Below are 55,889 nucleotides of genomic sequence, written 5' to 3'. Positions count from 1 at the left end.
CCCAAAGCCGTCCGCACGCCCACCGCGCGGCCGCCCTCCACCACGATCTCGTCCACGGCCAGGTTCTCGAAGATCCGCGCGCCGCGCATCCGGGCGCCCTTTGCAAGGGCCTGCGTGGTGTCGATCGGGTTCGTCTGCCCGTCCCGCGGCAGGTGGACGGCGCCGACGAGGTCGTCGGCCGCCATGAGCGGCCAGAGCGCCCGCGCCTCGTCGGAAGTGAGCACGTTGACCTCCAGCCCGAAGCAGCGGGCCATGGCGGCGCCGCGCCGGAGCTCCTCCATGCGCTCGGCGTTCGTGGCGAGGCCGAGCGAGCCGATCTGGAGAAAGCCGGTGGCCTGTCCGGTCTGGGCTTCGAGCGTGGCGTAGAGTTCGGTCGTGTACTGCGCCAGCCGGGTGAGGTTGTGGGTGGCCCGAAGCTGTCCGACGAGGCCGGCCGCGTGCCACGTGGTGCCGGAGGTGAGCTGCTTGCGTTCGAGCAGCACGACGTCGGTGCAGCCCCGCAGGGTCAGATGGTAGGCGACGCTGCATCCGACGATGCCGCCGCCGACGATCACCACCTGCGCGCGTTCGGGAAGAGAAGCCACTCGCTTGCCTTTCGTCAGTCTGCGCAGGGCCGGCCTCGCTTCGGCGGCCGGCTCGTCGTGTTCGAGGTCGATCGCACGGCCGACGCGGCCTGCCGCGCAACCGGTTGGAACGACGGCCGTGGAACGCGAATCCGCCATCCGTGAAAAAATGAACATACTTTTTTTCATATGTGAAGCGGATTTCATGAGGCACGCGGTCTCCGCCTGAAGCAGAATGAGCCGCCGGCCCCTGCATGCGGCTCGGGCGACCGGCGGACCGCGTTGGTCCGCCCCCGAACTTCGCTTAGAAGCCCCGAGAGGTTCGAACGACCGTCCCCATGCCTTCAGCCCGTTCCTCCCGCCCGAGACCCGAGCCGGCCGACATGCCGCGCGACGAGGTGGACGCCGCCTCTCCCGCGGCTGCCGGCAACGAGCAGGAGCTCCTGCTCGGCGAGCAGATCCGCGCCCTGCGGAAGATCAAGGGCCTGACCCTGCAGCAGATCGCCGGCGAGATCGGTGTGTCGATCGGGTATCTCAGCCAGATCGAGCGCAACCGCTCGAAACTGCCGATCGGCGTCCTCAAGCGCATTGCGACGATCCTGGGGGTCCAGCTGAGCTGGTTCTTTCAGCCGCAGACCCTCGGCCCGCCCGAGGAGCAGGATTTCATCGTGCGGGCCGGCCGCCGCCGCAGGATGTCGTTCACGGGCACGGGCATCGCGGAGGAACTGCTCTCGCCGAACCTGAACGGTCCGCTGGAAGTGCTGCTCAGCACGATCGCTCCCGGCTCCGACAGCGATTTCTACAGCCACGACGGCATGGAGGCCGGGCTGGTGCTCGCCGGCACGCTCGACCTGTGGATCGGGGACAGGACGTTCCGCCTCGAGGTCGGCGACAGCTTCTCCTTCAGCAGTAGGGAGCGGCATCGCTGCGCCAACCCCGGCGAGATCGAGACCAAGGTGGTCTGGATCATCACGCCACCGCACTATTGATCCGTGCGGCCGAGCGCGGCCCGCTGGGCAAGCGCCCGGCGCGGCCGCGTGGGGTCTCAGGCCGCGCGCCCGAGCGCGTCCGCCAGCATCGACACCATGTCATCGACGTGCCGGCGCTCGGCGATGAGCGGCGGCGAGAGGGCAATGATGTCCCCGGTGACCCGGATCAGCAGGCCCTTCTCGAAACAGTCGACGAAGGCGTCGTAGGCGCGGGCTCCGGGCGCGCCCGCCCGGGGCGCGAGTTCGATGCCGGCGATCAGCCCGATCGTGCGGACGTCGATGACGTTGCGCGCGGCACGCAGGCCGTGCATGGCCTCGTGCCAGAATTCCTGCAGTTCCGCCACCCGGGTCAGCAGGCCCTCCTCCTCGTAGACGTCGAGGGTGGCCAGGCCCGCCGCGCAGCCGGCCGGGTGGCCCGAATAGGTGTAGCCGTGAAACAGCTCGATCGCGTCCTGGGGGCCGCGCATCAGGGCATCGTGCACGGCCCGGCTGGCGAAGACCGCGCCCATCGGGACCGTGCCGTTGGTCAGGCCCTTGGCGGCGGTCACGAGGTCGGGGGTGACGCCGAAGAAGTCCGTCGCGAAGGGGGCGCCGAGCCGCCCGAAGCCCGTGATCACCTCGTCGAAGATCAGCAGGACGCCGTGGCGGGTCGCGATGTCGCGCAGGCGCTCGAGGTAGCCCTTCGGAGGCACCAGGACGCCGGTGGAGCCTGCCACCGGCTCGACGATCACGGCCGCGATCGTCTCGGCCCCGTGCAGCGCCACCATGCGCTCGAGGTCGTCGGCGAGTTCGGCGCCGTGCTCGGGCTGGCCCTTGACGAAGGCGTTGCGGGCGAGGTCGTGCGTGTGGCGCAGATGGTCGGCGCCCGGCAGGAGCGGGAACATCCGGCGGTTGTTGACGAGCCCCCCGACCGAGATGCCGCCGAAGCCAACGCCGTGATAGCCGCGCTCGCGTCCGATCAGCCGCGTGCGCGTGCCCTGGCCGACGGCACGCTGGTAGGCCAGCGCGATCTTCAGCGCCGTGTCGACGGATTCGGAGCCGGAGCCGGTGAAGAAGACCCGATCCAGGCGGCTCCCGTCCGGCCCGGGAGCGATCGCGGCCAAGCGCTCGGCGAAGTCGAAGGCGATCGGATGGCCCATCTGGAACGAGGGCGCGTAGTCGAGGGTGGAGAGCTGATGCGCCACCGCCTCGACGATGCGCCGTCGGCCGTGGCCGGCATTGACGCACCACAGGCCGGCGGTGCCGTCGAGGACCGTTCGGCCGTCGTCGGCGGTGTAGTGCATGCCCTCGGCCGCGACGAGCAGCCGGGGCGCCGCCTTGAATTGGCGGTTGGCCGTGAAGGGCATCCAGTAGGCGTCGAGGCGCGGGCGGTTGGCCCGCAGCGGGGTGGTCATGGCACGCTCTCCACAATGGGACAGGGGCAGACACACCGTTCTGGCGAGGCCAACAAGTCCTTTTCTGCCCGCGTTTAACCCTTTGACAGAGCACATGCGGCGCATCAATGTTGGGGGATAGGCAACAACCCGAACAGGGGCCCTGGTGACGAACGACGAGGTGGGGGCGCGGCTGCGCTACGTGCGAACCCTGCATGGCCTGTCGCAGCGGGCGCTCGCCCGGAAGGCGGGCATCGTGAACTCGACGATCTCGCTGATCGAGTCGGGGCAGACGAACCCCTCGGTGGGGGCGCTCAAGCGCATCCTCGACGCCGTGCCAATCGGCCTCGCGGAGTTCTTCTCGCTCGAGCCCGCGCGCACCGAGAAGGCGTTCTACGCCGCCGAGGACTTGGTCGAGATCGGGAAGGGGCGGATCTCCTACCGGCAGGTCGGCGAGACCCTGATCGGGCGCGCGCTCCAGATCCTGAAAGAACGCTACGAGCCGGGGTCGGACACGGGGCGGGTGCCGCTCGTCCACGACGGCGAGGAGGGTGGGCTCGTCCTGTCGGGCCGGCTGGAGGTCACGGTGGACGATGAGCGCAAGGTGCTGGGGCCGGGCGACGCCTACTACTTCGCGAGTCGTCGCCCGCACCGATTCCGCTGTGTGGGCCCTCTGCCGTGCGAGGTCGTCAGCGCCTGCACCCCACCGACGTTCTGACCCTTGGTTGAGCCGCCCTGATTTGCTTGAAGCCATTTGGCTCGTCCCGGCAGATGAGGATACCATGGCGGAAGGCCGAGTGTCCGGACAGGGCTCAGGACCGGCCATTCCCGACGTGCGCCGCCAGAGACCGCTTTGGGTTCAGGCTGTGTGAAAACTCAGGCGCATTCCGGAATTGTAGAACAATCTTCTAAGCGGCAGACATGCGCGTCCACCGGATGGCCATTCCGATGTCGTCAGAATGCCCGTTTCGATGCTGCCAGGGTGCTCACGAGAAGATCCTTCTAACCCCGCTGTGTTTTCACACACCCTAGGTCACGAGCTTCCGTTGATTAGACACCAGGCAAGTTGGCAGCAGCCAGCATGCGGCCAGTGAACGGCTAGGTTCAATGGCAGGGGCCCGCTCCGTGCCGCGTGAAGAAGGCACACTCAAGCGAATCAGCATCAGTTCGGATATCCACCAGCAGGGGCGAGATCCTCGCCCCACTCAGTACCGTCTCCCGCTGTCTGCGCTTCGCGATGAGCCCGCTCCTTCTTCCCGAGCTTCGCGGGCTTCGGCTCGGCTGCGAGACGTTTCTCCGCTTCGATGGCAGTCATGCGCGCCAGCAGCCACTGGATGGCCTGCCAGTTGCCCGCTCGCGCCTTCGCCCACACCAATCCGATCAGCTCGGCGCGTAGCCGCGCGGAGCCGCGCAGCAGTTGGTCACGGTATTCCCGCTGCAGTTGGGTATACGTGATGCTGAGCGCTCGCGCGATGACCTTGGGAGCCTCGCCGAGCGCCGCCATTTCCTCAACCATGTCGTCCGGTGCGGCACAGGACACTGGCAGTGGGCCCGGCTTGCGCCCCGCACCTGGCCTTGCACCACCGCGGCCGATTCCCAATGACTTCGTCATGTTGCGTCCCTTTGATTTAATTCACATGCTGGAAAAAAGATCTGCGAATGAGACCCGATGCGGTTTAGCCCCCAAGCTCCTATAGACTTTCGATACCCCCTCCCGTGTTGGATCGAGCCACATCCACACTCCAGGATGCCGATTCAGAGTAGCCTCCCGGGCGGGGCAGGGCAGTGCACCTCACCAGCACCCGCTGAACCGCGGAGTCGATGATGTCCGAGCAGAGACCTGGGCTCTCGCACCACATCCTGCCTGCAGCGGGCTCGATGGTGGGCGTCTGTGCCACCGTGATCGGCTTGGTGAAGATCGTCGAGGAGCGGATCGGTCCTAGCCACGTCGACGAGTACGCGGGCGTGACGGCGATGCTGTTCCTGGCCAGTGCGCTCGCCTCGTACCTGTCGATGCGTAGAACCACGAGCGCGGTGTTGAGCGCACGTCTCGAGCGGATCGCCGACCTTTGCTTCGTTCTCGGGTTGGCCTGCCTTTCGCTAATTGCGGTCCTGTTCGCGTACGAGACCATTTGACCAGACGTCGTGGCCGATTTGGTTAGAGCTCGCATGATTGGTCTTGTTTCATGGTGGGTCTATGAGGAGCTTCGGAAAGCGCCGTCACGAAAGCGGCTCCTGTTAGGCGTTTTCCTGCTGCCGCCTGCGCTGCTCCGCCCACTCGCGGTCCTTGATCGCTTGCTCTGCCTTCATGCGGGCGGCCCATTCCTCCATGTCGCGCTCGTGGGCGAGCCGTGCAGCTTTGGCCTGTCTTCTCCGCTCGCGAGCTTCCTCCTTCAGCCGCTGCTCTCGTAGAGCCATCTGCCGGGAGATCTCCTCGTCGACCTTCTTCCGGATCATCTCGGCCATCTCACGGACGATCATGTCGTCCCAGAACGAGGTGGTAGTCGCGGACGACGAAGACGCTGTGGGACCCGCTTCGGTGACCAGGCGCTCAGCCTCCTCGATCGTGAGGCCCGCTGCCGCTGCCACGCGGGTGGCGGCCGCAAGGCCTGCCTCTCTCTCGCCTTCAGTTCCACCGGCCTTCGCCAGGGCCCAGCACTTCGCGAAGCGCTCAACGTTCAGATTTTCGACCTTTGACTTCATCGGGTATCACTCCTCGAGGCAGGCGTCGGGCGGCAAACAGCGGCGTAGGTCGCCAGCACGCGGCGGCGGTCGAGCGGCTCGAGGCGTGCGAGCTCGTTCACGCTGGCCACGAGGGCAGCACCGCGAGGCCCGCACAGGGCATGCGTCAGGGCTTGCAGGCAGCGGAGGCGGGCGCGGCGCTCGGCGTCGCCGCCCCACGGCCCGAACTTGGTCAACACGCGGCAGAGTGACTAAGTGACCGAAAATGACGGTCATTTCCGGATCGCCGCTCACATGCGCACGCGTATAGGGCTCAATAGGGGAATGACCGTCATTCTCAGTCATTGGTCATTCTCTCGGTAGCTCTCTGCCTGACGGAGCCGGACGCCCATCAGGCCCTTGGCGTGCGCCGTGCGCTTGTCCTGGAATCCCCTCCGACGCATCGCGGGCCCGAAGGCCTTCACGGTCCCTGGCTCGTCACCGGCTGCCCGCGCGTAGTTGCTCCAGGACGCGTACAGGTCGGCGATTCGATCCCAACAGTGGGGATCGCCTGGACGCACGATACACTGCTCGGCGAGCCATTGGCCCAGAAGATCCTGCTCAATGAAGTAAGCTTCGGTGGCTGCCGCAACGCTCACAGGCCGCACGAGGCCGTTATGCTGCCAGTCGAGGCAGCCTTTGACCATCCATCGCAGGATCGCGGGCCATTCGGCCTTCAGCTTCTCCTCGAGCTGCGGGTCGGGCCGCTCGGGTTTACGGGTGAAGGGGACGATGTTGAACCGGCGCCGGGCCGCATCATCAACATTGCGCAGCATCGGCTGGTGATTTCCCACGATCGTTAACTTGAAGGCCGGTTGAAAGGTGAAGAAATCCTGGCGCATGAACCGCGCTGTCACGGGATCGCCACCGGTGAGCTGCTTGATCTTCGCTTCGGCCCAGGCCTTGTCTTCCTCTGTCTCCGAGGCGGTGACGAGCCGCGCCCCGCGCAGCATCGCCATGTCGGTCGGATGCTTGTCGCCCTTGGACGCCGTGAACGTGTCGATCGCCGCCGTCTTGGCGTACTCCGCCAGGATGCCGGTCAGGACGTTCAGGAACACGCTCTTGCCGTTCCCGCCCGGGCCGTAGACGAAAACCAGCGCGTGCTCGCGGGTGAGACCGGTCAGGCAGTAGCCGGCCCATTGACGAAGGAACCGGATCAGCCCGACGTCACCGCCAGTGGCCTGGTTGAGGAAGGCCAGCCACATCGGGCAGTCCGGTGTGGCAGCTGGGGCCACCGCGGTCAGTTTGGTGATCCGCTCACGGGAATCGGCAACGCGCAGCCGACCCGTGCGCAGATCCACCGTGCCGCCGGGCGTGCCCAGCAGCCATGGATCAGGGTCCCATCCCTCAGCGGTGACGGCGAAGACCGGGTCCGAACGGCAGAATCGCTCGACGCCGGCAGCGAAGGTCGTCCTGCTGGCGATGAACCGGGTCTTCTCGTTCTTCTTGGCGATGAGACGGCGTGCAGTCTCGCGCGCCCAATGGAATGCCACACCGACGCGATTGGGGCGCCAAGCCGCTCCGGTCCATGCGTACCAGGAGCCCGTGTCGTGGCAGAACCGCAGACGGTCGCCGTACAGCGCCGCGAACTCGCACGCGGCGCTGTCCTCCGTGACGATGTCGGTGCGGGGTGGGATGTAGGCTGGCTTGGAAGCGGGCCCTTTCTGAGTGTCGGTGGCGGCCTCGGGCCAGTCAGGCACGGGCCCGAGTTCATCAAGAGCCTGGGCGAGTGAGGAACGCTCTGTCATGCGGCGCCCTCGCGTGATCGCTCGGAGGCTCGCCGCTCGTTGAGCATCTTGAGGATGCCCAACGCCTGCTCGTAGGCGGCTGCGCCCTGCCGGGCGTGGTAGTTCAGGCCGGCGCGGTCGTTCGCGTCGGCACACCTGATCGCGAGGTCGGCCTTGAGCGCTGCGAGGTTGAGGCACTCAGCCACGCACTCCATCAGCATATCGGCCGAGCCGTGGCCGATGTGGTCGGTGTGGCGCACGGGAGTGTTCATGCCGTGCCTCCCGTGTCCGAGCTGGACAGACTAATTTCCCGTATGCAACCCCAGTACGCCTGGACAACGGTATCTGTTATCACCTCCTCCAATTCATTCGAGTGAATGCCGATGATGTGCATGATTCTTATTGAGCTATTTATCACTTCTTTGAGAATTGCATGATGGTTCTCATTGGTGTGGCCCTTATATTCGGCGTGGTCACAGTAATATGTCAGGTAGTATTCCGCAAAGAAAGTTCCGGCTTCTTCAAAATAATAAATAGGCGAGTCGATGATGCCGTATTTGCTTATTTGTTGTTCTGGATTTCCGATCCGAGCAGCATAACGATTCCAGATCTCGTCGAGACAGCGCTGTCCAATGTTGTCAGGTGGGTTGATGCTCATGCCCGGCCTCCGATCAGGAGCGCGCGGGCCTCACTCTGCCGGCTGAGCACGCTGTCGAGCATGCCGCAGCGATCTACGATCACGACGAGGGCGGTTGCCACGGCTCCCGTGCTGTGCGTATCGTCTGACCTGCTTCTGTTGAGGGAAGCACCATTCTTCGCGCCGTTCCGGGCCTGCACTCCCGGGGCGGCGTCCTCTTTTTCGAGCGAGGGCAGGGGGCTTTGACCCCCGTTAGCCAGGGACGAAATTTCCCCTTGTTCTTCAACGAGGGTCGTTTCGTGTGTTAGCCAGGCTAACTTGTTGGAGTGATTTGTACGGGGCACTCCCACCCCTTCCGCCAGACCCCTGTCCGCAGCTGTCCGCCAGCGGCCTCCAAGTCTCTCTCACAACACGCCAATCTCCAACCAGCTGTGCGCAGCCGGCCGCTGGCGTTTGCCCCAGTTCGCGATTACTATGTGGGTAATCACGTGAGTAGCGCGCATGGCAGGAAAGCTCACCGCCATCAGCGTCGCCAAGCTGAAGACCCCTGGCATGTACGGGGACGGCGGCGGCCTCTGGCTCCAAGTCACCGGCAAGGGAGCCAAAAGTTGGCTCTTCAGGTTCACGCTCCGGGGTAGAGCGCGGGCGATGGGGTTGGGCTCGGCCTCGACCTTCTCGCTTGCCGAGGCGCGCGAGAAGGCGCTTGCCTGCCGCAAGCTTTGCGCCGAGGGCCTCGATCCGATCGAGGTTCGCAAAGTTCAGCGGCAGGATGCCGCAGTCGCGTCGGCTCGGACGATGACCTTCTGCCAGTGCGCCGAGGCATACATCGCGGCTCACAAGGTAGGGTGGCGGAACGCCAAGCACGCTGCCCAGTGGGCGGCTACTTTGGAGACCTACGCATATCCTGTGTTCGGTGAACTGCCCGTGGCAGCAGTCGATACCGGCCTCGTGATGAGGGCGGTCGAACCGATCTGGGCCAAGAAGCCTGAGACGGCGAACCGCGTACGCGGTCGGATTGAGGCCATTCTCGACTGGGCTACGACCAGAGGCTTCCGGCGCGGCGAGAACCCGGCGAGATGGAAGGGACACCTCGCCAATCTGCTGCCGAAGAGGTCCCGTGTGCGAAAAGTGGAGCACCACGCCGCGCTACCCTTCGCTGAAGTTCCGGCCTTTCTGGAGTCATTGAAGGAGCAGTCCGGTGCCGCGGCAAACGCTCTGGCCTTCACCATTCTCACGGCTGCCAGGACCGGAGAGACACTCGGGGCCACGTGGTCGGAGTTCGACCTGGAGGCCGGCATCTGGACCGTGCCGGCCGCTCGCATGAAGGCAGGGACAGAGCACCGCGTCCCACTCTCGGAACCTGCGCTGGCGATCCTATGGCGCATGGCGGGTATCCACTTGGGAGACTTCGTGTTCCCCGGCGGGAAGCGGGGGCGGCCGCTCTCCAACATGTCGATGCTGATGATGCTTCGCCGAATGGGCCGAGGCGAGTTGACCGTGCACGGCTTTCGCAGTTCATTCCGCGATTGGAGCGCGGAGGTCACGCACTACCCGTCAGAAGTAGTGGAGGCCGCACTCGCTCATACAGTCGAGTCAAAGGTGGAGCGGGCTTACCGCCGTGGCGACCTGTTTCAAAAGCGGCGAGAGCTGATGCAAGCATGGGCCTGCCATTGTGTTTCGGGTAGCGCAGGAGGCTTGCCTTGAAAGACTCCGACTTATACGCGCATCGTACAGATCTTAACGATGCTGCGATGGTTAAGGCTGAGAAGCAAATTCAGGATCGCATCAACACTTTGATTTTGAAAATTGAGCGCGATACCGGAATGGATCATATGGATCCTAATGACAGCAAGTATCTTAGATACGCCGTGCAGCAAATCAAAGAAGGAAATAGATCTCTTTCAGCAGTTGTCGAAACGCTAAAGCTAGAAGAGCATAGATGCTATAGGATACTAATGCGCGGCATCGCAGATCTGACACAAGGGTTGGTCATTGGCGCCGCTAGGATTTCTGCCACAAAGAGCAGTGAGAATTTTTTCGGAAAATTACAAAGAAGGAAATTAACTGAGTCGGGACGCAAAGCCCGGGATAGTAAACGCTCCAAGCGAGATCAAATAGTAGATGAAAATTTACCTACATTGCTTGCCAGGGGGTATGGCGGCGGCAGAGTGAAGGCAAGCTTGGAAAAATTATTCAGTAAAGGTGGCATCGATCCTGGCTTGGCTACACCTAGCATTTCGCTGGTTCAGAGCTGGATTAAAAACCAACGTGAGTACGGCGATTGGCGGCCTAAGTCCGGGCGTCGGCTTAAGCGTTAAGCCCTATTTCGTCTCCAACTCTGACAGTGCTGGATGTAGCGCTGGGTAGCTGACCGCTCCACTATACGCAGGTGTTCGCCCGAGTAAGGGCGGTCAGAAACCCGGTGCCACTATGAATTCTCAACCAGTTCAGGTGCCGCAGGGAGACCTGCGAGCGTCAACACCTAAGCTCGCTTTCACAGTAGACCAAGCATGTTACGCCCTCGGTCTCGGCCGGACGACCGTCTATGAATTGCTAGCTACGGGCAGAATCAAGGGAATCAAGATCGGAAACCGGCGACTGATCTTGGCAGACGGCCTGCGCACCTTCCTCGCAAACATCGAGGAAGATCCCTGAGCCATGCTGAACATGAATTGGGCCCGATCTGGTAGTTCCGATCGCGATAAGGTCCTGGGAAATGCTTTCGTCAACCCGACCAGCACTCCAGAAGTAGCAACAGAAGCTGGAGCTGCGCAGATGATCAATCTCTACTCCCTCGCGCGCGCTCTCGGCGGCGAGGTGCGCAACGGTCAGGTGCTGGCACCCGGCCCGGGCCACTCCGCTGCCGACCGCTCCTTGTCGGTGCGCATTAGTGAGGACGGCCAGGATATCGTCGTCCACTCGTTCGCGGGCGACGACTGGATATCCTGCAGAGACTACGTGAGCGAGCGCGCCGGACTGCCCCGCTGGAAGCCGTCGTCGCGCGGCAGCACCGCACTGAACACGCGCCGGGCCAGCCGTGTTCGCCGCCGTTCTCCCCGCCCCGATCCGTCCCCGAAGGAGGCGACCGAAATGGAGCGCGCTGCCCGCATCGACTCCGCTATCTTACCACATGCTCTCGACCTGGATACCAACACCACCACCGGTGATCCCGTCTCCGAAATCGTCATGCCGGTGCCGGACGGGGCGCCGGTGCCCAATTTTCTGCACCCGTCCTATGGTCCGTCCTCGGGGAACTGGGCCTACCGCGACGCAGAAGGCCGGCTTCTCGGCTACGTGCTGCGCTTTGATCCGCCGGGCCAGCGCAAGCAGTTCTTTCCCCTCACCCTCTGGCGCGAGAACACCGCGCTCCGCTGGCGCTGGAAGTCCTGGCCCAAGCCCCGGCCGCTCTACGGCTTGGATCTGCTAGCGGCCAAGCCGAACTCCAGCGTGGTCGCGGTCGAGGGCGAGAAAGCCGCCGACGCCGCCCGCATGGTATTCGAGCACTCGGTCGTGATCACCTCCAGCGGCGGCGCCATGGGCGCGCGCGCAGCCGACTGGCGCCCGCTGGCGGGCCGGTCGGTGCTGATCTGGCCGGACTGCGACGAGCCGGGCGACCGCTACGCCAGCGAGGTCATGGCGGAGCTGGACGCGATTGGCGCCGGCACCATTACGCTGGTGGGTGCTCGAGCGCTTGCCACTCGTGATCCTGCCGGTGGCACGCGCGAAATCCCCGAAGGCTGGGATGCGGCAGATGGCCTGGATGAGGGCTGGGAGCCGCAACGCTTGCGAGAGGCGGTCCTCTCCTACGTCGGGCAGGTCGAACCGCCTCCGGCCTACATCTCGTTCGACAACTTCCACATGAACTCGGACGGGCTGACGGTCGAGATCCCGAAAGGCCGGGGTGAGAATCGTACCACCGAGGAGATCTGGTGCTCAGGGCCCTTTGAGGTGATCGGGCGTGCCCGGGACCCACAGGGACACGGCTGGGCGCGCTGGTTGCGCTGGCGGGATCCGGACGGGCGCTGCCACGAGTACGCCGTCTCCGACGCGGCGCTCCACGCCGAGCCGGGTGCGCTCGCAGCCGAGCTCGCCATCCGCGGTCTGACCGTGGCCCGCAACGGGCGACAGCATCTCGCCGACTATCTCAACCGCGTCACGGTCGACGCCCGCGTAACGACGGTGTCGTGTACGGGCTGGCACACGGTTGCAGATCAGAACGTGTTCGTGTTGCCCGAACAGGTCATTGGGCAGCCGGCGCGCGAGACAGTGGTGCTGGTCGGCGGCGCCGCCGCGCCGTACTCCTCGCGGGGCACGCTCGACGACTGGCGCCAAGGCGTCGGTCGGCTCTCGGCCGGGCACGTCCGCCTCGTCCTCGCCATCTCGACGGCGCTTGCGGGACCTCTCGTACACCTCGTCGGCAGCGAGGGCGGTGGCGTCAATCTCTACGGCCAGTCCAGCAAGGGCAAGACCACGGCGCTTCGGGCGGCCGCGAGCGTGTGGGGCCGTGGCTCCGCCGACCCCGGTTTCATTCGCTCGTGGCGCGCCACTGCCAACGCCCAGGAGTCGACCGCCGCGATCGTGACCGACACCTGCCTGTGCCTCGACGAGATCGGGGTTGCCGAGGGCAGGGATGCAGCCGCGGCGGTATACCAGCTGGCGTCGGGTGTCGGAAAGGGCCGCTCGGCGCGGGATGGCTCGATCCGCAGCCCGATGACGTGGCGGGTGCTGACGCTCTCGACGGGCGAGATTCCGATGGCCGCCAAGATCAGCGAGGACCGCCAGCGCCGGGCCTATGCAGGTCAGGCGGTGCGTCTCCTCGATATCCCGGCCGATGCCGGGCAGGGCTTCGGGGTCTTCGACCACGCGGGTGAGGAAGGAGATCCGGCCCGCCTCGCTGACACGATCAAAGAGGCCGCATTGAGAGCCTACGGCACCGCAGGTCCCGCCTTCGTGCGGGCACTCTTTGGGGAAGGCCACGAGAAGATCGCGCGCGCCGTCAGGGGCGTCGTCGACCAATTCGTGGCTGACCAGTTGCCGCCCGACGCGGACGGTCAGGTTAGACGCGGCGCGTCGCGCCTCGGCCTCATCGCCGCAGCCGGCGAGTTGGCGTCCATGTTCGGCATCGTGCCTTGGGAGAAGGGCGAGGCCGCCGCTGCTGCCGCGAAGGCTCTCGCCGATTGGATCGCCACTCGTGGCGGGTCCGAGCCCGCGGAAGTGCGTGAGGCGATCGCGCAGGTGCGGCGCTTCTTCGAGGCGCACGGCGAGAGCCGGTTCGAGCCGATGGACGACAAGGAGGCCAAGCCCGTGCCGAATCGCGCCGGCTGGCGCCGTGAGACTAGCGACGGCAAGCGGGTGTGGCTCGTGCTACCAGAGGCGTGGAAGGCGGACGTGTGTGCCGGTCTTGACCCCGTCGCCACCGCGAGGCTCTTAGCTGATCGCGGCATGCTCAAACGCGATCCGCAGGGAAAGCTGCAGCGCTCCGAACGCACGCCTTACAAGGCGAGCCAGCGGGTCTACGTCATCACCGCCGATATGTTTGAGGGAGGCGACGATGGGCGCTGACCTCCTCGATATGCTCAGCGAGATCCGAGCTTCCCTCTCAAGCGCAAAAACACGTGTGGCAAGTGTGGCAGGCGCCGCCACCCTGGCCAGCAACACCGCGCCACACCTTCCACCACACGGCCGGTTAGAGCGAAAAATCCTTATATATCAACACGCCACACCAGCCACTCCTCGCCACACTCGAACTGCTGAAGGTGGAGAGAGATGCCACACCTCGCCGAGTGTGGCGAAGCGAGTGGCGGGGGTGTTGCGAGGCGAAGGGACCCCTCCTGCAACCGACGGAATGGAACTCTGGAGGGCGGGTTTTGGCCTTCTCAGCCGTGAAGAGGCGCCTTGTCCCGGCTACAAGCGCGGCGATGGTCAGGCAGGAGCGGCGATCCTGCCATCAGATCATAGCTACGACCCGGGTGATTGGCCGCGAGCCTATGACCGAGCGGCCGACTTCCTGGAGCGGTTCGGCGAGGAGGCTGAAGCTCTGGGCTGGACCGCATCCCTTCTGTTTGGCGTTCACCCGACGCGTGGGGTCATTCGCGTCGACTATTGTGGTGCGCTCGTGCTGACGGTTGGGGGGCCTGCCGTCTCGCTCACGGGGACTGAAATCCGCTTCGGGCATCTGGCCTATCGAAAGAAGCCGGGGCAGCCGACCGGCATTCCCGTCTGGGAATTCTGTCGCGATCCGCGTTCGGGGTACAACAGCGGTTATAGCGATCAAGTTCGGCCTATATTAGAAGCGGGGCCGCTAAGAGCATAGGAGCGCATCTCGCCCAGCAGGATGCAGCTAATCGGTACGCAATTGGCTTGACTGCTGACCCTCGTTACCTCTGTTGACGACACATGAAGGACCGCAGTGCGCCACTTCCAGACCTTCAACCTGTGCCGCCGGAATGGCTGCTCGACACCTGACAGCCGCCATTCGAAGTTGGCGGTTGACCGTCTGGCACTCCCGCCGATTCGCATAAAGCGGGCGTACGGAACCAGGGACATGGGAGGTCTCTGCCCTTTTGGTGACGGTGCTGCGCACGTCCAGGGCTTCGAATCTCCAGAATTCCTTCGGTGACGCAATAGTATAGTTATACCGTCGCGCTTATGAACTGATCTGTTCGAGGTAGGAGTAGGCGCAGAAGGTCTTGATGCGGCCGGTCTCTGCCGCGAGAGCGTTCCAGGCCCGGCAGCACGCCTCGACGACGGCCTCATAGTCGGCCAGGAGCGGATGAGAGAGGTAGCACTCGCGCAGGTACAGCCAGACGCGCTCGACCGGGTTCAGCTCCGGGCTGTAGGGCGGCAGGGGCACCAGGGTGAGGTTGGGCGGGACCGTCACCGAGCGGAGATCGTGCCAGCCCGTGCCGTCCAGCACCAGGACAGCGTGGGTGTCGGGCAGAATGGTGGCGGCGAAGTCAGCCAGGAAGCGGTTCGTGGCTTGCGTGCAGACGCGCGGCAGCACGAGGGCGAAGTCCTCGCCTGTGGCGGGCCGCACGGCCGCGAGGATGTAGGCCGAGGCGAAGCGCTTGTCGCACAGCCCGGGCGGGCGCTGGCCGCGCAGCCACCAGCGATGACCGGTCGGCACTGTCAGAATATTCGTGTATGGGCGAGCGGTTGAACATCCTTCAGGCCATGGCCCGTGTGAAGCGCTCGCCGAAGAGGATGGCGAACTGCGCCTTGGCCATCGCCCACTCCCGCGGCGCCATCCTCCACTCCTTGGCGGAGCGGTTCAAGACCAGGAACAGCAGCTTCAGCGCGGCCTCGTCGGAGGGAAAATGGCCTCGGGCCCGCACCGCCCGGCGTAGCTTGGCATTCAGGGCCTCAATGGCATTCGTCGTGTAGACGATCCGGCGCCCCTCGGCCGGGAAGGCATAGAACGGGATGACCTCGCTCCACGCCCGGCGCCAGCTCTGGCCGATGGCGCCGTACTTGCGGCCCCACGCGCCCTCTTCGAACGCCGTCAGCGCCTTCTCCGCCGCGGTGGCGTCGGTGGCCTGGTAGATCGCCTTCAGCGCCGCGGCAATGAACTTGCGGTCCTTGTAAGAGGTGAAGTCCAGGCTGTGGCGCAAGAGGTGAACGATGCAGGTCTGAACCGTCGCCTGCGCAAACACCGAGGTAATCGCCTCGGGAAATCCCTTCAGACCATCGACGACCGCCAGCAGAATGTCCTCCACTCCGCGGTTGCGCAGCTCGGTCATCACGCGAAGCCAGAACTTGGCGCCCTCGTTGGTCTCGATCCACAGACCGAGGATCTCTTTGGTCCCGTCAGCCCGCACCCCCAGCGCGATGTGGACCGCCTTGTTGCGCACGAAGCCCTCGTCCCGGATCTTCACCCGCAGGGCGTCGAAGAACACGACCGGGTAGACCGGCTCGAGCGGCCGGGCCTGCCAGGCGGCGACCTCCTCCAGGACGGCGTCGGTCACGGCGCTGATCAAGTCGGGCGAGACCTCGATGCCATAGAGGTCGCGCACGTGCCCGACGATCTCACGGGTGCTCATGCCGCGGGCGTACAGCGAGATCACCTTCTCGTCGAAGCCGGGAAAGCGGCGCTGATACTTGGCGATGAGCTGGGGATCGAAGGTCGCGTGGCGGTCGCGCGGGACCGCCAGCTCGAAGCGGCCCGTGTCGGTGGTGACGGTCTTGCTACCGTAGCCGTTGCGGCTGTTGCCGGTCCCGTCCTGGCCCGCCAGATGGTGATTCATCTCGGCATTCAGGGCGCGTTCCGCCAAGGCCTTCTTCAGACCGTCGAGCAACCCGCCGGGGTCGAAGGCGGTCTTCGGATCAGCGCCCGCGAGCAGCTGATCGAGCACGGCATCGGGGATGCTGGGGTCTTTGCGGCGGGCCATCGCGGATCTCCTGCGGTCCCATCATGCCTGCCCGAACACGGAAATCCTGACAGTCCCTGACCGGTCCGGCCTCATCTCACCGACACGGGCCTCGTCCATGAACCAGAGCGCGATCGCCTTGTCCGGATGGGCCTCGCCCGCTGCCGCTACGGCGGTGCGAAGCCCCCTTTGGCGAACGCTCGAGCGGCCCGGGCGTCCCGCTTCGGGTGAACGGGCCTGGGCTTTCTGCTTCGACAGGCCGAGCCGGCGCACGACGCGTGGCATGGATTGCGGGCCCATGGTCTTGCCGAACCGCTCCTCGATGAAGCGGCACAGGTCCGGCAGCGTCCAGCTCGACGGCTCTCCTCGCTCCGGGTCCGGCCCGACCAGGATCCGGTGCATCAGCACCGCCTGCTCACCCTCGCTGAGGATCTCCCGCCTGTGGCCGTGCGGACGATCCACTAGCCCGGCAAGCCCCTCGGCATTGAACCGGATCACCGCGTCGCGCAGGGCTTGGCGCTCCATCCCGGCCGCCCGGGCCGCCTCGGCGCGGCTCATGCCCTCCAGCGCGTTGGCCATGGCCAAGAGGCGGTGCTTCGTGCGTCGGCGTGGCTCGCGCCGGGCCAAGCGACGCAACTCGGCGGCGCTGGCGAGGTCGGCGCGGATCGTCAGGCCCGGTCGTGCCATCGCAGCCTCCAGATGCACAGGCAGCAGGCCAGCACAGACGTGCCTCACGACCAACTCACGTTCGAGTCAACGCCAAAGCGCGGCGGTATGACGGTTTGGGGGGCGCGGCGCGGAGGGCTGGTAGCTTGTCGGGATCGACCCGGAGGGACACGGAGCGTGCGACCCCCGGCTGGCGCGTGATGAAGCCCTGACGCTCCAAGGTGAGGATCATCTGGTGGACGGAGGGCGGTGTCACGCGGAAGTGGCGCTGCAGATCGCTCTCGGCCGGTGGTCGTCCCATCACGACCGTATAGGCATGGATGAAGGCGAGGTACTGCCCCTGCTTGTCCGAGAACCCGGGGTGGGCGGATGCGGTCGTCTGATTCATCCCTGCTGCCGTCCAGGATCGGGGGCAGGGATGAATGTAAAGTACCGGGTCGACCTCAGCCAGGAGGAGCGCCAGCACTTGACGGCGCTGACGCGCGCCGGCCGCCTCGCGGCGCGACGGCTCAAGCGCGCGCAGATCCTGCTGGGCGCCGAGGCCGGGATCGGCGACGAGACCTTGGCTGCCAGCCTCGGCGTCAGCGGGTCGACGATCTTCCGCACCAAGCGCCGCTTCGTTGAGGAGGGGGTCGAGGCGGCCCTGGCCGAGCAGCCCCGCGCGGGCGCGGCGCGCAAGCTCTCGGGCCAGGAGGAAGCGTTGCTGGTGGCGACCGCCTGCTCCACACCGCCCGAGGGCCGCGCCCGCTGGACGCTGAGCCTGCTGGCCGACGCGGTGGTGGCGGCCACCGAGCACGCGGCGGTGTCGCGCGAGACCGTGCGCCGCCGCCTGGCCGAGAACGCCCTCAAGCCGTGGCGGCGCGAGATGTGGTGCATCCCGCAGGTCGACGGGACCTTCGTGGCGCGCATGGAGGACGTGCTGGATCTCTACGCCGAGGCACCCAACCCGCGCCGTCCGGTGGTCTGCTTCGACGAGAGCCCAATCCAGTTGATCGGCGAGGCGCGCCAGCCCGTTCCTGCCGCCCCGGGCCGGCCGGAGCGCTACGATTACGAGTACCGGCGCAACGGCACCGCCAACCTGTTCGTCTTCGTTGATGCTCACCGGGGATGCTCACCGGGCGTGGCGCAAGGTGAAGGTCACGGATCGGTGCACGGCCGTCGATTTTGCCCACTGCATGCGGGACCTCGTCGACACCCACTATCCGAACGCCGAGCGGATCAGGGTCGTGCTGGACAACCTGTCCAGCCATCCCCCGGGAGCCCTCTACGACAGCTTCCCGGCCGAGGAGGCCCACCGGATCCTGAGCCGCATCGAACTCCATCACACGCCCAAGCACGCGAGTTGGCTCAACATGGTGGAGATCGAAATCGGGGTGCTGCGCGGCCAATGCCTCGACCGCCGCATCCCCGATCAGGAGACCCTCGCAAGGCTGGTCGCGGCCTGGGAGCAACGCCGCAACGCCGAGGCCGCCCGCATCACATGGATGTTCACCACTCAGCGCGCCAGAGCCAAGCTCGCCACTGCCTAACCCTAACCCGGCCAAAGAGTCATAATCCCTATGCAGTGCCACTAGGACAACCCGCGACCCGCGAGCGCGTTGCAACCATGCAACACCATCGAGGCACTCTCGGGCAGTGATCCGCTTGATCCTCGCCGACCACCAGATCCCAATCTGCAGGAAGCGCGGGAAGGCAGTAGGAAAGAAAGGACTGAGCGCCGTGTATGGACCCGGCCGGCGACTACCTCGCTGATCTCTGCACAGTCGTCAGGAACACTACACCCGGTCTTGTCGCGCTCAACCAGGGCGAGGTGCCCCCGAGCCGCGACACGTTCGTGGGCTGCCACTGCGACCTGACGCGCTTAGCACGTCTGCGAGCGCTGCTTGATCACCTCATTGACCAGCTCGCAGGCTAACGACCCACACGACCAGACATCAGCTGTTCGCTTTCGGGTCCAGAATGTTTAGCGCCGCATCTGGATCTTCGCGGTTTGGCGACCGAAGTGCGTATTCCGACGAAGCCGGCCGGGGGTTCCAAGTTGAAGCCGGCCGTCATTCCGAGGCGAAGCCGGCCACCGTTCCGATCTGAAGCCGACCGGCGACGGGGCGCTCCCGCGGGTCTGGGGTGAAGATCACGAGGTCGGATCGGCGGGTCAAGCGGCGGGCTCGGTCGCCTTGCGTTTGCGCAGGCTCTCGCCGGCGAGTTCGATGCGGTGGGCATTGTGCAGCAGCCGGTCGAGGACGGCATCGGCGAGCGTGGGGATGCCGATGATCTCGTACCAGCGATCCACCGGCACCTGGCTGGTGATCAGGGTCGAGCCGGCATCGTAGCGGTCCTCGACGATCTCGAGGAGGTCGCGAGCCTGTTCGGGCAGGAGCGGCTCGGGCCCCAATCGTCGAGGATCAGCAGGTTCACCTTGGCGATCTGGCGCAGCAACCGGCCGTAGCGGCCATCGCCGCGGGCGAGGGCCAGCGCGGTGAACAGGCGCGGGACCCGGTAGTACACGACCGAGAGGTCGTCCCGGCAGGCCTTGTGCCCCAGCGCGCAGGCCAGCCAGCTCTTGCCCACGCCACATGGGCCGGTGATCACGAGGTTGCGCCGGGTCCGGATCCAGTCGCTGGTGGCGAGCTTGAGGAACAGCGCCCGGTCCAGGCCGCGATGGCTGCGGTAGTCGACGTCCTCGATGCTGGCGGGATGGCGCAGCCGCGCGGCGCGAGCGCGGGTCTCGAAGCGCTTCTGTCGCCGAGCCGTGGCCTCGTGGTCGAGGAGCAGTCCGAGCCACTCGGCATGGCCGAGGGCGCGGGCTTCCGGGTTAGCGTCGAGCGCCTTGAAGCCCGAGGCCATGCCTCTCAGGCCGAGCTCGTGCAGGAGATCGAGGGTGGGATGGCTAAGCATCGTCGTCTCCGTCAGTGGAAGTAGCGCGGGCCGCGCAGGTTGGGGTGGAGCATCACCGGGACGGCCTCGGCAGGCGGGGCTGCGCGATCGAGGCCCTTGGCCAGGATTGCGGCGATGCTGGTGTAGGTGAGCGCCCCGACGGCCACGGCCCGGGCCGAGGCGGCCTCCGCCCGGCTCGGATCGAGCCCGCGATAGAGGCGCAGGAGACCCAAGCAGGTACGGAAGCCCTGCTCGGGATGAGGCCGGTCGTGGAGGATGGCGATCACCAGCCCCTCCGTCTCCGGCCCAATGCTCCGCGCCCAGCGCCGGAAGCGCTCGGGACTCCACTCGGCGTAGCGGCGATGGGCGCTGGGCATGTGGTCGGGATTGGTGCCGTGCCGCCGGCCGGTGTAGCGGCGTTCGTGGGCGGCGACGCGCTGACCGCGATGGAACACCTCGACGGTGCGCGCCGTAAGGCGCACGTCGACCTGCTCGCGGATCAGGGCGTGGGGCACCGAGTACAGGAAGCCGCCCGCCTCGACGTGGTAGTCGAGGTTGACCCGGGCCAGCCGCCATTCGGCGAAGCTGTAGTCCTCCGCCGGCAGGGGCCGGAGCGCCGCGCGCTCGATCGCCTCGAACAGGGCGCGGCGCGTGGTGCCGAGCCGGCGCATCAGGTGGGCGTTGATGCGCTCCACCATCGCGGCGATGGCGGCATTGCCACTCGGCCAGCGAGAAGAACGTCTGCTGGCGCAGCCGTCCCAGGATGTAGCTCTGGGCGAAGCGAACCCCGGCCTCGACCTTGGCCTTGTCGCGCGCGGCTTACGAGGCCGCGCCGGCAGGACGCCGACGCCGTAATGCTCGGCCATCATCCCGTAGGAGCGGTTGAGTTCGGGATCGTAGAACGAGGCCTTGTGCACCCCGCTCTTGAGGTTGTCGGGCACGACGAGGCGGGGGGCACCGCCGAGGAAGCGGAACAGGCGGACATGCGCGCGCCGATCCAGTCGGGCAGCGTCTGGGTCCAGGTCGCCTCGGCGTAGGTCAGGCTCGACGCGCCGAGCACCGCCACGAAGATCTCGGCCTCGCGTACGATGCCGGTGGTGGAGTCGACGATCCCGACCTTCTTGCCGGAGTAGTCGACGAAGACCTTGTCACCGGCGGCATGATGCTGGCGCATCACCGGGGGGAGCCGGCGCTCGAACTCGCGATAGAGATCGCAGAACCGGGAGTAGCCGTAGCCCTCCGGATGGGCCTCCCGGTACTCTTCCCAGAGCACCGTGAGGTTGACCCCGGGCGGCGCATCTCCCTGACCAGCGAGGGCCAGTTCGGCTCGGGCAGTCGCCGCATGCCCTGCTTCACCCCAGCCCCGGGCGAACAGGCGCTGTTCCAGCACCGCGTCGCTGACCCCGGGGCCAAGGCGGCCAGGTTAGGCCGGCGGCGGTTGCCCGGGCGAGGTTGTCCTGCACGGTCGAGCGGGCCACGCCCAGCGTTCGTCCGATCTCGCGCGAACTCACCCCATCGTGGGCGAGCCGCAGCATCTGTTTGATTTGTCGCATGGTCAGCTGTCTCCTGGCCGGCATCCCGCTCTCCTCGTGCTCGAGGACTGGGATGCCGCGGTTGCTGACCCGCGGGGATGCGCCGTGGCCGATGCCGGCTACCGAGTGGCCGGCTTCATCTCGGAACGCTGGCCGACATCAAATCGGAACGCTGGCCGGCTTCGCCTCGGAACCGGTGGCCGACTTCAATCGGAATCCGCAACCGAAGTTCTGCTCTCGGGAAAAGAGCGCGTCAAGATGCAGCCGGCACCATGCCGGCGACAAGCCTGGCGCAGCCGGGATGTCTCAGGCAGAGGGAAACCAGTTCCCGTGAAAGCCTGGCGGGATCCGGTGCCCAAGCCGAACTTTAGCTACGGGCGGTCCCTCGAACGAACGTGCGTCGAGGATGGCAAAGTCCGTCGTGCACTTCTCCGTGTCGATCACCAGCCCCATCAGCCACCCTTCGTCCTCGCCGGCATCAGCATGTGCAGGCACGAACACGAATTCCCCCGGGACATGATGATCGCCAAACTCGTGAATACGACGCATGCCCGTCTCAAGGTCGTGCTTGTAGAGCGTCGTCGCACCAGCGAGTTGCGGGTTGCCGTCGGACGGGACCGAGACCGTGTAGGCATACCGATGGCGCTGCCCGAAGCGGCGCTCGTCGATGCGGGGAAACTCCTGCGGTGCGTCGTCCACCACGCGCCGCTCGACCCGCTTCGTCGTGGGATTCACCGTCCAGCGCTCAAGCCGACCGAGCCTGTCGAGCTCACCGCCAGCCGAGGCGAACATCGTCGGGTAGGCGATCACGTCGAGGACCACTCGGCCATCCTCGTCATCGAACGCATTGGCAACGTGGAAGACGAAGCACGGCTCGACGGAGCACCACGTGATGTTCGTGGCACCTCGATCCCGCGAGAGTAGGCCCACGCGAGCGCGGTGAGCGGGGTTCCAGCGAAACGGAAAGCGATGTCCGGCGAGCACGTCCCGCATCGAGAAGGTGACGGGCAGGTCAAGTACGATCACGAAACGTGCCGTCAGCGCGCAGTCGTGGATGCACGGACCATGTTCGACCGCGATCGGTACGTCGCGGATCACGCTGCCAGTCGCCGAGACGACAACGTGACGGATGGTGTCCCAGACATGCCCATCATAGGCGATCGCGTGGATCTCGCCGGTGATGGGATCGCGGTGCGGGTGCCCGGTGAAGGAGCCCGCAAGCGTGCCGTCGAACGGGTTGTAGCGTTGCTCTTCCAGGGTTTCGGAGAGTTCGACGGGGAAGCTGCCGGCCTCCACCACGGCAAAGGCGCGGCCGCCGATCTCGACGATGTTGGTGTTGACGGTGTCGTTGCGGCCCCGTCGTGGTCCAGGGGCAGCGGACCGTCCGAGTGCCGCAGCTGCCGTGCGCGAACCGATCCAGCGGTTGCGGTACCACAGGGCTCTACCATCCTTCATGGCGAGACCATGCACCATGCCGTCGCCGAGGAACCAGTTGTGGCCAGGCGAGATGGGGTGGACTGGATTAGCACCCATCTTGAGGTATCGACCGTTGAGCTGTGCTGGGATCTGCCCGGTCACCGTGAGATCGTGCAGCGTCAGCTCCTCGCGCATCGGTTCGTGGATGCCGACCACGAAGGAGTTCTGGTTCTTCGGCAGGCGCCTCCGGTTGTAGGCCGCGACCAGATCGACACCGCTCTCGATGGCGGTGCGCACGGCCGTCTTGACGGGGTTCGGCATAGGTCGCAGTCCATGATGCGTGTGGCGCGCGAGGCTGCCATCAGCTGAGGGCGCCCCCTTTCCGACTATGCAGAGCTGGTACGCGAGAGCGTCCTCCGGCTAGCTGACAAGGACGACGGCTTAACGCACGCGGAACGGATGGTCGATCTGGCCGACGATGTAGTGTGCAACGTCGGCTCGTGAGATCAGCCCGTTTCGCCACTCCGATGGCTCGATGAGGACCTGATAGCGACCCGTCGCGGCGCCGCTCGTCAGCACGCCCGGCCTCACCAGCGTCCAAGTGAGACTGCTCCTGCGGATGCGCATCTCCTGCGCATCCTTGTCCTGGGTTCGAATCCCAGCACGCTCGCCAACACTTAGCTCAATCCACCGTTCCCGCGGGAACGGTTTTGGGACGGTGGGTGCGCGCGAACTCCTGGGAGACTGCGGTAGCTTGCCGCCTCATCAACTCGCCATGAGAGGAAGCTTGCCACTTGGCGGTCTCTTTGCGCCCGCCGATACGGGCGCCATGACGGGCGAAACGGACGAAGCCTACGGCTGTGAGATGGATCGGTAAGCTGCGTCAGCTAAGCTCTTGTGTGCGCGCGTCGTGGGGTGAACATCGTCCCAGAACAGGTACCCGTCGCATGCGGCCCGCCGCTCACAAGGGGTCGCAATATCAATGAACCCGAACGAGCGCGGATCTGTCCGAACCTGTTCCGCCATTCCCCTCACGTCTAACCGGTGCACCCTGAGCCCTACCGGCCGCGCGAGCATCTGTTCCAGCAGATGGTTGAACCGCTCCGTGAGCTCGGCCCCGCCCTGAGCCGCTGAGCTGCTGCGGGCTCGAACAGCCGGAGTCATGCTCACGTCGGGAAGGTTGGGGATCAGGACGTCGGTGGCTCCGCTCTCAGCCAGAGCTTCCAAGATGTCCCGCATCGCCGACAGGGCTACCTCGACCGCCTCATTCGCTTCCGGGCTGCCGATTGCGGCCAGCACGTCGTTGGCACCTCCGTAGACGATGAAAAGGGTGGCCGGCTGGGCACCGCCATTGCGAAGGTAAGCCTCGACCTGCGCCCGCAGGTTACTCGCGCCTGAGCGCGGATCCAGGCGAGCCCCCCCTATGGCAAAGTTCAGTCCGGACATCTTGCTTGGACGAAGGGGAACTCCGAGCCGCTCCGCGAGATACTCGACCCACACTGGCCCGTCCGAGAAACGTCCGGCGTTGCCTCCATCCGACAAGCTGTCTCCAAACACGACCAATCGTTCATAGGCGGGTGATGCCATCGATATCGAGCCGATAAACAAGTAGAGCGGCAGCACAACTGCCCGGCGGAATGCGATTACAAGTCGGAACATATTAGCATCTCACGCCTAGCATGCTCCATCCGCCAAGACATGAATGAGCCCCCGCGGCCCTGTGCTCAGCTGACGCAGCCGAAGCCGGCGACGAAGCGCTGCAAGCGAGCAGGCTGCGACTCACAGTCTGGCTCGTATTCTGCGGCTGGCGATCCCCCATCGCATCGGAACTCCGTTCGGCGAAACGCAGCGGCACGCGTCCAGGCTGAAGTTCCGGATCAACGCTCAGCGACGCCGCGGGTTCTGACTGCGCGAAGCCCAGACTTCAGGCTGATCGGCCCTGCCGAACGGTATGGTTGAGCAAACAAAACACCGGAGCAGTCCAGCTGATGCAGGTGAATCGCCAGGATACATCGCCTTCGGGCCGTCGCCCTGAGCCGGCGGTGTGGGCGCTCTCGCGCAACGCTGCACAGCGGCCACGAGTCAACCGCTTTCAAGCGGAGTACCGCGCGTCGCGGGTGACGGCCGAGACTGGCCTCGCGACCGGTCCGTCCCCGTCGACAGGGCGCCCTTGGTCTGAGCGAACATCCAGCAGGCCGGAGGGTTGAACCTGGCACCGCGGAAATGAACTCCGCCCGGGGAGGCACTCGCGTGGAGATCTTCGAGACCTTGCTGGGCCTGCTCGCGGCCTGTGTCGCGCTCGCCCTGGTCGCCCGTCGCTTGCAAGTTCCTCTCGCGGTCGCCCTCGTCATCGGCGGCATGGCGCTGGCCCTTATCCCAGGACTTCCCACCGTCACCCTCGATCCCCAACTCGCACTCGTCCTCTTCCTGCCCCCGCTGCTTCAGGCGAGCGCTTACCGGACCGACTGGCCGGCCTTTCGCTTCAACCTTCGCCCCATCCTGTTCCTCGCGCTCGGCGCCGTCCTGTTCACCGCCGCAGCCGTCGCTGTCACCGCGAAGTTCCTGGTGCCGGATCTGCCCTGGGCGGCAGCCGTCGCGCTGGGGGCCATCGTGGCCCCGCCGGATGCGGTCGCGGCCGCCTCGGTGCTGAAGGACTTTCGTATTCCGAAGCGGCTCGTAGTGATCTTGGAAGGCGAGAGCTTGCTCAACGACGCCTCGTCCCTCGTGCTCTACCGCTTCGCGGTTGCCGCGACGCTGGCCGGTGAGGTGTCGCTCGGCCAAGCTTCCCTTTCGTTCCTGTTCTCGGCCGCGGGCGGCACGCTGATCGGCTACGTCCTTGGCCGCGTCGCCATGTGGGTCTTCACCCATCTCGAAGATACCCTGCTCGACATCCTCGTCTCGTTCCTGGCGAGCTTTGCGGCCTACCTCGCGGCGGAACAGGTCCATGCCTCGGGCGTGCTCGCGGCGGTGACCTGCGGCCTCGTACTCGGGCAACAACAGCATGCGGCGTTCACTGCCCGCACCCGGTTGGACATGGGTGCGGTATGGGGCTTCGTTGAATTCGTTCTGACCGCCCTGATCTTCGTCCTCATCGGCCTTCAGCTGCGTGGCATCCTGGAGCGTCTTGAGCAGTACGATCCCTGGCGCTTGGCGGGCTTGGGCCTGGCGGTCTCGGCTGCCCTCATTGTCAGTCGGTTCGTCTGGGTGTTCCCAGCACTGTGGTTGCCCCGCGCGGTATCCCGCAGCCTCCGCGAGCGCGATCCGATGCCCCCCTGGAGCCACGCGACGGTGCTCTCCTGGGCCGGCATGCGCGGTGTCGTGAGCCTCGCCGCAGCTTTGGCGCTCCCGGCCAGTTTTCCGGGGCGCGACATCATCCTGTTCCTCGCCTTCTGCGCCATCCTTGCCACCCTGGTCATCCAGGGCACGACGCTCGGCCCTCTCATCCGCCGCTTAGGCCTGAGCGAGGCCGATGATGAGGCGGCCAACCCAGCGGTGACGCCACAGGCCATTGATGCGCGCAGCCAAGCCACAGTCGCGGCGATGACGGCTGTCAGCGAGAAGCTGGACGACTTAAATCCGGAACAAGCTGCGGCTGCGGAGGAACTGCTTCGCGAACTGCGTCAGCGTGCCAAGCGCGTTTCTGCGGCGAGTCAGGCAGCGGAGACGGGAGCGGAGCGCCTCTCCGCGCAGCTCGGCCTCCGGCTGACCGCGATTGAGGCGGCTCGGACGAAGCTCCTGGCCGATCACAGGGAAGACCTTGAGCACGAGGAGATGGCAGCGCTCATGGCCGAGCTCGACCTGGAGGAGCAGCAGATCAGGGTTGCGATGGGAGAGCGGTAGCGGCTGCTCATCTCGGGGAAGCTTGAGCGCTGCGGAAGTGAATTGGCGACACCGCGTCTTGTTACGCGCCAACCGCATGAGCAGAACATCGAGCGGCATCGGCACGGTGGGACATATCCCAATGCTGTTCATTTAGACGCACGATGCGCGGCTACCCGTTACGGTCCCACGCCTCAGTCCCTACCCGCATTGACATGGCCGCCGCCATTCGGATCTCAAAGTGAACAGCATTGTGGTATACCCTAACGGGCGTTCGGGCCCCGCACGGAGGTGATGCCTTCGCCCGCATTCAGCGTAAGCTTTCGGCACGGCTGCAACCCCTTGGGGGCGGTGCATGGATATTGACGACTGGCTGCACCGATCGGGGCTCGGACGCTACGCTGGCGCCTTTCGCGCCAACGACATCGGTTTGGACGTCCTCCCCGACCTGACCGACGCCGACCTCAAGGAGCTCGGCGTTTCGCTCGGGGACCGGCGTCGCTTCCTCAAAGCAGCGTCACTCCTCCGCGAAGAGACTCGAAAGCCACACCGTCGGATGGGCCCTGATGAACCCGGCAAGGGCGCCTCACGACCTCCTCCCGGTGCGGAGCGCCGTCAGCTCACGGTAATGTTCGTTGACCTCGTCGGATCGACAGCCCTCTCCACCCGCCTTGATCCGGAAGACACGCGCGAGCTGATCGGCGCCTATCACGCGTGCGTCACGGCCGTTCTCGAACGCCTGGGCGGCTTCGTGGCCAAGTACCTCGGTGACGGCGTGCTCGCGTATTTCGGGTACCCACAGGCCTCCGAGAGCGACGCGGAACAAGCGGTCCGGGCCGCGCTGGAGATCGTCGAGGCCGTGCGCGCTCTCGACACGCTGGGCGGCATTGCTCTCCAGGTGCGGATCGGGATCGCCACCGGCTTGGTCGTGGTCGGCGACTTGATCGGCCGCGGAGCAGCGGAGGAGCGGGCGGTCGTCGGCGAAGCCCCCAACCTCGCCGCTCGCTTGCAAGCACTCGCTGAGCCCGACACGATCGTGGTTGCCGAGACGACCCACAGGCTCATCGGCAACTTGTTCGAGTGCCTCGACCTCGGAACGGTCGAGGCGAAGGGCTTCTCTGTCCCGGTACAGGCCTACCGGGTGCTCGGGCCAGGAGCGGTCGAGAGCCGCTTCGAGGCGCTTCGCACCGGTCCAGTCCCCCTGGTCGGCCGCGACCGCGAGTTGCATCATCTCCTCGAGACCTGGGCACAGGTCCAGTCCGGGGCGGGACGGGTCGCCCTGATCTCGGGGGACGCGGGGGTCGGCAAGTCTCGCCTCCTGGCCGCCGTCCAGGAGGAGGTGAGACCAGAGCCCCACCACTGTTTGCGCTTCTTCTGTGCGCCGCACCTGCGTGACAGCCCGTTGCTGCCGATAGTTGCCCATCTGGAGCGCGCGGCGGGCTTCGCGCGAGGTGATGCGCCGGAGGTCAGACGCGACAAGCTGGCGAGGCTGCTGGCACCTTTTTCGCTCCCGCCCGCCGACACCGCTCTGCTGGCGGAACTACTCTCATTATCAGTCCGCACGGGCCTCATCCCGGAACTCACCTCCAACCGCAAGCGGGAACGGACTTTCGCGGCGTTGCTGCGGTGGTTGGAGGGCCTTGCAGAGCAGCAGCCGGTGCTGATGATCTTCGAGGACGTGCACTGGATCGACCCGAGCTCTCGTGAGTTCCTGGACCTTGCGGTCACACGCACGGCGCGGCTGCGCCTGCTGCTGCTGGTCACCAGCCGTCCCGATTTTGCATCGCCCTGGTCCGGTCAGCCTGACGTCATGAGCCTGGGCCTCGCGCGGATCAGCGGACCAGACGCAGCGGACCTGGTGCGCGAGATCTCCGGCAGTGCGCTACCGCACGCCACAGTAGCCGAGATCGTCGAACGCACCGACGGCGTGCCGCTCTTCATCGAGGAACTCACGAAGGCGGTGCTCGAGGCGGGCACGAGCAACGTTCTCGCGGCCGCCTCTCCGGCAACGCCAGCGGTCCCGGCGACCTTGCACGCCTCGCTCCTGGCGCGGCTCGACCGACTCGATCCGGCCACCCGAGCAGCGGCCCAGGCCGGGGCCGTGATTGGACGTGAGTTCACTCGGGAGCTCATCGCCGCCTCGGCAGACCTCACCGAGGCGGAGCTCGAAGCCGCGATGGACCGACTCGCGCGAGCCGAACTGGTGTTCTGCCGCAGCGATGGGCAGGAGATCATCTACCTGTTCAAGCATGCCCTCGTGCGCGACGTCGCCTATGGAACGCTGTTGCGGGACCGGCGAAGGCAGCTCCACGCCGCCGTTGCTCGGGCCCTTCGGCAACGCTTCCCCGAGCTGGTCGAGAAGACGCCCGAGGTGCTGGCCCGCCATCTCACTGAGGCAGGGGAGGGGACCCAGGCGGTGCAATACTGGTTGGAGGCAGGCCGCCGCGCAGCCTCGCGCTCGGCTGATCGTGAGGCGGTCAGTCATCTCCGCCACGGCCTCGACGTCGTTGCTGGCCTGCTTGCGTCGCCTGAAAGGGACCGCATCGAACTTGACTTTCAGCTGGGGATCGGCACGCCGCTCATCGCCCTCACCGGCTGGAGCGGACCCGAAGTCTCGGTCGCGTATGAGCGCGCGAGTGCGCTTTGCGAGAGCCTGGGCGAGACGCAGCGCCTCGTCCCGGCCCTGTTCGGCTTGGCGAGCAACCGCGTCGTGCGAGGCGAGACGCACACGGCCCTCTGCGTGGCCGAGCGCTGCGCCGTGATCGCTAAGCGCCAGGGTAGCCCGGCCGACCAGCTCCTCGCGCACCGAGCCAGGGGGGCGGCGTTGATGCAGCCGGTGAACTGCAAGAGGCCCGCGAGCACTTCGAGGCCATCGCGAGGCTCTACGACCCGATCCGCGATCGAAATCTCGCCGCGCAGTGCGTTACGGACCCACGGGCCTCCGGGCTCTCGTTCCTGGCGCTGGTTCTCTGGAGACTCGGCTATCCCGACCAGGCCCGGCGGGCTGCTGAGCTGGGCTCCCGGCACGCGGAAGACCTGAAGCACGCGAACACCACGGGCCACCTGCTCTGCCACGCCGGCGGCGAACTCGCCCAGTTCCTGCGAGAGCCTCCGGCTGCGCGGCAGTACGGGGAGGCAGCACGGGCTTTGGCAGCCAAGCACGACATGCCGATGTGGCGGGGCTACGGCCTGATCTCCTGCGGGTGGGCGGCGGCCCAGGAGGGACAACCGGACGAGGGACTGGAGCTGGTCCGCCAGGGCTGCGCAGAGCTGGACGCGCTCGGGGCCGTCTTTCACCGGACCCGTCATCTGGCGGTGTTGGCCGAGATTCAGGGTTCCCTGGGCGATCCGGTCGGAGGATTGCAGGTCCTGAAAGCAGCCTACGACGAGGTGCAACGCACCGAGGTGCGCCTGTTCGAGGCGGACCTTCACCATGTCGAGGGAGAACTACGGTTTCGGGCCGGAGAGCCGAATGCCGAGGTGGAAAGGTGCTTTGCCCGTGGCCTCGAGATCGCTCGCCGGCAGGGGGCAAAGTCTGCAGAGCTGCGCCTCGCGATGGGTCTTCTTCGCGTTCAGCAGCGGGAAGGGTGCCAAGACGAGAGCCACGAACTTCTCGCCGAGCTGGTGAGCTGGTTCCGCGAGGGCCTGGACACGGTGGATCTGGGCGATGCCCGAATGCTGCTGGAGCGGCAAGGGCCGAGCCGCTAGGGGGACGGCACGGCCCCGAGAGCAGCACGTCCTCGCCGATTGAGCGGAAAGCGGTGTGCAACACTGCCGAACGCCGCTGTTCTGTCTATTTCCTTACCGTCGGTGCTGCCAGCAGGAACGAGCAATAGCGGTCGGAGTTTGGTTGCTGTTCACCCTCCCTGCACCCGAAACCGGGCGCTGGAGATCTCAGTATCCGGGAAAGAGCAATCTCGATGCCCAATTCGGCCCGCACTACCCCCGACAACCCGAACCTCCACGATCTCAGGACGGCCGTCGAAACCGTCGGCTACGACATCCGCTGCCTGCTCGACCGCGGCGATTTTCGCATGCCAGTCAACGAGGTCGAGAGCTTCATCAAGCGATGCTTCGAAGTGACTGCCCGCAAGCACGGGATCTCCGAGGAGACCCTGCGCACCGCCTACGCGGCGTTCAGACACTAGGTCCCGCGCACGAGGAATTCGCCATGCCACAGATGTTCGATTGAATATTTTACGCTATTATGATCCCCGTTCCGGCTCTCCTGTACTGGGATATGCGCAGAAATCGCTTGCTACTGTAGGGTAATTCATTGGCAACGCCGCCTCCTGGTCCGGTCAGGCCCGCTTTGTATCCCTGGCTCCAGACCGGACCAGCGCCAACGCTTCGGTAGCTCCGCTCCGTCCGGTTGGGCAGAACGCCTTTCCGGTCAGCCGATTGTATTGCTCGAAGAAGGCCTCGATCTCCTCAATCATTTTAGGTCGTAGATCCGACAGCGCTTCCACGTGTCCGTGCGTGTGAGCGTGACTAGCCACCCCAATCAAGCGGTCGTTGCGCTCTCGGCGCCCGTCCCGCTCGGTCTGCTCGGCCGTGATTGCCCCAATCACCCGTGCGGTGATGACACAGCCCGGGAAGGCAGGGGCATCCATGAGCACGAGCATGTCCAGCGGATCGCCATCACCTCCAATCGTCGATGGTATGTACCCATAGTCATACGGGAATGACATGCCTTCCGGCATCACTCCTTTCAGCAGAAAAACTTGGTGTTCTTCGTCGTAGGCGTACTTGTTCCGGCTGCCCTTAGGCGTCTCGATGATGACATACACCTCACCCGTGTCAGTAAAGGCTGGTAGCTGACCGAGGGCGCCTAGTGTGTTCATCGCATCCACCCCACGTGACAGGATCGTCCGTCATAGAGCCCTGAGCTACAGGTCGGACCGAGGGCAAGCTGGGATTAACTGACCTCGTCAACGCAGCACGCCGACTCCCGGGTCCTTGTTCCGGCGGGAGATTGTGCATCGCTTCCGCGAGCCCCTTCCGGACACGCTCGGGTGTCGGCTTCGAACTAACGGCCGCGAGTGCGATGGGTGATCCGGATGCTGGTCACGATGACTTACTCGCCCGCGCCGATCGAGAGCGCATCCTCTACCGTGTGATACCTATACCCCGCGCCTGCACCTTGAGGACGCAGAAGCCAGCCTCAAGCGAATTGAGGGCGACGCGCTCCACCTTACCCGCGAGGGCCTCGACGGGGTTGCTCCTGTCGACCTGCTTGGGCCGGACCATCTGGTTCATGCGTCTCCATGGCACCCATGACCGGCTTCCAATGCACAGCTAAGCGGGGCAAGTGCCGCAGATCCAGGGCAGTGCCGGTTTTTGTGCCGTGGACGCGAGTGTAGTTCCTTTGAGTTCGTCAGGTAGTTTACCGACCAGGTTTGCTCCGATCACAAGCCGAGCCTTCCGACGCAGCTATGCGGGCATATCGGGAAAGTTCTATAGGTGCTTTGGGTAGAGCTCGATCGATTTCTCGCATGATCAAGCGCTTGAGCCGAAGCTTTTGAGACCGCGTCATCTTCGCCTCCCAGCAGGCATCTCATGATCGGACCTGATAGTTAACAACTAATTAACTCGGGGAGATTCGTTAAAGATATCACTGGATGAGTTTTGCCTATTGCTAAGCTTTTGGCTCCGACGAGCATAGTGCCCGTAGTGGTGCGATCAGAGGCCCGGGTAAGGAACGACCGGATTGGCCCTTCGTGCTCCAGGACCGCCCAGCTCCAGTAGGCCGTGAAGATTAGGAGACTGGCGACCCAAACCAGCAACGTGGTGCGCAGGAGGGCCTCGGAAGGGAACGAGATCACCCTGATCCCTATCTCACAGCAGCCGGAACAGCAGAACTCGCTGCCTGTCTGCGTAGCTTCAGTCCACGCACTGCCCTCAGCGACACCAGGGTGAGCCGGAACGCGGCGCTGACGATCAGAACGGTGAGGACCACTAGGATCGTGGCGGTGATGCTGAGTACGCGCATCCTGTTTCCCTCCTTGGGCCTGAGTGACAGGCGTTGCGCAGCAACACGCAATGGCAAACGTGGCGAGAGTAAGGGTGCCCTCTTTGCCGCTGCGGCTGCTTCTGCTCAGCGGGGAGATGATGGCGAGAGCTTAAGCTCTCCGCGGTAGCAGGATCGAGGCGTGCGGCACACCCATGAGGTATATAAAGTGCAGGCCCGGGTGACGACGGAAGGGATCTTCGACGACTCGAAGGTCACCCGCCGGGGCGGAGGGGTGCAGGCGTGAGGTGGGTCTCATGGGTCAGACGAAACCGTTTGCGTGTAGCCGAAGTTGGTATCCCAGTCCGCTTCAGGGCGGAATCGGCTCCCACGGCGGAGATGAAATCCCCTTCATCGCCCGCCGCTGGCCGACTTCTTCAACAGCCTGTTAATGGGATGACCGGCGAGAGCGGCGCGCGTCTCACCGGTCCAGTAGCTCCACCCGCGGCGGCGGCGGCTCCGGGTCGAGACGTGCCCGCCGGACGACATCGATAACCGCGGCGGGGTCCTGGTCGGGTCGCGCCAGGGCGCGTCGGGATGCAGGGGCAGGATGAGCGTCGCGAGAATGCGGGCGCGCAGGTCGAGCGCCGACCTGCTCACCCTCGCGACCGAGAATACCGAGATGAGGCTTCAGCTCGCCGAAGCGCGAGAGCCATGCATCGAACTGGCGGTCGATGCCGGCGAGCTACATGCCAAAGTTCAGACCCTGGGAGCCAAGCTCGCCCAGGTCGAGGCAGATCGGGATGTGGGGCGCAGCGGAGCGGAGAGGCACGGCACAATCGCGGCGAAGAGCAGTACGGAGCACCGGGCCACTATCTCACGCCGTTTAACGTCTATCTGAGTCCATAGCTTGAACCCGCTATGCGGACCCTGGTTGGTTGGGCAGTGGTGAGATGGATTAGGTCGGGAAAGAGAACGCCCGGTGGGACGGCGATCCCCACCGGGCGTTCTGCTGTCGGTAGGATTTCGTTAACCATCCCAGACCACGCTCTCACCTGCCGCGCTGAACACCCAGCCGGCACGGCGACGGCCCGGTGTCTCCGGGATGAGACCTCCGGGCCGTTGCCCCTTATTCCGAGACCGCCCGCTCTCGTCGTCGCGGATCCGAGCGGGTGAAGGCAGCGCCGGTTGACCGCCCAAGACCTTGAGCGGGTCGGTTGCTGTAGCTGGCGGTCGGGCTCGCTCTGAGGCGGCGCACTGTTCACTCAGCGGGGTTCTTCGGCTGATCGGGCGGGGCTCTCCGCGTACGTCCGTCGAAGCCTTCCAGCCACTCCTCGCGCTCCTCAGAGCCGAGCGGGTAGGGGCACGCATCCCGCGGCTTGCCATGCTGGCGGGCCCGGACACCTTCTGGGGTGCGATCAGGCAGCAGGCCCGACGGCTCGTGATCGCTGGTCGGCATGCATGCGCTCCACACCTGGAGGCTACCTGGGCTTCATCGACCCTCGGCCTAAGCTGCTGCCCCATCCCGCCTCCGCCGCAAGAACGTGCGGGTAGCGCGCGGTCAGAGCGCAAGCTTCGGCCGACATCTGCAGCGCATTGATCCGCATCCCGCGGCCCACGCCTCGCATTGTCTCGGCTCTCAAGGTATCGCCGCAGCTCTCCAACTGCTGGGCAACGTCGGCGCATTCGGCAGCAACGGCGTCATGAACTGCCGCGGCCTCGACCAAGGCAGCGTGCAATTCGCGTACTTCCTCGTACATGTTCGCCCCCCAAGGCCGGGACCGAGCTTGGATGGCTAACGCTTGAACTCCCACACCGGGATCCCACGATGCCGCCCCAGCTTGCGCTTCGACAACTGCCAAGGCGCGGACCATCGGCTCCAGAGCGCCTTTGTCATGCGCTCAGGAGGCAGCTGGCTGTTCTCTTCGATAAAGGAAGGTGTCGGCGCTCTACGGACGGCGTCGACCGCGTTTCAGAGCCGCCCACCCTCGGCGGTAGAGATCATTGAGACTGAACCACACGAGGATCACGCCCAATCGCAGAAACCTGCGCCAGCGCGGTGCCTGTAATGGCGTAGGAAGATCGGTCGGCACTTGGGAGTATCTCTGTACCGCACTCCGCGTGCCCTCCGCCCGTAGGGCGAGGTCTACGTGCCGGGCGCGGGCTGGATTACGTTCGATTCAACCAACTGCAGCATGGGCGGTGCGAACCTGATCCCGGTCGCCGTCGCCCGCGACATCCGACAGGCCATGCCGGTGGCCGGCAGCTTTCTTGGTGCAATGAATCAAATCGGCTTTAGACCGATCAGCTTTCGCCCAATATTGTAAAGAAGATTACTGTCTTCGTGCGCACATCTTAAGGAATTAACTAATTCCTGTTTATCTCTCTGGCCTAGCTTGGAAGCTTAATTGGCGGAGCCTATAGATTTAACGTCTCATTTGCTGAAAATTTCCTTCAATTCAGACCCCCACTTTACATCTTTCCCCCTATTCAAATTACAATCCAGGTCCTCTTTAACTGCCTTCCAGTTTGCAGACATTTGATCCTCCCGCGACCTGGTTTGGGTAGAGTACAGTATATGACCCTTTCCAATTCCGTCGAGCCTAGCATTACAGTTGCGTTTTTGTGCGTGCTGGCTGACGGCTGGCCCGGCTTGGCGTCCGGCGCTGCCGCCGCCGTTTGGCGTCTGACGCGCGCTGTTTGAGATGTGCCTGGCGGGCGGCCGCCTGATGCGCCCGTCGCCAGAGCGACCAGGCGATGACGTGAGCGGGTTGAATGCGCCGCTGTGCCATCCGCACCGCGATGCGGCGGATCTCCTGGACCGACCAGCGGATCAGCGGGCGCGCGGTCTCGGCCGGGCTCGGCTTTTTGGGGGCGGCGCGTTGGCGTGATGGCGGATCACCGTCAGCAGGGCGAAGGCCATCATCACCAGGCTGACGTGCCGATGCCAGCCGTGCCAAGAGCGGGTCTCATTGTGTGTCAGCCCGAGGTCGGTCTTGGCCGTCTCGAACGCGTCCTCGATGCTCCAACGCCGTCCCTCGACGCTGACCAGGATCTGGATCGGCGTGCCGGCCGGGCACCAGGTCGTGAAGTAGGCCCGCTCGCCATCGCTCAGGCTGCGGCGGATCAGGAGCCCCCGCGTCCACAGGCCGGTCTGGTCGTAGGCGGCACCAGCGAGGTCGGCCAGTTCGCAGTAGGCCCAGTCGTACAGCCGCGCGCCCTTCGTCCCGTCGCCCGCCGACAGGCGCGTCCAGGCCGACGGAGCAAGGCCATCCGCGATCGTCTCGGCGGTGCCGGCCACCAGCGGCTTGCCGGCCCAGGAGTTGAACGCGTGATCGCTCTTCNCCCCGAGCACGTANCCCTTGCCCGCCCGCCGCAGGGCCATCTCGATCTCGCCGACCCCGTAGACGGTGTCGGCCGCTACCCAGGAAAACGGCACGCCGGCAGCCCTCGCCCGCTCGATCATCGCCAGAGCCAATCCCGGCTTGGTCGCGAAGGTCGTCCCCTTCGGCACGTGGGCGGCGGCCAGCCGGGCTGGATCCGAGGTCCAGGTCTGGGGTAGGTACAAGGCTCGATCGATGAAGGCATGACCGTGCCGTGAGACATAGGCCGCGAACACGCCGATCTGACAGTTCGTGATCTTGCCGGCCGAGCCGGTGTACTGGCGATGCACGCCGCACGAGGCCTTGCCCTGCTTCAGGAAGCCGGTCTCGTCGAGAACCAGAACCGCGTCCGGGTCGGCCAGCGTCTCCAGAGCATAGTCACGCACCACGTCGCGCAGAGCGTCGGCGTCCCAACGTCCGCGCCCAAGCACCGCCTGCTGGCGCCAGGGCCCGGGATCGCCCGCGGCTTCCGCCCGCATCCAACCCGTCTTGCGCCGCTCTGCACCGAGCAGTCCATCCAAGAACGCTCCGGCCGAGGCGGCGACCCGGCGCTGGGTGAACAGAGGCCGCATGCGCCCCTTCACCTCCCGGAGCGACGAGGCCCACAACTCCAGCGTCGCCTTGACCGAAGTCTCCGACGTCCATGATGCGCGAATCATGGCGACGCAAAGAGTCAGAACCTCGCCGAAAACGCAACTGTAATGCTAGGGTCAAAACTCAATCAGCGCAGCAAGCCGGCTATCAGGGGCAGCGCCGTGGCGGTCGGTCAGGCAGCGTCGGGCTGCGTGATGTGCAGGTAGGTCGGGTCGAACTCGCCGGCGGCCGACAATCCTGCCCAATCGTCCACCGTCAGCCGCCCGCCGCTCAATGTGATCAGTCCTTCGCCCCTCAGTTCCTGGAGCGTCCGGTTGACGTGCACCGTCGAGATCCCAAGCGCGTCACCAAGCTCGGCCTGGGTCATCGGCAAGTCGCAGGTTCCGTCCTGCACCAGCCCGACCGCCTCCAGGCGCATGTACAACTCGCACAGGAGGTGGGACAGACGGGCATAGGCATCGCGCCGCCCGATGTTGAGCCATCCATTCGCGGACGATGGCTGCATCGATCAGCGTCGAACGCCAGCACGCCTCCACGAGCCTGGGACGATCACGCCCAAGGGACCGTAGGGCGGCGTGCTGGATGAAGCCGACCCGGCATGGCGTCACCGTGGCGATGCTGTTGTCGAGCACCCTCAGGTGCAGGCTCTGGAGATCTGGGAGGTCGCCGGGCACATGGACGGCCATGATCTGGCGCTTGCCGTCCAGCGTCTCTTTGTAGGAGCAGCAGAAGCCCTCCAGAAGCGTGAAGCAGCGCGAGGGCGGGTCACGCTCGCGCACGACGTCCTGGTGGGCTGCGAGGCAACCGACCTGCATCGGGACGGCGGCGAGGGCGGCCCTCTCGTCCTGCGAAAGGGGGAAGAGGGCGATGCTCTCCACCTTGCGAATGAATGGATGGGCTTTGGGCTGAGCGGATGCGACCATAGTTCGTCTCCCGCCATTGCGAGAGCACCTTGTCTCCCAACCACCAGCGTACGGGGCTGAATGCTGATGATGGGCGACGATAGCACGGCGACGGGCTGAGGTTGAGGCCGGAGCGCCCTCCCGCACCACCATGACCGTAAGGCCAAGCTGATAGGTTTTGACCCTAAGCCAGTGATCGAGTTCCCTCCGGCGGCGTGCCCCTGCCTCTGTCCCGCGCCTGTTCTGTCCCGCATGGAGGCTGTCGAACGTCGGGACGCGGAGCCTGCTGCGATCAACCCCAACTCGAGGAGGCGCTGCGCGCGACAAGGACCGTCCCGCGCGCAGCGCGCTGCTGCTCAATGGCTGGTCGTAAAGTATCGACCGGCTCAAAGTGATTTGTCTAGAAATCAACTATTTTCCAGCCACTTAGACCTGTTAAGTTTGCGTGTAAGGAAATTAAATGCGGAGCCGGCTGCTTCTTGCCTGGCTGTCATGTCAGCGGCGCTCGCATAAGGGTGGCGTATGAAACCAAAGCTCCTCAGCGTACGCGCCGAAGCGTGCATGCCCAGGGCACCTGACAATTCTCACAAGTGATCCACATCAAGCGCGGGGCCTGTGGCCGCGCCGGAGAATACCATGAAGACGCTGATCGCTGCCTCGTCAGCCCTGATGTTGCGGAGTGCCGCTCCGTCCCGTGCCATGAGCTGCTGCGGCAGCGGCAAGGGCAAAGGTGCGACGATGTGCGGTAAGGACGGCATGACGGGCATGAAGGGCAAAGAGGGCAGCCGCTGCTGTGAGGGTATGAGCAGCACCATGAGCCACCGCAGCTGAACCGCGTGATCGCTCGGGCGGAACGGAACCTGGTCATGCCGAAGCCGTTCGGCAGCATGCCCTGAGGCGCGAGGTTCGCGGTTGATCCACTTTCCACTGATACTCGGCTTTGTCGCGGGGTGCGCGTCCACCTACGCGTTTGTTCCGCAGGTCGTGAAGATCTGGCGAGAGCGGGATTGCGTCGCGATCTCGCTGAAGATGTACGTCCTGCGGCTGGCCGGCTTCGTGCTCTGGCTCGCTTACGGAGTCGCACTCGGAAGCGTTCCCCTCGTTGTGTTCAACCTGCTCAACCTCCTGCTCGGCGGCGCCATACTGGTCTTCAAGCTTCAGGCACTGGGACTTTGTCCAGACCCGAAAGGCCGGTTCTGCGCAGAACGGAGCGCAGGATGACAGAGGGTTGGGCGATAGGCCTGCTCGGCATAGTCGCGGGCCTATGCACGACGGGGAGCTTCGTCCCCCAGGTTGTGAAGGCGTGGCGGGACGGCGAGACGAGTGCGATCTCGACGCGAATGTACGTCATCATCTCGGTCGCGTTCGTCTTATGGCTCGGGTACGGCTTGGTGATCGGAAGCTGGCCCATAATCATTTTCAACGTACTGAACCTGGGGCTCAGTGGGGTGATCCTGTTCCTGAAACTTAGAGCGGCCTCGCCACGGCGAAGAGGAGCCTAGCCTTCACTTTGGCGGTGACCGATAACGTGGTCGGGGCATCGCGGGACTGCGCATCTACTCGCACCTGTCTTCTTGGGTATACCGAAGAGAGACGGCGGCGTGAGACGCCGAATGTGGCTCGGTGCCGAACACGTGCCAGCCCCGCACCAGCCCCACGCCGCCATCATCTAAACCCGAGTGAGACACGCCACCTGCGCTCTGTCGCGACTCGTCCGGCCTGCTTCAACCTTCCAGAAATTGTAGCAGATTGTCGAGCGTCTGCGCGGTGCCAACATGCACATTGAACTTAATGAACTGCTCAAAATGCTCGGCCGAAGGACTGATAATCTCGACCATCAGCCGACTACCGTCGCCGCGACCATCGATCTGCACGCGGCCGGTCGCGCCCATGGCATCGAACACGAGAAGATGCGGAGGCGCGATCTCCTGGTAAGTGCCGGTAAACGGCATGTGTGGGTGGCTGGGCGCGATGAAGGTGAAGCTGCCGCCGACGCGCAAGTCGACCTCGCAGGTGCTCAGGCGCTCGCCGCCAGCGTCCCACCATTCGGTGAGTTGGGCGGGATCGGTCCAGGCGTCGAACACCCGCTGGGGCGTCGCGGCGAGGTCGCGCACGAAGCGCAGCGTGTTTGCTGCGCGGTCGATCTCGAAGCCGGAGGGCAGCGCGGTGGCGGAAACGGGCATGATCATGGCTCCCCGGATTGCTTGCGAGCGAGGTGGCGTTCGAGGTTGTCGAGGCGCCGTTCCCATTGCTCGCGGAATGGCGCGATCCATTCATCGACAAGCTGGAGCGTGGCGAGCCGCAGGCGCCGCGGGCGGCGCTGGGCATCGCGGCCCTGCTCGATCAAGCCGGCGGCTTCGAGCACCTTGAGATGCTTGGAGACGGTCGGCTGAGTGAGCTTGAAGGGCATCATCAGTTCGGAGACGCTGGCCTCACCCTTCGCCAGCTGCGCCAGGATCGCGCGGCGGGTCGGATCGGCCAGCGCAGCGAACGCACGATTGAGAAACTGCGGATCTTCCATAGCCATATGACTATATGCTGATATGGCTATAGAATGTCAACTCTTTGATCGTTGTGGTACGGCGGTACAGCGTTCGGCCGCGGGACGTCGTGTAAGCAGATCGACCGATTCCTCGCGGCCACGATAGCTGCGTCCGCTGACGCCCTTGACGCGAGAGCCCCGCGAGCCGGCTGATGGCACGGAACCGTGTCAGGAAATCAAATGTCGGGAAAACCCTCGCAACCGGACATTGCCGACATCCACCGCGAGGGGCCGCTGAGGGTCAGGAGCAGCCGGCTGCGATCGCAGCGAATCGGGCTGAAGCCTGGGACGGGCATCGGGGCTCGATACCGCTCGGCATCATCGCTCCGATACTTGCTGTCGCTGTGACTTTTGAATTGCGGATTGTTGACAACACCCTTGTCGATGGCACCACTAATTGGCTTGCTGCTCTTCTCCGCGCGCGACCTTATGGCGGCAGGCGTGACCAAGCTCACGACGCATACGCCAGGGCCAAGGTCTGCCACGGTGGCACGCGGGCCCGTCATCGATTGGCCCATCGCGGGCTGCGAAGAAAACGGCGCTCAGCCTTGAGTTCGATGGCGGTGCCGAGCGTATGTGTCCAACACCCAATCCAACGCTGGACGCGCGCTCCAACGCGCGAAGGCGCGCTCCATCTCCGGCGCGAGGCGCACTTGCCGGTAGAGTGGGAGGGCATCTGGACGCGCTAAGGGTGCCAGGATGCTGGCCGCCGTGATCGCGGTGCGGCCAAAGCCGCCACCGAGCGGTCCGCCCTCTGCCACCAGCGTGTCAACCCATTCGAGTTCAGCGTCGATCCGATGCTCAAGTTCGGGCAGCCGTTCCGGCCGTATAGCCATGTGAGACGCCATTGCACGACGAATCATCGGCCAGCCCACATGCCCTAGAAACGTCTGAACGGACGGCACGCCGTGCAGGAGAACCTCGCGCACGCCGGAGTGTGAATCGTGCAGTGTCCCTGCGTAGAAGTATTCACGGATGAGTGGGCCGATCACGGCCTCGAAACGATGCTCCAGCGCCGCGTCCCCGCCACCGAGCCCGGCCCAGGTCAGGATGGGACCACTCCCCTGAACAACGCTTTCGCCGCTGACGAGGATCGGGAGACACGTCTCCTTGGCTATGCGGCGGGCGAGCGGCACGTGCAGAGCGGGCGCCCACGCTTGTTCCTCGTATTGGAAGCCTTTGTGATCAAGCCCCCAGCGTGCCCGTTCGCAGTAATGCGAAATTTTCATCACATAGAGGCGCACTTCCCACCCTCGTGATGACGACGCTGCCGGGGCGTGGAGCATGGACCCGCTTCAGACCTGGCGGATGTGTGAAAACGCACACCTCAGAAGGGCGCGTTCCACTGCGCTGCAATCGGCACGACGGTTCCTCCGAACGGCTGCCCTGCTCAGGGCTGGAAGCCCCTGTCGGCACCGCTGGTCGGGTGAGGCGAGCAGCTGAGCAGCCTCCCACCTGCAAGACTCATTGGTGGCCCAGAGTTCCGAAGTGCCGGATGATCCGGGATCCGCTTGATCAAGCGGATCCCGGATCACAAGCCTGCGCGGCGCCTGAGCGAAGCCGACATCCGCATTGCGAAGCAATCAACCGGATGTCGGATGAGTGCCCCGGCATTTTGCATGCGGTAAAGACGGCCAACGCGCTGGACCACACGGCTCCTGCGAGGATCACGCGATCTGGGCTGCGCGACGCCGAGGAATGGCTGAGGTGCGCCACCTCCCCACCTTCGATCGATGCCGCCGCAATGGCTGCTCGACACTCGACAGCGTTGGGGTGGACGCCCCCTGACGGCATCGATGTGCCAGAGTGGAGGTGTTGCAACACCACTGCAGGAGGCGTCCATGGGTGAGGTTAGCACAGTCGGGATCGATCTGGCCAAATCGGTGTTCCAAGTTCACGGCTCGGATCCGAGTGGCACAGTCGTGTTTCGCAAGAAGCTTCGGCGTGCTCAGGTGCTGGCGTTCTTCTCGACCCTTCCGCGCTGCGTGGTCGCGATGGAGGCATGCGCCAGTGCTCACTACTGGGCCCGGGAGATCGCCTTGGCAGGTCACGACACGCGGCTCATCCCGCCGGCTTACGTGAAGCCGTTCGTGAAGCGGCAGAAGAACGACATGGCCGACGCGGAGGCGATCTGCGAGGCGGCACAGCGGCCAACAATGCGGTTCGTCCAGGGCAAGACCGCGCAGGCTCAGGCCTGCGCGGTCGTGTTTCGTACGCGCGACCTGCTCGTGCGTCAGCGGACCCAGTTGATCAACGCCCTGCGCGGGCACCTCACCGAGTTCGGGTACGTCGTTCGCCAGGGTGTCGGGCACGTTGGCCAGCTCGTCGCGATCATCCGCGACCAGACATCCGACGTGCCGGCCCAGGCACGGCCGGTCCTGGCCGTCATCGCGGACACCCTGCAGGCGCTGCAGGCGCAGATCGCGCTTCTGGACCGCGAGATCGCCCAGCGTGCGAAGGACGATGCCGTGGCCAAGCGGCTGATGACGATACCGGGTGTCGGCCCGGTGATCGCGGCCGCACTGGTGGCGCTGGCACCGGCTGCCAGTACCTTCCGCCGCGGGCGTAACTTTGCGGCCTGGCTCGGCCTCATCCCGCGGCAGCACTCCAGCGGCGGCAAGGAGCGGCTGGGGCGAACGACCAAGATGGGCGAGCGCAGCTTGCGACGGTTGCTGATCCTGGGCGCGAGCTCTGCGACCAAGGTCGCGGCGCGCGATCCCGACAAAGCTGGGGCATGGTTGGCCGGCATGCTGTCGCGCAAGCCGCGCATGCTGGTCACCGTCGCCCTGGCGAACAAGATGGCAAGGATCGTCTGGGCCTTGATGGCCCACGGCGGCTGCTACAGAGCTCCGGCCACGGCGTGACCGCCACGGCCTGAGGCGTCAGCGAGGCAGGGAAGGTCAGGCGAGAGGTATGGCGCAACGGTCAGAAGACGGGGTCGGGAAAACCAGTGAATGGCCAAGCGCCTTGAGCGCGCGAGGGACTGTCAGGAATTTCGTGTGGGGCGGCCATAGTGAACCCGAAGGAGGTTCCCGATGGCACGACGCAAAGCGCCCCGCATCCCTGATGCGATCTTGGACCAGTTGCTGGCCGGCGCCGATCCCAAGACGGCGTTCGAAGCCGACGGCCTGCTGGACGAGCTGAAGAAGGCCCTGGCTGAGCGCGCGCTCAACGCCGAGATGGACCATCATCTGGCGGCTGAGGAGGCTGGCAACAGCCGCAACGGCTACGGCCGCAAGACCGTGACCACCGAGACCGGCCGGATCGAGCTGTCGATCCCCCGGGACCGGCAGGCGACGTTCGATCCGCAGCTGATCGCCCGCTATCAGCGCCGCTTCCCCGGCTTCGACGACAAGATCGTGTCGATGTACGCCCGCGGCATGAGCACCCGGGAGATCGTCGGGCACCTGCGCGAGCTCTACGGGATCGAGGTCTCGCCCGACCTGATCAGCGCGGTGACCGACGCGGTGCTGGAGGAGGTCGCCGCCTGGCAGGCCCGGCCGCTGGAGCCGGTCTACCCGATCGTGTTCTTCGACGCCCTGCGGATCAAGGTGCGCGACGAGGGCCTCGTCCGGAACAAAGCCGTCCACATCGCGCTCGGCGTGCGCGGAGACGGATCCAAGGAGATCCTCGGGCTGTGGCTGGAGCAGAACGAGGGCGCCAAGTTCTGGTTGCGGGTCATGAACGAGCTCAGGAACCGCGGCGTCGAGGACGTGCTCTTGGCCGTGGTCGATGGCTTGAAGGGCTTCCCCGACGCGATCCGGGCGGTGTTCCCCGAGGCGCTGGTCCAGACCTGCATCGTCCACCTGCTGCGTCACAGCCTCGACTTCGTCTCCTACAAGGACCGTAAGCTCGTGGCGGCCGCGCTGAAGGACATCTACCGCGCACTCGATGCTGCCGCTGGCGAGGCGGCCTTGGCTGCCTTCGAAGCGGGCGAGTGGGGCCAGAAGTACCCGGCCATCGCCCAGAGCTGGCGGCGGACCTGGAGCGAGGTGGTGCCGTTCTACGCGTTCCCCGGCGAGGTCCGGCGGATCCTCTACACGACGAACGCCATCGAGGCCCTGAATGCCACGCTGCGCCGGGCCGTGCGCGCCCGGGGCCACTTCCCGACCGACGAGGCCGCGCTGAAGCTCCTCTACCTGGTCTTGAACCGCTCCGAGAGGGCATGGAAGATGGGCCCACGTGAGTGGGTCATGGCCAAGGCACAGTTCGCCGTCATCTTCGGCGAGCGCTTCACCCGGGCCATGGCGGCCTGACGGTCAACCCGCCGCCCTCACACGAAATTCCTGACAGTCCCGCGCGCGACAGCGATTTGGATCCGATCCGCGATCTCCATACAGGCCAGCAGCCGCGATGATGGCTGCATCAACAGGCCGGACACACGGCAGCACCTGAACCTGCGCGCACAAATCTCTCAAACACCCACTTGAATCCGATGGGGCGTCCACACACGGGCGCGTCTGCATCCGCGCCTGGTAGTGCTCCTCGAGCGGCTTCACGCCGGCCAGAATGATCAGCACGATCAGCGTCGTGGCGATCGACGCCACGTAGAGCCCGCCGCCGACCGCCAGCCCCACGGCGGCCACGGCCCACAGGCTCGCTGCAGTTGTCAGGCCCCGCACGACCTCGCCGCGCAGCAGGATGGTGCCAGCGCCCAGGAACCCGATCCCGGAGACCACTTGGGCGGCGACGCGCGAGGGATCGAGGACAACGTTCTGCTGGCCCAAGATGTCGGCGAAGCCGAAGGCCGACACGATCATGGTCAGGCAGGCACCGACGCACACCAGCATGTGCGTGCGCAGGCCGGCCGCCCAGAGCAGGCGCTCCCGCTCCAGCCCGACCAAGCTCCCGAGCAGGGCCGAGAGGGCGAGCCGGGCGATGATCTCGACATTGCTCAACACGTCCCATCCTCCTGCGGGCCACCCTGCCTCACGGCAGGAACACTGGCCTCCAACCCAAGCATCGCTCCCCGAATGATCGCTGGCGCGAACCCGATGGAGCATGGGAAATTAGCCGGCTTTCGTGTCGATGCCCATGGCAGCGTCAACGAGAAGGCCGATGGGGCGGATGACAGAATGCTAGGCTGGTTTCGGGCGCTGATGCCCAAGGAGGATCGCTTCTTCGACCTGTTCGAGCGCCATTCGCACCTGCTCGTTGCAGGCGCGGAGGCGCTCCAGGAACTGCTTGAGGGTGGCGAGGCAGTGCCGCAACATTGCCAAGTCATTGCCGAGCGCGAGCATGACGCCGACACCATCTCCCGCGAGGTGCTGCAGGCGGTGCGGCGCAGCTTCATCACCCCGTTCGACCGCAGCGACATCAAGGACCTGATCCAGTCGATGGACGACGCCATCGACCAGATGAACCGCACCGCCAAGGCGATCGCACTGTTCGAGTTGCGCGACTTCGACCCGATCATGCGCGAGTTGGGCGGCACGGTCCTGGAAGCCGCCAAGCTCACCGCCGAGGCCGTGTCGCTGCTCAGCAACGTCAATACGCACGCGACCCGCCTCTCGGCCCTGGCCGAGCAGATGGTGCGGATCGAGGGTCGCTCCGACGCGCTGCACGAGCAGGGCCTCAAGTCCCTCTACCGCGCGCACGCGCGGACCGATCCCATGGCCTACATCGTCGGCAGCGAGATCCTGGGCCACCTGGAGGACGCGGTCGACCGCTTCGAGGACGTCGCCAACGAGATCAGCGGCATCGTGATCGAGAACGTGTAGGGCGGCGATGACCGACGCCCTCGCGCTGCCGGCGCTCACCGGCCTCATCGCCGTCGCGCTCCTGTTCGACTTCCTCAACGGCCTGCACGACGCGGCCAACTCGATCGCCACCATCGTCTCGACCCGGGTGCTGCGGCCGCATTATGCCGTGGTCTGGGCGGCCTTCTTCAACTTCATCGCCTTCCTGTTCTTCGGCCTGCACGTCGCCCAGACGCTCGGCACCGGCATCGTGGAGGCGAGCCTGGTCGATGCCCGCGTGATCTTCGGCGCGCTCGTGGGGGCCATCGCCTGGAACGTGCTGACCTGGGTGCTCGGCATCCCGTCGAGCAGCTCGCACGCGCTCGTGGGAGGGCTCGTCGGGGCGGGGATCGCCAAGGCGGGCTGGCAGGCGGTGGTCTGGGGCGGGCTCGGCAAGACCGCGGCGGCCATCGTGCTCTCGCCCCTGCTCGGGTTCCTGCTCGCGCTCCTGCTGGTGCTGATCGTCTCGTGGGGGTTCGTGCGCTCGACGCCCTTCGCGGTCGACCGCACCTTCCGCCACCTGCAATTCGTCTCGGCCTCGCTCTACTCCCTCGGCCACGGCGGCAACGACGCGCAGAAGACGATGGGGATCATCGCGGTGCTGCTCTACAGCCAGGGGCACCTCGGGAGCGCGTTCTTCGTGCCGCTCTGGGTGGTTTTGTCCTGCCAGGCGGCGATGGCGGCCGGCACGCTGCTGGGCGGCTGGCGGATCGTGCGCACGATGGGCTCGCGCATCACGCGGCTCACGCCGATGCAGGGCTTCTGCGCCGAGACGGGCGGGGCGCTGACGCTGTTCGGGGCGACGTGGCTCGGGATCCCGGTCTCGACCACGCACACGATCACCGGGGCGATCATCGGGGTGGGCGCGGCACGCCGCACTTCTGCGGTGCGTTGGGGTGTTGCGAGCAACATCGTGGTGGCCTGGGTGCTCACCCTGCCCGCGGCGGCGCTGATCGGCGCGGGGGCCTACGGGCTCACGGCCCTGCTGTCCTGAGTATCGCTGTGCCGAAACCGAAGAAGCCCCGGGCCGGGCCGCTGGCGAAGAAGGCGGCTCGGCCCAAAGCAAAGAGGAAGCCCGCACCGTTGAAGCCGCTGCAGCAAGTGGCGGCCCTGCCGGTGCGCCGGGCCGAGGACGGCAGCCTGGAGGTGCTGCTGGTGACCTCGCGCGAGACGCGTCGCTGGATCGCGCCGAAAGGCTGGCCGATGAAGGGCCGCAAGCCTCACCGGGCCGCGGCCATCGAGGCGCGGGAGGAGGCCGGCGTCACCGGCCAGATCAGCAAGACGCCGGCCGGCCACTACACCTACGACAAGCGGCTGCCGGACGGCAGTGCCGTCCCTTGCCGAGTGGCGGTCTACGTGCTGACCGTCACAGGGGAGCTGCCCAGCTGGCGCGAGCAGGGCCAGCGCGACGTGCAGTGGGTCAGCAGCGAGGCTGCGGCCGTCCTGGTCCGGGAGCCCGAATTGGCCGCGCTGATTCGCGACCTCGCCCATCCGGCGGACGTGGCGGATGTGGCCGCTCCCAGGGGGTGAGGTCAGCGCTGCCCGGTGCTCGTCCCGGTGCATCTCCTCGGCCGTGACGCGGGCGGGTGCAGATCCTGACCTGACGCACCTCCTGCTGCTCACCACGTGCCGCCTCACCGGCCACCTCGGACACCGGCAGGCACTCTCTGCCTCTCGATGGAGGACCGACTGGCGGGCCCGCCGATCTTCCTGCTGCCGCTGATCCTGCTCATCCCGCCGGCCCTCGGCTGCCGGGGCCGGATACGAGGGCAGCTGCTCCGCGCGTGATCGCTCAGTCGGACACCTCTCCGCCCTCGGTGATGTCCATCTCCATGAGCCCGTCCGCGCCCAGTTCGAAAGCCGCATCCGCCTTGTCGAGGGTGCGGACGTCGAGGACCTCGAACCGTGTTGCGATCCCGTTCGGGCGTGCCGCTCGGATCTCGAGTGGGATGCCCCAGCCTCGCGACCAGCAGACGTGCCGGTTAGAGCGCTCGTCGCCAACCGTCAGTTCGAACCAGTCGCAGGCGTGCTGCGGCGCGGCTTGCTCCTCCCCCAGCAGCTTCCGGAGCGTGAAGCCGCCTTTCGGGACGTCGATGACGTGTGCGAGCCCTCTCCAGTCGACGAACCTCCCGATGCGATAGAGCGAGGTGCGGTCGGCCTTGATGATCACCCCCCTCTGTCGGTCGGCCATGCGGAACTCGTAGTCGCCCCCGCCACCTCGTTCCTCCACGACGACAGCGAGCCGTCCGTCCGTCACGCGCCGAAGCCGCCGACGGCCTTCGCGCCAGACCTCCAGGGCGTGCGCGTTGCCGTGATCGTCAAGGTAGCGTGCCTTGAAGTAGACGCGGTCTGGGGCCTGATCGGTCGGGAAGGCCACGTCCCAGGTCAGCCCTGAGGTCTCAGACCGCCCCATGGAGGCGTTGCCCGACAAAGCCAGCATGCCGGCAACGGCGATCCCCAGCCGCCTCATTGCCGAACTGCCTTCGCCTTATCGAAATACGTGTAGCTCTTTCCGTCATGCGTGAGCGTCTTAGTCTCAAGATAGAAGGTGTAGGAGCTGCGACTCTCGTCGATGTCGCGGCCAGTTGGATCCGTGGGCAGCTCGATCTTGAGGTCCGTGGCCGGTCGCTTGGGCTGGTAGGTCCGCGAGACCACGCGGAAAGCGCTCATCGGAGGGCCGTTCCTGAGCGCTTCGAGCAAGGGACGTCCGTCGGCGTGCGGAAGCCGAAGCCCGAGGATCGAGGCGACCGTGGGCGCAACGTCGACATTGCCCGTAGGCAGCGTGGCCTTCAGTCCCTCCCGGAAGTCCGGGCCGAAGGCGATCAGGGTATTATGGACGTCGACGGGGCTGAAGCTGCCGTGCATGCCCCGATAAGGGTTGTTGAGCAGGATGCCAGAGTATTCGGTTCCGCGCACTCCGCGAACGACGGCATTTTCATCGTAGTCGAAGCTTACGATGATGTCGGGATTACGCCCTGCCGCGTTCTCGATATGCACGAACCTCATCGGCATGGTGCCGGGGATCTCTCCATATCGACCGTCTATGAAAATGGCGCCGACGGCGTCGAGAGATTGCAGGAACCGAACCGTTCTGGTCACGGTTTCAGCATCATGGTCAGGAATGTACAAATAGTCGCTGCCACCATTCACCGCGATTACGACGGACCTAGGGGGCACTTGCTCTGGCAGTTTATGGGATGGGGTATTGTATTTCTGCCCAGCCTTTCCACAAATCCTACCGTCCCCATCGATGAGGGTTTTGTAGACTGGCGTGCCGTCGGCCTTGATGCCCGTCGAGACCGGCAAGTAGCTGCAGCCGATGCCGTCGAACACCGTGAAGCCCTCGCGGCGCATGAGGTCGGCGAGGCGGATCAGGCCGGAGACCGAGTAGCCATCCGGATCGACGGCTCCAACCTCGCCGTCGACGATCGACCGAAGCGGAAAGAGCGCACTTGAGCCCGCGACGTTGCTGTGGGCGTGATCCGACACGATGATCAGGTCGGTCGAGCCGTCGATCTGCAACTCGCGCAGCTTCGCACGCAGCTGGCCCAGCATTCGATCATTGGACCTCAGGCCGTCCCGAGCGTTCACGCTCCCTACCCCAAAGGTATGCTGACTCGTATCCGGGTCACGTATCCAGAGCACGCTCAGTGCCGGGTTCTTCTTTGGCAGAATGTAGTTCACGTAAGCATCAAACATATACTGCAGAGCTACCTTGTAGAGGCTGCCCGATGTATCTGATGCGTCGAAGGTCACGCCGTCCTTGAGGCGCTTCGGTGCCTTGAACGCCGTGGGATTGCCGTTGTCCGGTGCGAGCGTGATCTCCCCGGGAGCATACGCGTTCGGCGTGGTGGCGGGCAGCGGAATGCCCGCGGACTGCAGTTCCTTGGCGAGGCCGAGTGGTAGGACGACCTTCTCGTCCAGCACCATACCACCACGCCGGTAGTCCTGAATGAAGGCTGCCCCCGTCTTTCCGACGGCCACGGTGGCTAAGCCGGCTTTCTGCGCCTCCTCGAAGAGAGTCTCGACCATGAACAGGTCGTTCTTCAGGAATTTTGTCAGGTCAGAAAGAACGGCGTAATCTTCTGAAAATACTGGTTGTCTGAAGTCAACTGCGGATCCCGCGGAGTCTTTACCCTCTGCGCCCGGTTGCCATAGTGTATTTCCATAATACCCTGTTGTGCCACCGAAGCCTCCAGTAGCAAAGCTGGCGGCGTTCATCATCGTGAAGGTTGGATACGTCGAGTGATTGTCCGTGAAATCTACACCCTCCTGGCGCAGCGAGTAGAGGTTGGGCGTATCTTCCTGCGTGATCACATCGGGTCGCAAGCCATCCCAGACGAAGATGATGACTTTGCGTTCAGCGGGTTGAGCAACGGCCGCCGGGCCGGGCACGAGGTGAAGCAGGGCCGCGGCGCTCACCGCGCGCAGGAAGCGCGGTACGAGCCGCTTGGCGTTTGCCCGACGAGACATGATCTCCCTCCCGATAGCGACCGCTCTGAAGGCAGCCTGCCCGGCACTGTAGCCAAGCTCGCGGCCATCTTCCAACCGGCCTCTCCGACGCCGCAAGTGATGCTGCATCGGCGGGCAGTTTCGCGGCGACACTGGCTGAGGGCGTGCGAGGCGCCCGCCATGGGGGACGTAATCTGAAGAGGCCGCGGTCGCTTCGGGTACGGGGGCAATGATCTGCTTCGGTTTCGCGGTAACCGTCTCGTCGGCAGCCTGATGTTGACCCGCTCTCGTGGCTCTCCCGCATTTTGATATTGGTGGCGAATTCGGCTCGGCACAGTCAGGCTGCAAGCGAGTGCAGCTGTGCAAAGGATGAGTTTCGTGTTCGAGCCTTTGGTTCGTCCGCGAGCCATCGCAGTAGTCGCACCAGGTTCATTGCCGCTGCCGTCATCAAATGAGCCAGGTGCGTCTTTGCGTGTCCGAAGTAGGGCGTTCGCCGCAGCCGAGATGACCGCACTCCTTGTGCAATCGTGCCCTCGACGCCGGCTCGTCGGGCGTACTCGGCTGCGAAGTCGGCGGTCTTCTCCCGCTCCCGCCTGACCCGCAACGCCTCATGTTGGGCTTCGGGGCGGATCGTGATCGCCCGGCGGGCCGAGCGCGAGCGTGTGCAGTCCGGCCGCAGCGAGCAGTCCCGGCAATCGCGGACCGCGAACTTGATCTTGATCACCGGTGTCGTGCCGTGGACGAGCGTGGGCGTCCAGCTCTGGCTTTCCTTCCCGCCCGGACACGTTGCCCGCCGCCGAGCGAAGTCAATGGCAAAGTCCCGTGCGGCGAACCCGGCACCGGCCTGGGCCTGCCACTGCCGATCACCCCGCGTTGGGCCGACCAGATCGATCCCGTGGCGCGCCTGGGCGTCAACGAACAGCGCCGCGTTCACGAAGCCGGTGTCGGCGATGTGGATCTTGGGCAGCAGATCCCGTGCAGCGAGCGCCGCGTGGATGGTCGAGGTCGTCGCGTCGTCCGAGACCGCGGCGGTCGTCGTCTCGACGTGGGTGACCAGGTTCGGCGCGTCATCGTCGCACGTCTCGGTCAGATGCACTTTGTCGCCGCTCCACACCGTCGTGCCCTTGCTCGCGTAGCGCGCCTCAACGTCATACGGCGAGCCGATGTATCGACCCGATGGTGGCAGCTGATCGTTCGTCCGCCACGCGACACGGGTGCCCTCCGGCCCGTCCTCGCGGAGGAAGTTCTGCACCCAGACCCGTCGCAGGGTCTCGAGGGCCGCGGCGTCACGCAGGACGGGTGGGGCGAGAGCCAGCAAGGTGAACCCATCGATTCCGGTCTGCACCGCCCACGCCTGCCGTCCTGCCTGGCTCTTGGGAAGCCGGAACTCGCTCGCTCGGAGCCCGTAGCGTTCGACCCAGGTCGGGGTCGTGCACGTGCGGAGCCAGTCGGGCGCGATCGTCGCCAGTTCGTTCAGCGCGTGGCGCAGTGTTTCCCCGACAACTTCGAGCCGGCTGAGGGTCCGCATCGCTCCAAGGACGTGCGTGGAGTCACTGCGCTGACGTCCACCGCCTTTCAGGAGTCCGCGCACTCGTGCCAGTGCGAGCGTCGCGTCGAAGAGCCGGCTTTCGGCCCCATGCGCGAGAAGGCGCGTGCGGAACTCGCTCAAGACGGTGTGGTCGAAACCGGCGTCAGCCAGTTCCAGGCACAGGAGGTATTTCCTGTACCTGACGACGAGCCGTGCTTCAGTGCGGCTTGGGCGTCCGGCGATCTGAGGTATTTCCGGTCCGACGCAGGCGTAGCTCAGCAACGCCTGTGCCGCGATCGCCGATTGGCACGATCCCGGATGCCCTGTCGCGTTCCTCCGAACAGTCGCTGGGGCTCCGCTCGCGCGGACGCCCGCGTACAGGACAGGATCTGCCCATGCTCAGTCCCGGACTGGTGGCCGGCATCGATGCCGGCAAGCACTTCCTCGATCTCGGCTTCCATCCTGCCGGCAAGCCGATGCGCTGCGACAACAATCCGGCCGGCATCAAGCGCCTGATCGCGGCCTTGCGGCAACGAGGCGTCATTCGCGTCGCCCTGGAGGCGATCGGTCCTTACGCTCAGCCTCTCGTGCATGCCCTCGTTGCCGCCGGCTTCACGGTGGCGCTGATTGATCCGCGACGGGTCAAGGCCTTCCGCACTGCCGAGGGGCTGATCGCCAAGACCGACCGGCTGGACGCGGCGCTGATCGCCCGCTTTGCTCATCGCATGAGCGAGTCTCTGCGCCCGGTTCCCACGGCCGACCAGGTGACCCTCAAGGCTCTGTCGACGCGCCGGCGCCAGCTCACCGAGCTGATCGCCATGGAGAAGACCCGGCTGGCCCAGGCCCTCGATCCGATGATCGTCGACAGCCACCGGGCCGTCCTCCAGGCCCTGACGCGGACTTGTGCCGAGGTTGAAGCCGAGCTCGACCGGCGCATCGCTGCCGACCCGGCCTTGGCCCGTAAGCGCATCATCCTCACCTCGATCCCGGGGATCGGCCGGCGCATCGCCGGCGTGCTGATCACCGATATGCCCGAGCTTGGACGGCTCGACCGCAAGGCCGCCGCGAGCCTGGCTGGCATGGCTCCTCATCCCAGCCAGAGCGGGGCCCATCCCGGCCGCCATGCCATCGCTGGCGGCCGGCCGTGCCTGCGGACTGCCTTCTACATGGCCGGCATGGTCGCCGCACGCGCCTGTCCCGCTTTCCGAAAACCCTATCGCGCCATGAGAGACGCCGGCAAACCGGCCAAGCTCGCCATCGTGGCCACAGGGCGACGCGTCGTGACCCTGGCGAATGCTCTCCTCCGCGCCAACAAAACTTTCGACCAGAGCGACCTGGTGACTTGTCAGGCGACGTCCGGGACGGCTCCCCTGGCGACAACGGGGCAACACCAGCATGCGCTGGCGTGATCGCTGGCTTGATCGGAGGGTCGATGCCTCGCATCGACCCTCCGCCTCATGACCGTTCGCCGGCGGGGGCGGGTCAAGGCCTTGTCGCGCAACGCGCGATGGCGCGGAGCGCCAGCCTTGACGCGCACACGACGGTGAACAACCCGACGCTGGAGCGCCTCTCGGGCGGGGCCAGCCATCCTGTTTCTAAGAGGTCAAACCGTCGTATCGCCTCCCAGGGCTTGACCCGCGATACAGTCGCCAGTCGATCCGCGTGCGGACTGCGTCGGCGGCTTGCCGATCGGTCAGCCCTTCCATGAACTGCAGCAGGGTCGCCAGGGCGAGCCGGACCGGCGCCTCTGCGGGTCGTCCCCGCGCCGGGAACAGGTCGGCGAAGTCGTGATCCTCCATGACCCGATGCAGGTCGTCGGAGAGGCGCATGACCGGATTGCCGCTCGGAAAGATCGCCCGCGCCACCTGCGCGGTCTGATCAGGCACGACATACGTCCGTCTCACGTCGAGCGACATGCCCCCCTCCTGATTGGCGTGGGGCCACATCGTCGCTCAACGCGCCGCGCGGATCGTCCTCTCATCGCAGGAGCCGCGCCGAATTCGCCACCAATATCAAAGTGCGGGAGAGCCACCCAAACGGGCGAGCATGTCTCGTTAAGGCCGAATATTGTGTTATGAGACAGCTCGGAAGCAGCCATCCAAGACACCTAAGCTAATCGCGTGCATCGGGCTTACGAGACCGGCGCGGCCCACCTTCTCGCGATGAGGGTTAGGCGGCCTCAACCGGCAGCCCAGCGGCCTTCCATTCCGGGAACCCATCCTCCAGACGGTGCACCGTGTAGCCGCGCGCCCGCAAAGCGGCAACCGCCTCGAACGACAGGACACAGTACGGGCCCCGGCAGTAGGCGATCACCTCTCGATCCGGCGGCAACTCGCCAAGTCGCTGCTCCAGCTCCGACCAGGGAATGTTGAGTGCGGTCGGCACATGCCCAAGCCGGAACTCGCTTTCCGGCCGTACGTCCAGCACCGTGACCAGCCCGCCTCGTAGGCGTTCGATCAGCTCGGCCCGAGAGACAGGCTCCAGTGCATCGCGCGCCCGGAAGTAGGCAGTCATCACCCGCTCGATCTCAGCCATGGTGCGCTCACCCACTTGGCCGAGAGCCTTCAGCAGCGCGATCACCTCACCGTCTCCGGCAAGCCGGTAGAGCACCCGCTTGCCGTCGCGCCGGGTTGCGACCAGCGAGGCCCGCCGCAGGATCTGCAGGTGGCGTGAAGCATTGGCGAATGTCAGCGATGCCCGCGCGGCCAGCTCCTCCACGCTGCGCTCGCCCTGGCCCAAGTGCTCCAGCAACTCCAGCCGGTGCGCGTGACCGAGCGCCTGCGCAATCTCGGCCAAGCTCGCGAAGATGGCCTGTTTCGGTCCCACGCTTGACACAACATCACCTCTCACTCAAACATTCAGGAAAGTGATTGATTGTATCTGGTTCACTCCAGGGTGGTGTGCAAGCCTATGAGGATGCGACGGATTTGGCGAGCCTTCGCAGGCGAGCCACCTCGGCGCCAGCCGAAAGCGAGCGGGCGCGTCAGCATCATGAAGGCGGCTGGCGAGGAAGCTTGTATGTCCGACAAGCCCACCGTCGCGATGTTGCACGCAAGCAATGCCGTGACACTGGCGCAGATCGATGCTGCCGTATTCGCCTACCTGGGTGATCTCAAGCCTAGTCTAAGAACGATTGCTGAGGGTGTGGCGCTCGACGTCGGTGCTGCGGTTGAGAGAGACGTGCTCAGTAAGTTTAAGGTGAATTACGAGAAGTCCACTGATGCCATTCGCGTGATCGCAGTCCGAACAGCGATCCTCATGGCAAGGCCAGCGGAATAGGCTCTCCTGCTACAGAGGCCGCTCAGTGCACGACGCAGTCAGAATGCTGCACACCCCCGCCGCCAAAGGTGAGACGTTCATGCCTGCGGCCAGCCGCGAGGAGCCGCCGTTGCCGCGCTACTTCTTTGATGTCATCGGGCGTGACGGCGCCACACATGACGATCTTGGACAGACGTTCTCCTGCGCGGAGGACGCGCGCCGGGCAGCTCTGCGCCTCCTGCCCGAGGTCGCAGCCCTCGAGCGGGCCTTTGCTGGCATCGACCTGTACTCGCTTCAGGTGAGCATCCGCGACGAAAGCGGCCGGGTCGTCTATGCAGCCACGCTTGGGATCACGGGCGGCTGGATAGCGTAGGGAGCCTGATCAAGCAGCAGCACAGAGTTGTGCAGCATAATGTGTCTAGGGAGGGTGCGATGATTAGGGATCGAGCTGAGGAGCAGAGCGGCATTCTGGCCGGGAACGTGACCAGCACGGACACGGCAGCAGTCATCGTCGCCGCGTACGTGTCGAACAACAGCGTGCCTTTAGGCGAGCTGCCGGCGCTGATCCAGAGCGTCCATGCAGCCCTGGAAGGCCTCGGCAAGCCAACTGAGCCGGAGCCGGTGAGGTTGGTACCACCAGTGCCGATCAAGAAGACGATCACGCCCGACGCGATCATCAGCCTTGAGGACGGCAAGCCCTATAAGTCGCTGAAGCGGCACCTGTCCGGGCGCGGGCTCACCCCCGAGCAGTACCGGGAGAAGTGGGGTCTGCCGCCGGACTACCCGATGGTCGCGGCGAGCTACGCCGCCCAGCGCTCCGAGATTGCAAAGGGTTTCGGCCTCGGCGGTAACTCGCGCA

General features: G+C 65.5%; 53 protein-coding genes and 6 pseudogenes (1 of these 59 only partly in view). 27 read left to right on the top strand and 32 right to left on the bottom strand.

Translation table 11 applies throughout. From position 1 onward, the window contains the following. A protein-coding gene (locus MET2598_RS37640; protein WP_036270594.1) for a GcvT family protein crosses the window boundary here: on the bottom strand, positions 1-584 show its beginning. It extends 1,933 nt beyond the left edge of the window; only the first 584 of its 2,517 coding nucleotides appear in the window; the start codon lies at positions 582-584; its stop codon lies beyond the left edge, outside the window. Between the two features lie 362 nt (positions 585-946). Between MET2598_RS37640 and MET2598_RS0130220 the strand changes: the two genes are divergently transcribed. Further along, positions 947-1,552 (top strand): helix-turn-helix domain-containing protein, encoded by a 606-nt coding sequence (locus MET2598_RS0130220; RefSeq protein WP_012333638.1) that lies wholly within the window; start codon positions 947-949, stop codon positions 1,550-1,552. A 56-nt stretch (positions 1,553-1,608) separates the two neighbouring features. Here MET2598_RS0130220 and MET2598_RS0130215 read toward each other — a convergent pair whose 3' ends face one another. Then, entirely contained in the window at positions 1,609-2,946 is a 1,338-nt protein-coding gene (locus tag MET2598_RS0130215) for an aspartate aminotransferase family protein (protein ID WP_018263406.1), read from the bottom strand. 145 nt (positions 2,947-3,091) lie between these two features. Here MET2598_RS0130215 and MET2598_RS0130210 point away from each other — a divergent pair, with 145 nt between their 5' ends. Further along, the gene (locus MET2598_RS0130210) at positions 3,092-3,643 is read left to right on the top strand and encodes a cupin domain-containing protein (protein ID WP_012333640.1); all 552 of its coding nucleotides are present in this window, start codon (positions 3,092-3,094) and stop codon (positions 3,641-3,643) included. Positions 3,644-4,087: 444 nt separating this feature from the next. On the opposite strand, the gene MET2598_RS0130205 is transcribed toward MET2598_RS0130210, so the two are convergent. Further along, on the bottom strand, positions 4,088-4,441 hold the full coding sequence (locus tag MET2598_RS0130205) for a hypothetical protein (protein ID WP_018263405.1): 354 nt from the start codon (positions 4,439-4,441) through the stop codon (positions 4,088-4,090). A gap of 305 nt (positions 4,442-4,746) precedes the next feature. Between MET2598_RS0130205 and MET2598_RS0130200 the strand changes: the two genes are divergently transcribed. Next, on the top strand, positions 4,747-5,061 hold the full coding sequence (locus MET2598_RS0130200; RefSeq protein WP_018263404.1) for a hypothetical protein: 315 nt from the start codon (positions 4,747-4,749) through the stop codon (positions 5,059-5,061). Positions 5,062-5,163: 102 nt separating this feature from the next. Here MET2598_RS0130200 and MET2598_RS0130195 read toward each other — a convergent pair whose 3' ends face one another. From MET2598_RS0130195 to MET2598_RS41655, 4 genes are all read right to left on the bottom strand, one after another. Beyond that, complete coding sequence (locus tag MET2598_RS0130195; protein WP_018263403.1) at positions 5,164-5,628, bottom strand: hypothetical protein; 465 nt, start codon at positions 5,626-5,628, stop codon at positions 5,164-5,166. Positions 5,629-5,948: 320 nt separating this feature from the next. Next, entirely contained in the window at positions 5,949-7,394 is a 1,446-nt protein-coding gene (locus tag MET2598_RS0130190) for a phage/plasmid primase, P4 family (protein WP_018263402.1), read from the bottom strand. Next, positions 7,391-7,645, bottom strand: a complete 255-nt coding sequence (locus MET2598_RS0130185; RefSeq protein ID WP_018263401.1) for a hypothetical protein — start codon at positions 7,643-7,645, stop codon at positions 7,391-7,393. The genes MET2598_RS0130190 and MET2598_RS0130185 overlap by 4 nt, the downstream gene beginning before the upstream one ends. After that, a complete protein-coding gene (locus tag MET2598_RS41655) occupies positions 7,642-8,031 on the bottom strand; it encodes a hypothetical protein (RefSeq protein WP_157182287.1) in 390 nt (129 codons plus the stop codon). Before MET2598_RS41655 ends, MET2598_RS0130185 begins: the two co-directional genes overlap by 4 nt. 480 nt (positions 8,032-8,511) lie before the next feature. Between MET2598_RS41655 and MET2598_RS0130175 the strand changes: the two genes are divergently transcribed. The 5 genes from MET2598_RS0130175 (at position 8,512) to MET2598_RS41645 (ending at position 14,323) form a co-directional block, all read left to right on the top strand. Further along, complete coding sequence (locus MET2598_RS0130175) at positions 8,512-9,714, top strand: tyrosine-type recombinase/integrase (RefSeq protein ID WP_018263399.1); 1,203 nt, start codon at positions 8,512-8,514, stop codon at positions 9,712-9,714. Then, the gene (locus MET2598_RS41650) at positions 9,711-10,328 is read left to right on the top strand and encodes a hypothetical protein (protein WP_157182286.1); all 618 of its coding nucleotides are present in this window, start codon (positions 9,711-9,713) and stop codon (positions 10,326-10,328) included. Before MET2598_RS0130175 ends, MET2598_RS41650 begins: the two co-directional genes overlap by 4 nt. 112 nt (positions 10,329-10,440) lie before the next feature. Continuing rightward, entirely contained in the window at positions 10,441-10,665 is a 225-nt protein-coding gene (locus MET2598_RS43925) for a helix-turn-helix domain-containing protein (RefSeq protein WP_084673961.1), read from the top strand. Between the two features lie 120 nt (positions 10,666-10,785). Continuing rightward, on the top strand, positions 10,786-13,572 hold the full coding sequence (locus tag MET2598_RS0130165; RefSeq protein WP_018263398.1) for a DUF927 domain-containing protein: 2,787 nt from the start codon (positions 10,786-10,788) through the stop codon (positions 13,570-13,572). A 283-nt stretch (positions 13,573-13,855) separates the two neighbouring features. Further along, complete coding sequence (locus tag MET2598_RS41645; RefSeq protein WP_157182285.1) at positions 13,856-14,323, top strand: hypothetical protein; 468 nt, start codon at positions 13,856-13,858, stop codon at positions 14,321-14,323. 333 nt (positions 14,324-14,656) lie between these two features. On the opposite strand, the gene MET2598_RS0130160 is transcribed toward MET2598_RS41645, so the two are convergent. From MET2598_RS0130160 to MET2598_RS0130145, 4 genes are read right to left on the bottom strand one after another with little or no spacing between them, the layout of a single operon-like run. Continuing rightward, positions 14,657-15,136: a transposase gene (locus MET2598_RS0130160; protein WP_018263397.1), complete on the bottom strand. Its 480-nt coding sequence runs from the start codon at positions 15,134-15,136 to the stop codon at positions 14,657-14,659. A gap of 40 nt (positions 15,137-15,176) precedes the next feature. Continuing rightward, positions 15,177-16,397: an IS256 family transposase gene (locus tag MET2598_RS0130155; protein WP_018263396.1), complete on the bottom strand. Its 1,221-nt coding sequence runs from the start codon at positions 16,395-16,397 to the stop codon at positions 15,177-15,179. Positions 16,398-16,418: 21 nt separating this feature from the next. Then, the gene (locus tag MET2598_RS37635) at positions 16,419-17,063 is read right to left on the bottom strand and encodes a helix-turn-helix domain-containing protein (RefSeq protein WP_084673960.1); all 645 of its coding nucleotides are present in this window, start codon (positions 17,061-17,063) and stop codon (positions 16,419-16,421) included. 55 nt (positions 17,064-17,118) lie between these two features. Continuing rightward, a complete protein-coding gene (locus MET2598_RS0130145) occupies positions 17,119-17,430 on the bottom strand; it encodes a LexA family protein (RefSeq protein WP_018263395.1) in 312 nt (103 codons plus the stop codon). Positions 17,431-17,460: 30 nt separating this feature from the next. On the opposite strand from MET2598_RS0130145, the pseudogene MET2598_RS37630 reads away from it, so the two are divergent. Then, positions 17,461-18,596: pseudogene (locus MET2598_RS37630) on the top strand (IS630 family transposase). Between the two features lie 598 nt (positions 18,597-19,194). Here the strand turns inward: MET2598_RS37630 and istB are convergent. The 5 genes and pseudogenes from istB to MET2598_RS0130110 form a co-directional block, all read right to left on the bottom strand. Further along, positions 19,195-19,937: pseudogene (istB, locus tag MET2598_RS37625) on the bottom strand (IS21-like element helper ATPase IstB). Positions 19,938-19,948: 11 nt separating this feature from the next. Further along, positions 19,949-21,493 (bottom strand): annotated as a pseudogene (gene istA / locus MET2598_RS37620) (IS21 family transposase). Between the two features lie 261 nt (positions 21,494-21,754). Beyond that, complete coding sequence (locus MET2598_RS0130120) at positions 21,755-23,185, bottom strand: 8'-apo-carotenoid 13,14-cleaving dioxygenase (protein WP_018263391.1); 1,431 nt, start codon at positions 23,183-23,185, stop codon at positions 21,755-21,757. A gap of 120 nt (positions 23,186-23,305) precedes the next feature. Beyond that, complete coding sequence (locus MET2598_RS0130115) at positions 23,306-23,521, bottom strand: NAD(P)H-binding protein (RefSeq protein ID WP_269083048.1); 216 nt, start codon at positions 23,519-23,521, stop codon at positions 23,306-23,308. Between the two features lie 195 nt (positions 23,522-23,716). Next, on the bottom strand, positions 23,717-24,523 hold the full coding sequence (locus tag MET2598_RS0130110; RefSeq protein WP_051086541.1) for an SGNH/GDSL hydrolase family protein: 807 nt from the start codon (positions 24,521-24,523) through the stop codon (positions 23,717-23,719). Between the two features lie 591 nt (positions 24,524-25,114). On the opposite strand from MET2598_RS0130110, the gene MET2598_RS0130105 reads away from it, so the two are divergent. The 4 genes from MET2598_RS0130105 (at position 25,115) to MET2598_RS0130095 (ending at position 30,831) form a co-directional block, all read left to right on the top strand. Beyond that, positions 25,115-26,704: a Na+/H+ antiporter gene (locus MET2598_RS0130105; RefSeq protein ID WP_018263388.1), complete on the top strand. Its 1,590-nt coding sequence runs from the start codon at positions 25,115-25,117 to the stop codon at positions 26,702-26,704. Between the two features lie 334 nt (positions 26,705-27,038). Next, positions 27,039-29,723, top strand: coding sequence for an AAA family ATPase (locus MET2598_RS37615; protein ID WP_084673958.1), 2,685 nt, complete (start codon positions 27,039-27,041; stop codon positions 29,721-29,723). 107 nt (positions 29,724-29,830) lie between these two features. Further along, positions 29,831-30,391: a hypothetical protein gene (locus MET2598_RS40040; protein WP_157182284.1), complete on the top strand. Its 561-nt coding sequence runs from the start codon at positions 29,831-29,833 to the stop codon at positions 30,389-30,391. Between the two features lie 212 nt (positions 30,392-30,603). Then, the gene (locus MET2598_RS0130095) at positions 30,604-30,831 is read left to right on the top strand and encodes a hypothetical protein (RefSeq protein ID WP_018263386.1); all 228 of its coding nucleotides are present in this window, start codon (positions 30,604-30,606) and stop codon (positions 30,829-30,831) included. 153 nt (positions 30,832-30,984) lie between these two features. On the opposite strand, the gene MET2598_RS0130090 is transcribed toward MET2598_RS0130095, so the two are convergent. Together MET2598_RS0130090 and MET2598_RS42530 are read right to left on the bottom strand one after the other, a co-directional pair. Continuing rightward, positions 30,985-31,527 (bottom strand): inorganic diphosphatase, encoded by a 543-nt coding sequence (locus MET2598_RS0130090; protein WP_018263385.1) that lies wholly within the window; start codon positions 31,525-31,527, stop codon positions 30,985-30,987. A 265-nt stretch (positions 31,528-31,792) separates the two neighbouring features. Further along, a complete protein-coding gene (locus MET2598_RS42530) occupies positions 31,793-31,942 on the bottom strand; it encodes a hypothetical protein (protein ID WP_018263384.1) in 150 nt (49 codons plus the stop codon). Between the two features lie 1,301 nt (positions 31,943-33,243). On the opposite strand from MET2598_RS42530, the gene MET2598_RS40030 reads away from it, so the two are divergent. Then, positions 33,244-33,534, top strand: coding sequence for a hypothetical protein (locus MET2598_RS40030; protein ID WP_018263383.1), 291 nt, complete (start codon positions 33,244-33,246; stop codon positions 33,532-33,534). A gap of 360 nt (positions 33,535-33,894) precedes the next feature. Here the strand turns inward: MET2598_RS40030 and MET2598_RS40025 are convergent, their stop codons facing one another. Then, positions 33,895-34,092: a ribosome modulation factor gene (locus tag MET2598_RS40025; protein ID WP_084673957.1), complete on the bottom strand. Its 198-nt coding sequence runs from the start codon at positions 34,090-34,092 to the stop codon at positions 33,895-33,897. Between the two features lie 22 nt (positions 34,093-34,114). Continuing rightward, entirely contained in the window at positions 34,115-34,393 is a 279-nt protein-coding gene (locus MET2598_RS0130075) for a hypothetical protein (RefSeq protein WP_084673956.1), read from the bottom strand. Between the two features lie 381 nt (positions 34,394-34,774). Here MET2598_RS0130075 and MET2598_RS43140 point away from each other — a divergent pair. After that, a pseudogene (locus MET2598_RS43140) lies at positions 34,775-34,960 on the top strand (hypothetical protein); the annotation flags it as partial. A 506-nt stretch (positions 34,961-35,466) separates the two neighbouring features. Here the strand turns inward: MET2598_RS43140 and MET2598_RS0130070 are convergent. The 3 genes from MET2598_RS0130070 to MET2598_RS43620 form a co-directional block, all read right to left on the bottom strand. Then, positions 35,467-36,675, bottom strand: coding sequence for an IS701-like element ISMtsp19 family transposase (locus tag MET2598_RS0130070; RefSeq protein ID WP_036270590.1), 1,209 nt, complete (start codon positions 36,673-36,675; stop codon positions 35,467-35,469). 107 nt (positions 36,676-36,782) lie between these two features. Next, positions 36,783-37,028, bottom strand: a complete 246-nt coding sequence (locus tag MET2598_RS43625; protein ID WP_330218359.1) for a Crp/Fnr family transcriptional regulator — start codon at positions 37,026-37,028, stop codon at positions 36,783-36,785. Beyond that, complete coding sequence (locus MET2598_RS43620) at positions 36,955-37,425, bottom strand: Crp/Fnr family transcriptional regulator (protein WP_330218368.1); 471 nt, start codon at positions 37,423-37,425, stop codon at positions 36,955-36,957. Before MET2598_RS43620 ends, MET2598_RS43625 begins: the two co-directional genes overlap by 74 nt. A 723-nt stretch (positions 37,426-38,148) precedes the next feature. On the opposite strand from MET2598_RS43620, the gene MET2598_RS40015 reads away from it, so the two are divergent. The 3 genes from MET2598_RS40015 (at position 38,149) to MET2598_RS0130050 (ending at position 39,014) form a co-directional block, all read left to right on the top strand. Beyond that, positions 38,149-38,343, top strand: coding sequence for a hypothetical protein (locus MET2598_RS40015; protein WP_084673955.1), 195 nt, complete (start codon positions 38,149-38,151; stop codon positions 38,341-38,343). Positions 38,344-38,424: 81 nt separating this feature from the next. Beyond that, positions 38,425-38,733 carry a SemiSWEET family sugar transporter gene (locus MET2598_RS0130055; protein ID WP_018263379.1) on the top strand — a complete coding sequence of 103 codons (309 nt, stop codon included), beginning with the start codon at positions 38,425-38,427 and terminating at the stop codon, positions 38,731-38,733. Next, complete coding sequence (locus MET2598_RS0130050; RefSeq protein ID WP_018263378.1) at positions 38,730-39,014, top strand: SemiSWEET family sugar transporter; 285 nt, start codon at positions 38,730-38,732, stop codon at positions 39,012-39,014. The genes MET2598_RS0130055 and MET2598_RS0130050 overlap by 4 nt, the downstream gene beginning before the upstream one ends. Positions 39,015-39,236: 222 nt before the next feature. Here the strand turns inward: MET2598_RS0130050 and MET2598_RS38295 are convergent, their stop codons facing one another. The 3 genes from MET2598_RS38295 to MET2598_RS0130035 form a co-directional block, all read right to left on the bottom strand. Continuing rightward, a complete protein-coding gene (locus MET2598_RS38295) occupies positions 39,237-39,695 on the bottom strand; it encodes an SRPBCC family protein (protein ID WP_051086539.1) in 459 nt (152 codons plus the stop codon). Between the two features lie 2 nt (positions 39,696-39,697). After that, positions 39,698-40,033 (bottom strand): ArsR/SmtB family transcription factor, encoded by a 336-nt coding sequence (locus MET2598_RS0130040; RefSeq protein WP_018263376.1) that lies wholly within the window; start codon positions 40,031-40,033, stop codon positions 39,698-39,700. Between the two features lie 563 nt (positions 40,034-40,596). Then, complete coding sequence (locus tag MET2598_RS0130035; RefSeq protein WP_157182283.1) at positions 40,597-41,298, bottom strand: glutathione S-transferase N-terminal domain-containing protein; 702 nt, start codon at positions 41,296-41,298, stop codon at positions 40,597-40,599. Positions 41,299-41,895: 597 nt separating this feature from the next. Here MET2598_RS0130035 and MET2598_RS0130030 point away from each other — a divergent pair. Together MET2598_RS0130030 and MET2598_RS0130025 are read left to right on the top strand one after the other, a co-directional pair. Then, positions 41,896-42,918 (top strand): IS110-like element ISMtsp17 family transposase, encoded by a 1,023-nt coding sequence (locus tag MET2598_RS0130030; RefSeq protein ID WP_018263374.1) that lies wholly within the window; start codon positions 41,896-41,898, stop codon positions 42,916-42,918. 171 nt (positions 42,919-43,089) lie between these two features. Continuing rightward, a complete protein-coding gene (locus MET2598_RS0130025) occupies positions 43,090-44,310 on the top strand; it encodes an IS256 family transposase (RefSeq protein WP_026191014.1) in 1,221 nt (406 codons plus the stop codon). A gap of 3 nt (positions 44,311-44,313) precedes the next feature. On the opposite strand, the gene MET2598_RS37595 is transcribed toward MET2598_RS0130025, so the two are convergent. Beyond that, positions 44,314-44,955: an MgtC/SapB family protein gene (locus tag MET2598_RS37595; RefSeq protein ID WP_018263372.1), complete on the bottom strand. Its 642-nt coding sequence runs from the start codon at positions 44,953-44,955 to the stop codon at positions 44,314-44,316. A 174-nt stretch (positions 44,956-45,129) separates the two neighbouring features. Between MET2598_RS37595 and MET2598_RS0130015 the strand changes: the two genes are divergently transcribed. From MET2598_RS0130015 to MET2598_RS0130005, 3 genes are all read left to right on the top strand, one after another. Next, positions 45,130-45,774 (top strand): DUF47 domain-containing protein, encoded by a 645-nt coding sequence (locus tag MET2598_RS0130015; RefSeq protein WP_026191013.1) that lies wholly within the window; start codon positions 45,130-45,132, stop codon positions 45,772-45,774. A gap of 7 nt (positions 45,775-45,781) precedes the next feature. Beyond that, positions 45,782-46,786 (top strand): inorganic phosphate transporter, encoded by a 1,005-nt coding sequence (locus MET2598_RS0130010; protein ID WP_018263370.1) that lies wholly within the window; start codon positions 45,782-45,784, stop codon positions 46,784-46,786. Positions 46,787-46,875: 89 nt separating this feature from the next. Beyond that, positions 46,876-47,322: an NUDIX hydrolase gene (locus MET2598_RS0130005; protein ID WP_018263369.1), complete on the top strand. Its 447-nt coding sequence runs from the start codon at positions 46,876-46,878 to the stop codon at positions 47,320-47,322. A 262-nt stretch (positions 47,323-47,584) separates the two neighbouring features. On the opposite strand, the gene MET2598_RS0129995 is transcribed toward MET2598_RS0130005, so the two are convergent. The 3 genes and pseudogenes from MET2598_RS0129995 to MET2598_RS0129985 form a co-directional block, all read right to left on the bottom strand. Then, a complete protein-coding gene (locus MET2598_RS0129995) occupies positions 47,585-48,262 on the bottom strand; it encodes a hypothetical protein (protein WP_018263367.1) in 678 nt (225 codons plus the stop codon). Further along, positions 48,259-50,340 carry an alkaline phosphatase family protein gene (locus tag MET2598_RS0129990; protein ID WP_198293038.1) on the bottom strand — a complete coding sequence of 694 codons (2,082 nt, stop codon included), beginning with the start codon at positions 50,338-50,340 and terminating at the stop codon, positions 48,259-48,261. The genes MET2598_RS0129995 and MET2598_RS0129990 overlap by 4 nt, the downstream gene beginning before the upstream one ends. A 241-nt stretch (positions 50,341-50,581) precedes the next feature. Then, positions 50,582-51,964: pseudogene (locus tag MET2598_RS0129985) on the bottom strand (IS1182 family transposase); the annotation flags it as partial. Between the two features lie 203 nt (positions 51,965-52,167). Here MET2598_RS0129985 and MET2598_RS0129980 point away from each other — a divergent pair. After that, positions 52,168-53,181: an IS110-like element ISMtsp9 family transposase gene (locus tag MET2598_RS0129980; RefSeq protein WP_018263363.1), complete on the top strand. Its 1,014-nt coding sequence runs from the start codon at positions 52,168-52,170 to the stop codon at positions 53,179-53,181. Positions 53,182-53,418: 237 nt separating this feature from the next. On the opposite strand, the pseudogene MET2598_RS0129975 reads toward MET2598_RS0129980, so the two are convergent. Continuing rightward, positions 53,419-53,688, bottom strand: a pseudogene (locus MET2598_RS0129975) (transposase); the annotation flags it as partial. Between the two features lie 253 nt (positions 53,689-53,941). Further along, positions 53,942-54,607, bottom strand: a complete 666-nt coding sequence (locus MET2598_RS0129970; RefSeq protein ID WP_018263361.1) for an ArsR/SmtB family transcription factor — start codon at positions 54,605-54,607, stop codon at positions 53,942-53,944. A gap of 183 nt (positions 54,608-54,790) precedes the next feature. Between MET2598_RS0129970 and MET2598_RS0129965 the strand changes: the two genes are divergently transcribed. From MET2598_RS0129965 to MET2598_RS37590, 3 genes are all read left to right on the top strand, one after another. Continuing rightward, positions 54,791-55,051 (top strand): hypothetical protein, encoded by a 261-nt coding sequence (locus tag MET2598_RS0129965; RefSeq protein ID WP_018263360.1) that lies wholly within the window; start codon positions 54,791-54,793, stop codon positions 55,049-55,051. Between the two features lie 43 nt (positions 55,052-55,094). Beyond that, positions 55,095-55,403 carry a DUF6894 family protein gene (locus tag MET2598_RS0129960; protein ID WP_018263359.1) on the top strand — a complete coding sequence of 103 codons (309 nt, stop codon included), beginning with the start codon at positions 55,095-55,097 and terminating at the stop codon, positions 55,401-55,403. Positions 55,404-55,462: 59 nt separating this feature from the next. Then, positions 55,463-55,889: MucR family transcriptional regulator (locus MET2598_RS37590; RefSeq protein ID WP_018263358.1), on the top strand; the 427-nt coding region annotated here is incomplete at its 3' end.

Origin of the sequence: Methylobacterium sp. WSM2598 (assembly GCF_000379105.1) — a bacterium.
Lineage (GTDB): Bacteria > Pseudomonadota > Alphaproteobacteria > Rhizobiales > Beijerinckiaceae > Methylobacterium.
Note: the sequence above shows the minus strand (reverse complement) of the source record. Positions and strands in the feature narration are given on the sequence as shown.

Excerpts from the sequence above, each read along its gene's own strand:
- MET2598_RS0130220 (WP_012333638.1), top strand. The coding sequence starts at position 947 with ATGCCGCGCGACGAGGTGGACGCCGCCTCTCCCGCGGCTGCCGGCAAC.
- MET2598_RS0130215 (WP_018263406.1), bottom strand. The coding sequence starts at position 2,946 with ATGACCACCCCGCTGCGGGCCAACCGCCCGCGCCTCGACGCCTACTGG.
- MET2598_RS0130205 (WP_018263405.1), bottom strand. The coding sequence starts at position 4,441 with ATGGTTGAGGAAATGGCGGCGCTCGGCGAGGCTCCCAAGGTCATCGCG.
- MET2598_RS0130200 (WP_018263404.1), top strand. The coding sequence starts at position 4,747 with ATGATGTCCGAGCAGAGACCTGGGCTCTCGCACCACATCCTGCCTGCA.
- MET2598_RS0130195 (WP_018263403.1), bottom strand. The coding sequence starts at position 5,628 with ATGAAGTCAAAGGTCGAAAATCTGAACGTTGAGCGCTTCGCGAAGTGC.
- MET2598_RS0130190 (WP_018263402.1), bottom strand. The coding sequence starts at position 7,394 with ATGACAGAGCGTTCCTCACTCGCCCAGGCTCTTGATGAACTCGGGCCC.
- MET2598_RS0130185 (WP_018263401.1), bottom strand. The coding sequence starts at position 7,645 with ATGAACACTCCCGTGCGCCACACCGACCACATCGGCCACGGCTCGGCC.
- MET2598_RS41655 (WP_157182287.1), bottom strand. The coding sequence starts at position 8,031 with ATGAGCATCAACCCACCTGACAACATTGGACAGCGCTGTCTCGACGAG.
- MET2598_RS0130175 (WP_018263399.1), top strand. The coding sequence starts at position 8,512 with ATGGCAGGAAAGCTCACCGCCATCAGCGTCGCCAAGCTGAAGACCCCT.
- MET2598_RS43925 (WP_084673961.1), top strand. The coding sequence starts at position 10,441 with ATGAATTCTCAACCAGTTCAGGTGCCGCAGGGAGACCTGCGAGCGTCA.
- MET2598_RS0130165 (WP_018263398.1), top strand. The coding sequence starts at position 10,786 with ATGATCAATCTCTACTCCCTCGCGCGCGCTCTCGGCGGCGAGGTGCGC.
- MET2598_RS41645 (WP_157182285.1), top strand. The coding sequence starts at position 13,856 with ATGGAACTCTGGAGGGCGGGTTTTGGCCTTCTCAGCCGTGAAGAGGCG.
- MET2598_RS0130155 (WP_018263396.1), bottom strand. The coding sequence starts at position 16,397 with ATGGCCCGCCGCAAAGACCCCAGCATCCCCGATGCCGTGCTCGATCAG.
- MET2598_RS37635 (WP_084673960.1), bottom strand. The coding sequence starts at position 17,063 with ATGGCACGACCGGGCCTGACGATCCGCGCCGACCTCGCCAGCGCCGCC.
- MET2598_RS0130145 (WP_018263395.1), bottom strand. The coding sequence starts at position 17,430 with ATGAATCAGACGACCGCATCCGCCCACCCCGGGTTCTCGGACAAGCAG.
- MET2598_RS0130120 (WP_018263391.1), bottom strand. The coding sequence starts at position 23,185 with ATGCCGAACCCCGTCAAGACGGCCGTGCGCACCGCCATCGAGAGCGGT.
- MET2598_RS0130110 (WP_051086541.1), bottom strand. The coding sequence starts at position 24,523 with ATGTTCCGACTTGTAATCGCATTCCGCCGGGCAGTTGTGCTGCCGCTC.
- MET2598_RS37615 (WP_084673958.1), top strand. The coding sequence starts at position 27,039 with ATGGATATTGACGACTGGCTGCACCGATCGGGGCTCGGACGCTACGCT.
- MET2598_RS0130095 (WP_018263386.1), top strand. The coding sequence starts at position 30,604 with ATGCCCAATTCGGCCCGCACTACCCCCGACAACCCGAACCTCCACGAT.
- MET2598_RS0130090 (WP_018263385.1), bottom strand. The coding sequence starts at position 31,527 with ATGAACACACTAGGCGCCCTCGGTCAGCTACCAGCCTTTACTGACACG.
- MET2598_RS42530 (WP_018263384.1), bottom strand. The coding sequence starts at position 31,942 with ATGAACCAGATGGTCCGGCCCAAGCAGGTCGACAGGAGCAACCCCGTC.
- MET2598_RS40030 (WP_018263383.1), top strand. The coding sequence starts at position 33,244 with ATGAGCGTCGCGAGAATGCGGGCGCGCAGGTCGAGCGCCGACCTGCTC.
- MET2598_RS40025 (WP_084673957.1), bottom strand. The coding sequence starts at position 34,092 with ATGCCGACCAGCGATCACGAGCCGTCGGGCCTGCTGCCTGATCGCACC.
- MET2598_RS0130075 (WP_084673956.1), bottom strand. The coding sequence starts at position 34,393 with ATGTACGAGGAAGTACGCGAATTGCACGCTGCCTTGGTCGAGGCCGCG.
- MET2598_RS43625 (WP_330218359.1), bottom strand. The coding sequence starts at position 37,028 with ATGCGCCTGGAGGCGGTCGGGCTGGTGCAGGACGGAACCTGCGACTTG.
- MET2598_RS43620 (WP_330218368.1), bottom strand. The coding sequence starts at position 37,425 with ATGCAGGTCGGTTGCCTCGCAGCCCACCAGGACGTCGTGCGCGAGCGT.
- MET2598_RS40015 (WP_084673955.1), top strand. The coding sequence starts at position 38,149 with ATGAAGACGCTGATCGCTGCCTCGTCAGCCCTGATGTTGCGGAGTGCC.
- MET2598_RS0130050 (WP_018263378.1), top strand. The coding sequence starts at position 38,730 with ATGACAGAGGGTTGGGCGATAGGCCTGCTCGGCATAGTCGCGGGCCTA.
- MET2598_RS38295 (WP_051086539.1), bottom strand. The coding sequence starts at position 39,695 with ATGCCCGTTTCCGCCACCGCGCTGCCCTCCGGCTTCGAGATCGACCGC.
- MET2598_RS0130040 (WP_018263376.1), bottom strand. The coding sequence starts at position 40,033 with ATGGAAGATCCGCAGTTTCTCAATCGTGCGTTCGCTGCGCTGGCCGAT.
- MET2598_RS0130030 (WP_018263374.1), top strand. The coding sequence starts at position 41,896 with ATGGGTGAGGTTAGCACAGTCGGGATCGATCTGGCCAAATCGGTGTTC.
- MET2598_RS0130025 (WP_026191014.1), top strand. The coding sequence starts at position 43,090 with ATGGCACGACGCAAAGCGCCCCGCATCCCTGATGCGATCTTGGACCAG.
- MET2598_RS0130015 (WP_026191013.1), top strand. The coding sequence starts at position 45,130 with ATGCTAGGCTGGTTTCGGGCGCTGATGCCCAAGGAGGATCGCTTCTTC.
- MET2598_RS0130010 (WP_018263370.1), top strand. The coding sequence starts at position 45,782 with ATGACCGACGCCCTCGCGCTGCCGGCGCTCACCGGCCTCATCGCCGTC.
- MET2598_RS0129995 (WP_018263367.1), bottom strand. The coding sequence starts at position 48,262 with ATGAGGCGGCTGGGGATCGCCGTTGCCGGCATGCTGGCTTTGTCGGGC.
- MET2598_RS0129980 (WP_018263363.1), top strand. The coding sequence starts at position 52,168 with ATGCTCAGTCCCGGACTGGTGGCCGGCATCGATGCCGGCAAGCACTTC.
- MET2598_RS0129965 (WP_018263360.1), top strand. The coding sequence starts at position 54,791 with ATGTCCGACAAGCCCACCGTCGCGATGTTGCACGCAAGCAATGCCGTG.
- MET2598_RS0129960 (WP_018263359.1), top strand. The coding sequence starts at position 55,095 with ATGCTGCACACCCCCGCCGCCAAAGGTGAGACGTTCATGCCTGCGGCC.